59 protein-coding genes and 1 pseudogene (1 of these 60 cut by a window edge) are annotated in these 55,756 nt (G+C 67.4%); 31 read left to right on the forward strand and 29 right to left on the reverse strand.

Going from position 1 to position 55,756, the window contains the following annotated elements; genetic code table 11:
* The 3 genes from VIM54_RS15380 to VIM54_RS15390 all read right to left on the reverse strand — a co-directional run.
* Positions 1-3,735, reverse strand: a 3,735-nt coding sequence (locus tag VIM54_RS15380; protein WP_331902616.1) for a DNA-directed RNA polymerase subunit beta', incomplete at its 3' end; no start/stop codon positions are given.
* Between the two features lie 72 nt (positions 3,736-3,807).
* On the reverse strand, positions 3,808-7,317 hold the full coding sequence (gene rpoB, locus VIM54_RS15385) for a DNA-directed RNA polymerase subunit beta (protein WP_331902617.1): 3,510 nt from the start codon (positions 7,315-7,317) through the stop codon (positions 3,808-3,810).
* A gap of 232 nt (positions 7,318-7,549) precedes the next feature.
* The gene (locus VIM54_RS15390) at positions 7,550-7,912 is read right to left on the reverse strand and encodes a group 1 truncated hemoglobin (protein WP_331902618.1); all 363 of its coding nucleotides are present in this window, start codon (positions 7,910-7,912) and stop codon (positions 7,550-7,552) included.
* Between the two features lie 130 nt (positions 7,913-8,042).
* Between VIM54_RS15390 and VIM54_RS15395 the strand changes: the two genes are divergently transcribed.
* From VIM54_RS15395 to VIM54_RS15410, 4 genes are read left to right on the forward strand one after another with little or no spacing between them, the layout of a single operon-like run.
* Positions 8,043-8,909: a fused MFS/spermidine synthase gene (locus tag VIM54_RS15395; protein ID WP_331902619.1), complete on the forward strand. Its 867-nt coding sequence runs from the start codon at positions 8,043-8,045 to the stop codon at positions 8,907-8,909.
* A 15-nt stretch (positions 8,910-8,924) separates the two neighbouring features.
* Positions 8,925-10,043, forward strand: coding sequence for a PQQ-dependent sugar dehydrogenase (locus tag VIM54_RS15400; protein WP_331902620.1), 1,119 nt, complete (start codon positions 8,925-8,927; stop codon positions 10,041-10,043).
* 10 nt (positions 10,044-10,053) lie between these two features.
* A complete protein-coding gene (locus VIM54_RS15405) occupies positions 10,054-10,566 on the forward strand; it encodes a hypothetical protein (protein ID WP_331902621.1) in 513 nt (170 codons plus the stop codon).
* Complete coding sequence (locus tag VIM54_RS15410; RefSeq protein WP_331902622.1) at positions 10,559-11,032, forward strand: SprT-like domain-containing protein; 474 nt, start codon at positions 10,559-10,561, stop codon at positions 11,030-11,032. The genes VIM54_RS15405 and VIM54_RS15410 overlap by 8 nt, the downstream gene beginning before the upstream one ends.
* Before the next feature lie 10 nt (positions 11,033-11,042).
* Here VIM54_RS15410 and VIM54_RS15415 read toward each other — a convergent pair whose 3' ends face one another.
* Positions 11,043-11,477, reverse strand: a complete 435-nt coding sequence (locus tag VIM54_RS15415; RefSeq protein ID WP_331902623.1) for an SRPBCC family protein — start codon at positions 11,475-11,477, stop codon at positions 11,043-11,045.
* Entirely contained in the window at positions 11,458-11,925 is a 468-nt protein-coding gene (locus VIM54_RS15420; RefSeq protein ID WP_331902624.1) for a VOC family protein, read from the reverse strand. Before VIM54_RS15420 ends, VIM54_RS15415 begins: the two co-directional genes overlap by 20 nt.
* A gap of 110 nt (positions 11,926-12,035) precedes the next feature.
* Here VIM54_RS15420 and VIM54_RS15425 point away from each other — a divergent pair, with 110 nt between their 5' ends.
* Entirely contained in the window at positions 12,036-12,626 is a 591-nt protein-coding gene (locus VIM54_RS15425; protein ID WP_331902625.1) for a CGNR zinc finger domain-containing protein, read from the forward strand.
* 191 nt (positions 12,627-12,817) lie between these two features.
* Here the strand turns inward: VIM54_RS15425 and VIM54_RS15430 are convergent, their stop codons facing one another.
* Positions 12,818-13,120, reverse strand: a complete 303-nt coding sequence (locus VIM54_RS15430; RefSeq protein WP_331902626.1) for a DUF427 domain-containing protein — start codon at positions 13,118-13,120, stop codon at positions 12,818-12,820.
* 105 nt (positions 13,121-13,225) lie between these two features.
* Between VIM54_RS15430 and VIM54_RS15435 the strand changes: the two genes are divergently transcribed.
* The 5 genes from VIM54_RS15435 to VIM54_RS15455 all read left to right on the forward strand — a co-directional run bounded on the left by VIM54_RS15435 (position 13,226) and on the right by VIM54_RS15455 (position 16,612).
* The gene (locus VIM54_RS15435) at positions 13,226-13,693 is read left to right on the forward strand and encodes a hypothetical protein (protein ID WP_331902627.1); all 468 of its coding nucleotides are present in this window, start codon (positions 13,226-13,228) and stop codon (positions 13,691-13,693) included.
* 46 nt (positions 13,694-13,739) lie between these two features.
* Positions 13,740-13,898, forward strand: coding sequence for a hypothetical protein (locus VIM54_RS15440; protein WP_331902628.1), 159 nt, complete (start codon positions 13,740-13,742; stop codon positions 13,896-13,898).
* Complete coding sequence (locus VIM54_RS15445) at positions 13,889-14,242, forward strand: hypothetical protein (protein ID WP_331902629.1); 354 nt, start codon at positions 13,889-13,891, stop codon at positions 14,240-14,242. The genes VIM54_RS15440 and VIM54_RS15445 overlap by 10 nt, the downstream gene beginning before the upstream one ends.
* The gene (locus VIM54_RS15450) at positions 14,239-14,853 is read left to right on the forward strand and encodes a DUF1684 domain-containing protein (RefSeq protein WP_331902630.1); all 615 of its coding nucleotides are present in this window, start codon (positions 14,239-14,241) and stop codon (positions 14,851-14,853) included. Before VIM54_RS15445 ends, VIM54_RS15450 begins: the two co-directional genes overlap by 4 nt.
* Positions 14,854-15,100: 247 nt before the next feature.
* Complete coding sequence (locus VIM54_RS15455) at positions 15,101-16,612, forward strand: DEAD/DEAH box helicase (RefSeq protein ID WP_331902631.1); 1,512 nt, start codon at positions 15,101-15,103, stop codon at positions 16,610-16,612.
* A gap of 259 nt (positions 16,613-16,871) precedes the next feature.
* On the opposite strand, the gene VIM54_RS15460 is transcribed toward VIM54_RS15455, so the two are convergent.
* Positions 16,872-17,411, reverse strand: coding sequence for an NUDIX hydrolase family protein (locus VIM54_RS15460; RefSeq protein WP_331902632.1), 540 nt, complete (start codon positions 17,409-17,411; stop codon positions 16,872-16,874).
* A gap of 61 nt (positions 17,412-17,472) precedes the next feature.
* On the opposite strand from VIM54_RS15460, the gene VIM54_RS15465 reads away from it, so the two are divergent.
* The 4 genes from VIM54_RS15465 (at position 17,473) to VIM54_RS15480 (ending at position 23,180) form a co-directional block, all read left to right on the forward strand.
* Positions 17,473-17,649 carry a hypothetical protein gene (locus VIM54_RS15465; protein WP_331902633.1) on the forward strand — a complete coding sequence of 59 codons (177 nt, stop codon included), beginning with the start codon at positions 17,473-17,475 and terminating at the stop codon, positions 17,647-17,649.
* Between the two features lie 71 nt (positions 17,650-17,720).
* On the forward strand, positions 17,721-22,325 hold the full coding sequence (locus tag VIM54_RS15470) for an ATP-dependent helicase (RefSeq protein ID WP_331902634.1): 4,605 nt from the start codon (positions 17,721-17,723) through the stop codon (positions 22,323-22,325).
* Entirely contained in the window at positions 22,318-22,563 is a 246-nt protein-coding gene (locus VIM54_RS15475; protein ID WP_331902635.1) for a zinc finger domain-containing protein, read from the forward strand. The genes VIM54_RS15470 and VIM54_RS15475 overlap by 8 nt, the downstream gene beginning before the upstream one ends.
* Before the next feature lie 101 nt (positions 22,564-22,664).
* On the forward strand, positions 22,665-23,180 hold the full coding sequence (locus tag VIM54_RS15480; protein ID WP_331902636.1) for a hypothetical protein: 516 nt from the start codon (positions 22,665-22,667) through the stop codon (positions 23,178-23,180).
* Here VIM54_RS15480 and VIM54_RS15485 read toward each other — a convergent pair.
* Together VIM54_RS15485 and VIM54_RS15490 are read right to left on the reverse strand one after the other, a co-directional pair.
* Positions 23,177-23,644 (reverse strand): hypothetical protein, encoded by a 468-nt coding sequence (locus VIM54_RS15485; protein WP_331902637.1) that lies wholly within the window; start codon positions 23,642-23,644, stop codon positions 23,177-23,179. The genes VIM54_RS15480 and VIM54_RS15485 overlap by 4 nt on opposite strands.
* Positions 23,641-24,288, reverse strand: coding sequence for a Pr6Pr family membrane protein (locus VIM54_RS15490; protein WP_331902638.1), 648 nt, complete (start codon positions 24,286-24,288; stop codon positions 23,641-23,643). Before VIM54_RS15490 ends, VIM54_RS15485 begins: the two co-directional genes overlap by 4 nt.
* Before the next feature lie 223 nt (positions 24,289-24,511).
* Here VIM54_RS15490 and VIM54_RS15495 point away from each other — a divergent pair, with 223 nt between their 5' ends.
* Both VIM54_RS15495 and VIM54_RS15500 read left to right on the forward strand, forming a co-directional pair.
* The gene (locus VIM54_RS15495) at positions 24,512-25,288 is read left to right on the forward strand and encodes a hypothetical protein (RefSeq protein ID WP_331902639.1); all 777 of its coding nucleotides are present in this window, start codon (positions 24,512-24,514) and stop codon (positions 25,286-25,288) included.
* A 68-nt stretch (positions 25,289-25,356) separates the two neighbouring features.
* Positions 25,357-25,989, forward strand: coding sequence for a DedA family protein (locus VIM54_RS15500; protein ID WP_331902640.1), 633 nt, complete (start codon positions 25,357-25,359; stop codon positions 25,987-25,989).
* 435 nt (positions 25,990-26,424) lie between these two features.
* Here VIM54_RS15500 and VIM54_RS15505 read toward each other — a convergent pair whose 3' ends face one another.
* Positions 26,425-27,126 carry a LysR family substrate-binding domain-containing protein gene (locus tag VIM54_RS15505; protein ID WP_331902641.1) on the reverse strand — a complete coding sequence of 234 codons (702 nt, stop codon included), beginning with the start codon at positions 27,124-27,126 and terminating at the stop codon, positions 26,425-26,427.
* A gap of 28 nt (positions 27,127-27,154) precedes the next feature.
* Here VIM54_RS15505 and VIM54_RS15510 point away from each other — a divergent pair, with 28 nt between their 5' ends.
* Positions 27,155-27,649, forward strand: coding sequence for a DUF5997 family protein (locus VIM54_RS15510; RefSeq protein ID WP_331902642.1), 495 nt, complete (start codon positions 27,155-27,157; stop codon positions 27,647-27,649).
* Positions 27,650-27,652: 3 nt separating this feature from the next.
* Here VIM54_RS15510 and VIM54_RS15515 read toward each other — a convergent pair whose 3' ends face one another.
* The 8 genes from VIM54_RS15515 to VIM54_RS15550 all read right to left on the reverse strand — a co-directional run bounded on the left by VIM54_RS15515 (position 27,653) and on the right by VIM54_RS15550 (position 35,595).
* The gene (locus VIM54_RS15515) at positions 27,653-28,051 is read right to left on the reverse strand and encodes a hypothetical protein (protein WP_331902643.1); all 399 of its coding nucleotides are present in this window, start codon (positions 28,049-28,051) and stop codon (positions 27,653-27,655) included.
* Between the two features lie 167 nt (positions 28,052-28,218).
* A complete protein-coding gene (locus VIM54_RS15520; RefSeq protein ID WP_331902644.1) occupies positions 28,219-29,058 on the reverse strand; it encodes a carbohydrate ABC transporter permease in 840 nt (279 codons plus the stop codon).
* The gene (locus tag VIM54_RS15525) at positions 29,051-30,046 is read right to left on the reverse strand and encodes a sugar ABC transporter permease (protein WP_331902645.1); all 996 of its coding nucleotides are present in this window, start codon (positions 30,044-30,046) and stop codon (positions 29,051-29,053) included. The genes VIM54_RS15520 and VIM54_RS15525 overlap by 8 nt, the downstream gene beginning before the upstream one ends.
* 150 nt (positions 30,047-30,196) lie before the next feature.
* Positions 30,197-31,507, reverse strand: coding sequence for a sugar ABC transporter substrate-binding protein (locus VIM54_RS15530; RefSeq protein ID WP_331902646.1), 1,311 nt, complete (start codon positions 31,505-31,507; stop codon positions 30,197-30,199).
* 105 nt (positions 31,508-31,612) lie between these two features.
* Positions 31,613-32,641 (reverse strand): sugar phosphate isomerase/epimerase family protein, encoded by a 1,029-nt coding sequence (locus VIM54_RS15535; RefSeq protein WP_331902647.1) that lies wholly within the window; start codon positions 32,639-32,641, stop codon positions 31,613-31,615.
* Positions 32,638-33,735 carry a Gfo/Idh/MocA family oxidoreductase gene (locus VIM54_RS15540; protein WP_331902648.1) on the reverse strand — a complete coding sequence of 366 codons (1,098 nt, stop codon included), beginning with the start codon at positions 33,733-33,735 and terminating at the stop codon, positions 32,638-32,640. Before VIM54_RS15540 ends, VIM54_RS15535 begins: the two co-directional genes overlap by 4 nt.
* Before the next feature lie 10 nt (positions 33,736-33,745).
* Positions 33,746-34,852 (reverse strand): Gfo/Idh/MocA family oxidoreductase, encoded by a 1,107-nt coding sequence (locus VIM54_RS15545; protein ID WP_331902649.1) that lies wholly within the window; start codon positions 34,850-34,852, stop codon positions 33,746-33,748.
* A complete protein-coding gene (locus VIM54_RS15550; RefSeq protein WP_331902650.1) occupies positions 34,849-35,595 on the reverse strand; it encodes a sugar phosphate isomerase/epimerase in 747 nt (248 codons plus the stop codon). The genes VIM54_RS15545 and VIM54_RS15550 overlap by 4 nt, the downstream gene beginning before the upstream one ends.
* A 163-nt stretch (positions 35,596-35,758) precedes the next feature.
* Between VIM54_RS15550 and VIM54_RS15555 the strand changes: the two genes are divergently transcribed.
* On the forward strand, positions 35,759-36,946 hold the full coding sequence (locus tag VIM54_RS15555) for an ROK family transcriptional regulator (RefSeq protein WP_331902651.1): 1,188 nt from the start codon (positions 35,759-35,761) through the stop codon (positions 36,944-36,946).
* Between the two features lie 27 nt (positions 36,947-36,973).
* On the opposite strand, the gene VIM54_RS15560 is transcribed toward VIM54_RS15555, so the two are convergent.
* Together VIM54_RS15560 and VIM54_RS15565 are read right to left on the reverse strand one after the other, a co-directional pair.
* A complete protein-coding gene (locus tag VIM54_RS15560) occupies positions 36,974-38,191 on the reverse strand; it encodes an aminotransferase class I/II-fold pyridoxal phosphate-dependent enzyme (RefSeq protein WP_331902652.1) in 1,218 nt (405 codons plus the stop codon).
* A gap of 50 nt (positions 38,192-38,241) precedes the next feature.
* On the reverse strand, positions 38,242-38,721 hold the full coding sequence (locus VIM54_RS15565) for a PPOX class F420-dependent oxidoreductase (RefSeq protein ID WP_331902653.1): 480 nt from the start codon (positions 38,719-38,721) through the stop codon (positions 38,242-38,244).
* Positions 38,722-38,857: 136 nt separating this feature from the next.
* Between VIM54_RS15565 and lhgO the strand changes: the two genes are divergently transcribed.
* Positions 38,858-40,090 carry an L-2-hydroxyglutarate oxidase gene (lhgO, locus tag VIM54_RS15570; RefSeq protein WP_331902654.1) on the forward strand — a complete coding sequence of 411 codons (1,233 nt, stop codon included), beginning with the start codon at positions 38,858-38,860 and terminating at the stop codon, positions 40,088-40,090.
* A complete protein-coding gene (locus VIM54_RS15575) occupies positions 40,087-40,911 on the forward strand; it encodes a hydrolase (protein WP_331902655.1) in 825 nt (274 codons plus the stop codon). Before lhgO ends, VIM54_RS15575 begins: the two co-directional genes overlap by 4 nt.
* 8 nt (positions 40,912-40,919) lie before the next feature.
* Here the strand turns inward: VIM54_RS15575 and pdxH are convergent, their stop codons facing one another.
* Entirely contained in the window at positions 40,920-41,591 is a 672-nt protein-coding gene (gene pdxH / locus VIM54_RS15580; RefSeq protein ID WP_331902656.1) for a pyridoxamine 5'-phosphate oxidase, read from the reverse strand.
* An 80-nt stretch (positions 41,592-41,671) separates the two neighbouring features.
* On the opposite strand from pdxH, the gene VIM54_RS15585 reads away from it, so the two are divergent.
* Together VIM54_RS15585 and VIM54_RS15590 are read left to right on the forward strand one after the other, a co-directional pair.
* Positions 41,672-42,097, forward strand: a complete 426-nt coding sequence (locus tag VIM54_RS15585) for an Rrf2 family transcriptional regulator (RefSeq protein WP_331902657.1) — start codon at positions 41,672-41,674, stop codon at positions 42,095-42,097.
* 70 nt (positions 42,098-42,167) lie between these two features.
* Entirely contained in the window at positions 42,168-43,340 is a 1,173-nt protein-coding gene (locus tag VIM54_RS15590; RefSeq protein ID WP_331902658.1) for a globin domain-containing protein, read from the forward strand.
* Here the strand turns inward: VIM54_RS15590 and VIM54_RS15595 are convergent.
* The 4 genes from VIM54_RS15595 to VIM54_RS15610 form a co-directional block, all read right to left on the reverse strand.
* A complete protein-coding gene (locus VIM54_RS15595) occupies positions 43,337-43,675 on the reverse strand; it encodes a hypothetical protein (RefSeq protein ID WP_331902659.1) in 339 nt (112 codons plus the stop codon). The genes VIM54_RS15590 and VIM54_RS15595 overlap by 4 nt on opposite strands.
* A 134-nt stretch (positions 43,676-43,809) precedes the next feature.
* Positions 43,810-44,517, reverse strand: coding sequence for a spermidine synthase (locus VIM54_RS15600; RefSeq protein ID WP_331902660.1), 708 nt, complete (start codon positions 44,515-44,517; stop codon positions 43,810-43,812).
* Between the two features lie 216 nt (positions 44,518-44,733).
* Entirely contained in the window at positions 44,734-45,876 is a 1,143-nt protein-coding gene (locus VIM54_RS15605) for a glycosyltransferase (protein WP_331902661.1), read from the reverse strand.
* Between the two features lies 1 nt (position 45,877).
* Entirely contained in the window at positions 45,878-46,465 is a 588-nt protein-coding gene (locus tag VIM54_RS15610) for a TetR/AcrR family transcriptional regulator (protein ID WP_331902662.1), read from the reverse strand.
* Between the two features lie 82 nt (positions 46,466-46,547).
* Here VIM54_RS15610 and VIM54_RS15615 point away from each other — a divergent pair, with 82 nt between their 5' ends.
* The 7 genes from VIM54_RS15615 to VIM54_RS15640 all read left to right on the forward strand — a co-directional run bounded on the left by VIM54_RS15615 (position 46,548) and on the right by VIM54_RS15640 (position 51,817).
* Positions 46,548-47,075, forward strand: coding sequence for a histidine phosphatase family protein (locus tag VIM54_RS15615; RefSeq protein WP_331902663.1), 528 nt, complete (start codon positions 46,548-46,550; stop codon positions 47,073-47,075).
* A 16-nt stretch (positions 47,076-47,091) separates the two neighbouring features.
* A complete protein-coding gene (locus tag VIM54_RS15620) occupies positions 47,092-47,295 on the forward strand; it encodes a hypothetical protein (protein WP_331902664.1) in 204 nt (67 codons plus the stop codon).
* Positions 47,292-47,699 carry a type II toxin-antitoxin system death-on-curing family toxin gene (locus VIM54_RS15625; protein WP_331902665.1) on the forward strand — a complete coding sequence of 136 codons (408 nt, stop codon included), beginning with the start codon at positions 47,292-47,294 and terminating at the stop codon, positions 47,697-47,699. Before VIM54_RS15620 ends, VIM54_RS15625 begins: the two co-directional genes overlap by 4 nt.
* A 58-nt stretch (positions 47,700-47,757) precedes the next feature.
* Positions 47,758-48,480: a hypothetical protein gene (locus VIM54_RS15630; protein WP_331902666.1), complete on the forward strand. Its 723-nt coding sequence runs from the start codon at positions 47,758-47,760 to the stop codon at positions 48,478-48,480.
* 304 nt (positions 48,481-48,784) lie between these two features.
* Positions 48,785-49,054 carry a lactococcin 972 family bacteriocin gene (locus VIM54_RS15970; RefSeq protein ID WP_414673234.1) on the forward strand — a complete coding sequence of 90 codons (270 nt, stop codon included), beginning with the start codon at positions 48,785-48,787 and terminating at the stop codon, positions 49,052-49,054.
* Between the two features lie 111 nt (positions 49,055-49,165).
* Positions 49,166-51,130, forward strand: coding sequence for a hypothetical protein (locus VIM54_RS15635; protein ID WP_331902667.1), 1,965 nt, complete (start codon positions 49,166-49,168; stop codon positions 51,128-51,130).
* A gap of 36 nt (positions 51,131-51,166) precedes the next feature.
* Positions 51,167-51,817, forward strand: a complete 651-nt coding sequence (locus tag VIM54_RS15640) for an ABC transporter ATP-binding protein (RefSeq protein ID WP_331902668.1) — start codon at positions 51,167-51,169, stop codon at positions 51,815-51,817.
* 396 nt (positions 51,818-52,213) lie between these two features.
* On the opposite strand, the gene VIM54_RS15645 is transcribed toward VIM54_RS15640, so the two are convergent.
* Complete coding sequence (locus VIM54_RS15645; protein ID WP_331902669.1) at positions 52,214-52,363, reverse strand: hypothetical protein; 150 nt, start codon at positions 52,361-52,363, stop codon at positions 52,214-52,216.
* Between the two features lie 210 nt (positions 52,364-52,573).
* Between VIM54_RS15645 and VIM54_RS15650 the strand changes: the two genes are divergently transcribed.
* Positions 52,574-53,146 carry a glutamate-cysteine ligase family protein gene (locus VIM54_RS15650; protein WP_331902670.1) on the forward strand — a complete coding sequence of 191 codons (573 nt, stop codon included), beginning with the start codon at positions 52,574-52,576 and terminating at the stop codon, positions 53,144-53,146.
* Between the two features lie 480 nt (positions 53,147-53,626).
* Positions 53,627-53,800 carry a CsbD family protein gene (locus VIM54_RS15655; protein ID WP_331902671.1) on the forward strand — a complete coding sequence of 58 codons (174 nt, stop codon included), beginning with the start codon at positions 53,627-53,629 and terminating at the stop codon, positions 53,798-53,800.
* Between the two features lie 162 nt (positions 53,801-53,962).
* Here the strand turns inward: VIM54_RS15655 and VIM54_RS15660 are convergent.
* The 3 genes and pseudogenes from VIM54_RS15660 to VIM54_RS15670 all read right to left on the reverse strand — a co-directional run.
* Positions 53,963-54,101, reverse strand: a pseudogene (locus VIM54_RS15660) (IS3 family transposase); the annotation flags it as partial.
* Between the two features lie 59 nt (positions 54,102-54,160).
* On the reverse strand, positions 54,161-55,213 hold the full coding sequence (locus VIM54_RS15665) for a LacI family DNA-binding transcriptional regulator (protein ID WP_331902672.1): 1,053 nt from the start codon (positions 55,211-55,213) through the stop codon (positions 54,161-54,163).
* Between the two features lie 11 nt (positions 55,214-55,224).
* Positions 55,225-55,756: the 3' portion of a carbohydrate ABC transporter permease gene (locus VIM54_RS15670; RefSeq protein ID WP_331902673.1), read on the reverse strand. The gene runs 257 nt beyond the window's last position; only the last 532 of its 789 coding nucleotides appear in the window; the start codon falls outside the window, past its right edge; it ends in the stop codon at positions 55,225-55,227.

The raw sequence follows: 55,756 nt of genomic DNA on the forward strand, positions 1-55,756 counted from the left end.
GACGTTGCGGTACTTCGGCAGGCCGGTCCCGGCGGGGATCAGCTTTCCGATGATCACGTTCTCCTTCAGGCCCATCAGCGGGTCGGACTTGCCCTCCATGGCGGCCTGCGTGAGAACACGCGTGGTCTCCTGGAACGACGCGGCCGACAGCCACGACTCGGTCGCGAGGGATGCCTTGGTGATACCCATGACCTCCTGGCGAGCGGATGCGGTCTTCTTGCCCTCGGTGAGCGCGGAGCGGTTGAGCTCGTTGTACTTCAGGCGGTCGACGAGCTCACCCGGCAGCAGCCCGGTGTCGCCGTGGTCGACCACGGTGACCTTGCGCAGCATCTGGCGAACGATGACCTCGATGTGCTTGTCGTGAATCGGCACACCCTGCGAACGGTAGACGCCCTGCACACCGCTGACGAGGTGGATCTGCACGGCGCGAACACCGCGGACTCGAAGGACTTCCTTCGGGTCGATCGCACCGACGTGCAGCTGCTGGCCGAGGACGACGTTCTGGCCGTCCTCCACGAGCAGGGTCGCGCGCTTGAGCACCGGGTAGGCGATCGGCTCGTCACCGTTGTCGGGGGTCAGGATGAGCTTGCGGCTGCGATCCGTGTCCTCGATGGTGATCTTTCCTGCGGCCTCGGCGATCGGGGACGCACCCTTGGGGGTGCGAGCCTCGAAGAGCTCGGTGACGCGGGGCAGACCCTGGGTGATGTCATCCGCCGAGGCGACTCCACCGGTGTGGAAGGTACGCATCGTGAGCTGCGTTCCTGGCTCGCCGATCGACTGGGCCGCGATGATGCCGACGGCCTCACCGATGTCCACGAGCTTGCCGGTCGCGAGCGAGCGGCCGTAGCAGGCAGCACACACACCGACGGCGGACTCACAGGTGAGCACCGAGCGAACCTTGGCCTGGGTGATGCCGTTGTCGATGAGCTCCTGGATGAGCACGTCTCCGACGTCGTCTCCGGCCTTGGCGACGACCTTGCCCTTGGCGTCGACCGCGTCCTCGGCGAGGCTGCGGGCGTAGAGCGAGTTCTCGACGTTGGGGTCGCGAACCAGCACACCATCGGCACCCACAGTCGCGACCAGAAGGTCGAGGCCCTTGGTCGTGCCGCAGTCGTCTTCGCGGATGATGACATCCTGCGAGACGTCCACGAGACGACGGGTGAGGTACCCGGAGTCTGCCGTGCGCAGCGCGGTGTCGGCCAGTCCCTTGCGAGCACCGTGAGTCGCAATGAAGTACTCGGCGACCGAGAGTCCTTCGCGGTAGCTCGAGATGATCGGGCGGGGGATGATCTCACCCTTCGGGTTCGACACCAGTCCACGCATACCGGCAATCTGGCGAACCTGCATCCAGTTACCACGGGCACCGGAGGTGACCATGCGGTTGATGTTGTTGTCCTCTGGCATGTTGTCTTCCATCGCCTTGGCGACTTCGGCCGTTGCCTTGTTCCAGATCTCGATGAGCTCCTGGCGACGCTCGGCGTCGGTCGTGAGGCCCTTCTCGAACTGGGTCTGCACCTTGGCGGCCTGCTTCTCGTAGCCCTCGATGATCGCGCGCTTGGTCGGCGGCGTGAGGATGTCGGAGAGCGCGACGGTGACGCCGCTTCGGGTCGCCCAGTGGAAACCGGCGTCCTTGATGCGGTCGAGTGCTGCGGCGACCTCCACCTTGGGGTACCGCTCGGCGAGATCGTTGACGATCGCGGAGAGCTGGCCCTTGTCGGCGACGGCCTCGACGTACGGGTAGTCCGACGGGAGCGTCTCATTGAAGAGCGCGCGACCGAGGGTCGTCTCTACGAGCACGGGCTTGCCGGCCTCGTACCCGGCGGGCACCGCGTCCTCGGGGAAGACGACATCCGACAGGCGGATGCGCACCTTCGCGTTGATGTCCAGCGTGTGCTGGTCGAACGCGAGGATCGCCTCGGCCACCGAGGAGAACGCGCGGCCTTCGCCGACGACGTCGCTCTTCAGCGTGGTGAGGTGGTGCAGGCCGATGATCATGTCCTGGGTGGGCAGGGTCACCGGTCGGCCGTCGGACGGCTTGAGGATGTTGTTCGATGCGAGCATCAGGATGCGCGCCTCGGCCTGGGCCTCGACCGACAGCGGAAGGTGCACTGCCATTTGGTCACCGTCGAAGTCGGCGTTGAACGCCGCGCAGACGAGCGGGTGAAGCTGGATGGCCTTGCCCTCCACGAGCTGAGGCTCGAAGGCCTGGATGCCCAGGCGGTGCAGGGTTGGTGCGCGGTTGAGCAGCACCGGGCGCTCGCGGATGATCTCCTCGAGCACATCCCACACCTGCGGACGGCTCCGCTCGACCATGCGCTTGGCGCTCTTGATGTTCTGAGCGTGGCTGAGGTCGATGAGGCGCTTGATCACGAACGGCTTGAACAGCTCGAGTGCCATCTGCTTGGGCAGACCACACTGGTGGAGCTTGAGCTGCGGCCCGACGATGATCACCGAACGGCCGGAGTAGTCGACTCGCTTTCCGAGCAGGTTCTGGCGGAAACGACCCTGCTTGCCCTTGAGCATGTCGCTCAGGGACTTGAGGGCGCGGTTGCCGGTACCCGTGACGGGGCGACCGCGACGACCGTTGTCGAACAGTGCGTCGACGGCCTCCTGCAGCATGCGCTTCTCGTTGTTCACGATGATCTCGGGGGCACCGAGGTCGAGCAGGCGGCGGAGTCGGTTGTTGCGGTTGATCACACGACGGTAGAGGTCGTTGAGGTCGGAGGTCGCGAAGCGTCCACCATCGAGCTGCACCATCGGGCGCAGCTCCGGCGGAATCACCGGAACGACCTCGAGCACCATCGCGGCCGGCGAGTTGCCGGTCTGGAGGAACGAGTTCACCACGCGCAGTCGCTTGATGGCGCGGATCTTCTTCTGACCCTTGCCGTTCGCGATCTGGTCGTGCAGGTTGTCGCTCTCGGTCGCGAGGTCGAAGGCCTGCAGGCGCTTCTGGATGGCCTCGGCGCCCATGAACGCCTCGAAGTACACGCCGAAACGGTCCTGGAGGTCGTGGAAGACGGAGTCTTCCGGCTTGAGGTCGCCGACCTTGAGGGTGCGGAAGTCTTCCCACACGCGCTCCAGCTGGGCGATCTGCTCGTCGAAGGACTTGCGGGCCTGGCCCATCTCCTTCTCGGCGACGTCCTTGGCGCGACGCTTCTGGTCGGCCTTGGCGCCTTCCTCTTCGAGCGCGGCGAGGTCGGTCTCGAGGCGCTGGAGGCGGTCGGCGATGCGGGCATCGCGCTGGGCTTCCAGTTCCTTGATTTCGAGACGGATCTCGTTCTCGAGGCCGGGCATGTCGTCGTGACGACCGGCCTCATCCACCGAGATGACCATGTATGCGGCGAAGTAGATGACCTTTTCGAGGTCCTTCGGGGCCATGTCGAGGAGGTAACCGAGACGGCTCGGAACACCCTTGAAGTACCAGATGTGAGTGACGGGCGCGGCGAGCTCGATGTGGCCCATGCGCTCGCGGCGCACGGAGGACTTGGTGACCTCTACTCCACAGCGCTCACAGACGATGCCTTTGAAGCGCACTCGCTTGTACTTGCCGCACGAGCACTCCCAGTCGCGGGACGGCCCGAAGATCTGCTCTCCGAAGAGGCCGTCCTTCTCTGGCTTGAGCGTGCGGTAGTTGATCGTTTCGGGCTTCTTGACCTCACCGTGCGACCAGCGACGGATGTCGTCGGCGGTGGCGAGACCAATGCGGAGCTCATCAAACGTTGTTACGTCGAGCAATTTATCTCCTGAGTTTCTAACAGGTACAGCTAAAAATGAGTCGATGTCGGCGCGTTGCGCGCGGGGCCGGGCCTAGATCTCGTCGATCGACGAGTTCTCGAACCTGGTGGAGATGTTGATTCCGAGCTCTTCTGCAGCACGGAAGACCTCGTCGTCCGTGTCGCGCAGGCTCACGGCCGTGCCATCCGCCGAGAGCACCTCGACGTTCAGGCACAGCGACTGCATTTCCTTGATGAGCACCTTGAAGGATTCCGGAATTCCGGGCTCCTGGATGTTCTCGCCCTTGACGATCGCTTCGTACACCTTGACTCGACCGAGGATGTCATCCGACTTGATGGTCAGAAGCTCCTGCAACGCGTACGCCGCGCCATAGGCCTCGAGGGCCCAGACCTCCATCTCACCGAATCGCTGTCCACCGAACTGCGCCTTACCACCCAGCGGCTGCTGCGTGATCATCGAGTACGGCCCGGTCGAACGCGCGTGGATCTTGTCGTCGACGAGGTGGTGCAGCTTGAGGATGTACATGTACCCGACCGAGACGGGCATCGGGAACGGCTCGCCGGAGCGGCCGTCGAAGAGCTGGGTCTTTCCGGTCGAGTCGATCAGGCGGTCGCCGTCGCGAGTCGGCGTCGTCGAGTCGAGAAGACCCTCGATCTCCGCCTCGAGCGCGCCGTCGAACACCGGGGTCGCAACCTTGGTGCCCGGAGCAGCCGACTTGGCCTCATCCGAGATCTTGGCGGCCCACTTCGGGTTGCCCTTGATCTCCCAGCCCTGCTTCGCGACCCAACCGAGGTGGGTTTCGAGCACCTGGCCGAAGTTCATGCGGCCGGGGATACCGAGCGGGTTGAGGATGATGTCGACCGGGGTTCCGTCGGCGAGGAACGGCATGTCCTCCACCGGCAGGATCCTCGAGATGACGCCCTTGTTGCCGTGACGGCCGGCGAGCTTGTCGCCCTCGGTGATCTTGCGCTTCTGGGCGATGAACACGACAACGCGCTGGTTGACGCCCGAGCCGAGCTCGTCGTCGCCGTCCTGCGAGTCGAACACCTTGACGCCGATGATCGTTCCGGCTTCGCCGTGGGGAACCTTGAGCGAGGTGTCGCGCACCTCGCGGCTCTTCTCGTTGAAGATCGCGCGCAGCAGGCGCTCCTCGGCGGAAAGCTCGGTCTCGCCCTTCGGCGTGACCTTTCCGACCAGGATGTCGCCGGGGCGAACCTCGGCGCCGATGCGGATGATGCCGCGCTCGTCGAGATCGGCGAGCAGCTCCGGGCTCACGTTGGGCAGGTCGCGAGTGATCTCTTCCTTGCCCAGCTTGGTGTCGCGAGCGTCGACCTCGTACTCCTCGATGTGAATCGAGGAGAGGGTGTCGTCCTTCACCAGGTTCTGGCTCAGGATCATCGCGTCTTCGAAGTTGTAGCCCTCCCACGGCATGAACGCCACGAGGAGGTTCTTGCCGAGCGCGAGCTCGCCATTCTCCGTCGCCGGTCCGTCCGCGAGAACCTGGCCGACCTCGATGCGCTCACCGGCGCTCACGATGACGCGGTTGTTGTACGACGTGCCCTGGTTGGAGCGGTCGAACTTGCGCAGGTAGTAGTCCTGCGTGCCACCGGCGTCGAGCTGGATGGTGACGACATCGGCCGACACCTCGGAGACGACACCCGCGGCATCCGCGGTGATCACGTCTCCGGCGTCGATGGCCGCGTAGCCCTCCATGCCGGTTCCGACGAGCGGCGACTCGCTGCGCAGCAGCGGAACGGCCTGGCGCTGCATGTTCGCACCCATGAGGGCGCGGTTGGCATCGTCGTGCTCGAGGAACGGGATGAGCGAGGTCGCAACCGACACCATCTGGCGCGGGGAGACATCCATGTAGCCGATCTCGTCGATGAGGAAGAGGTCGACCTCTCCACCCTTCTTACGAGCAAGCACACGGGGCTCGGCGAAGCGGGCGTCTGCGGTGAGCGGCGCGTTGGCCTGGGCCACCACGTACTCGTCCTCTTCGCTCGCCGTGAGGTAGTCGATGGTCTCGGAGACGACACCGTCGATGACGCGACGGTACGGGGTCTCGATGAAACCGAAGGAGTTGATGCGCGCGAACGATGCGAGCGAACCGATCAGGCCGATGTTCGGGCCTTCCGGGGTCTCGATCGGACACATGCGTCCGTAGTGCGAGGGGTGAACGTCTCGCACCTCGACGCCGGCGCGCTCACGGGACAGACCACCCGGGCCAAGCGCCGAGAGGCGGCGCTTGTGGGTGAGACCCGCGAGCGGGTTGTTCTGGTCCATGAACTGCGAGAGCTGCGAGGTGCCGAAGAACTCCTTGATCGCGGCGACGACGGGGCGCACGTTGATCAGGGTCTGCGGGGTGATCGCTTCGATGTCCTGCGTGGTCATGCGCTCGCGAACGACGCGCTCCATGCGGGAGAGACCGGTGCGAACCTGGTTCTGGATGAGCTCGCCGACCGCGCGGATACGACGGTTGCCGAAGTGGTCGATGTCGTCCACGTCGAGGCGCAGTTCGACGGGCTTGCCGTCGCGCACACCGTCGAGCGTCTTGCGCTCGTCGTGCAGGGCCACCAGGTACTTGATGGTCGCGAGGATGTCCTGCTGGCTGAGCACCGAGTTCGACAACTGCGCGTCGATGCCGAGCTTGCGGTTGATCTTGTATCGGCCAACCTTCGCGAGGTCGTAGCGCTTCGAGTTGAAGTAGAAGTTGTCGAGCAGGGCGCGGGCGGCCTCTGCGGCAACCTGCTCTCCCGGGCGAAGCTTGCGGTAGATGTCCTTGAGCGCCTCATCCTTGGTGAGGATGTTGTCCTTCTCGAGGGTGAGCTCGATCGAGGCGTAGCCTTTGAACTCCTCGAGGATCTCTTCGCTCGTGAGTCCGAGCGCCTTGAGGAACACGGTCACGGACTGCTTGCGCTTGCGGTCGATGCGCACGCCGACCTGGTCGCGCTTGTCGATCTCGAACTCGAGCCACGCACCGCGGCTCGGGATGATGCGGGCGGAGTAGATGTCCTTGTCGGAAGTCTTCTCCTGCTGACGCTCGAAGTAGACACCGGGGGAACGGACGAGCTGCGACACGACGACGCGCTCGGTTCCGTTGATGACGAACGTGCCCTTGGGGGTCATGAGGGGGAAGTCGCCCATGAACACCGTCTGGGTCTTGATCTCGCCCGTGAGGTGGTTCATGAACTCGGCCTCGACGTAGAGAGGAGCGGAGAAGGTCTTGCCCTTCTCCTTGCACTCGTCGATCGAGTACTTCTTCTCTTCGAGGAAGGGATTGGTGAACGACAGCTGCATCGTCTCGCCGAGGTCCTCGATGGGGGAGATCTCCTCGAAGATCTCCTCGAGGCCGGTGAGCGACGGAAGGTCCTGGCGGCCGGAGGCTTTGGCCTGCGCAGCGCGTTCCTTCCAGATGTCGTTTCCGACGAGCCAGTCGAAGCTCTCGGTCTGCAAAGCGAGCAGATCGGGAACTGTCAGGGTGTCCGTGATCTTCGCGAACGAGAGACGCTCAGCTGAGCGACCGTTCTTGGGAGATCCGTTTTTCGATGAGTTCGAGGTGGATGCGTTGCGCGCAACAGCCAAGGAAATAACCTCCGGTGGCCTTACAGGGGCCAGTTACAGTCGGTGATGGATCGCCCCAGAGAACCCGAAAGGGCTTGAGCCTCGGGCACGCGCAGCCGACCGCAATATGAAGGCAGAGAAATTCTGGGAGCGCAAAGATCAACTATAGTATGCAACTCGGCAAAAAGTCCAGTATGTTCTTGACCAGTTTCGAAATTTCCTGTATAACCGGCGATTTCGGGTCGAAAGATCCCTAGCTGCCCGGCGGCGCGATGACGATGGCGCGCAGGGAACGAAGCTGCTTGGTCACCCGGCGGGCCACATCGGCATCCGCCTCGACGGTGACCAGCGCGGCGGAGAGATGGTCGATCACCGTGTCGAACGCGGCCCGCGAGATGCCCATGCCGCCGTGCACCGTGCGCAGGTCGCCACCGCGGTACTCCTCCGGACCGCCGAGCAAGACTGCGAAATACGCCCGCAACTGGGCGCGATATCTGGTGTGGTCGGCGTGGGCGAACCACCGGTCGAGCCCGGGGTCGGAGGTCATGCGGGCATAGAAGTCAGCGACAAGCCTCCGGATTCCCGGCTTGCCGCCGAGCTGATCGTACAAACTCATTTCGCCCCCGCGTACAGATAAAACTTCCTCAGCGTCGATTGTGCACGAGCGCGCCTTTCGTGACAAATCCCCACTAAAGGGGCCACCCGTCCGGGGTGCCGGGCCGGGCGTTGTGTGGCAGGGTCGAAGGGTGACAGAACCAGCATCCGTGATCCTCGCTCTCAGCGGCTATCGGGCGGTCATCGAGGCCGACCGCTGGGTGCCCGGCAGCTACACCCTCGTCGTGGACGGTACACCCCAATCCCACGTGAACCTCGAGGACCCGAGCCAGCTGTTCTTCGAATACATCCAGCGGATCGGCCACGTGATCGACCAGCTCGGGCTGCCGGGCGAGCCGATCACCGCCGTGCACCTCGGAGCCGGCGCCTTCACTCTGCCGCGCTATATCGAGGCGACGCGCGCCGGGTCGCGCCAGCAGGTGATCGAGATCGAGACCGACCTCGTCGACCTCGTTCGCGAGACCCTTCCGTTGCCCCGCGGCGCATCGATCCGCGTGCGCCACGGCGACGCGCGCGAGGTGCTCGGGCGTCTGCCCGGCGGCCTGCGCGGCCAGGTCGACCTCCTGGTGGTCGACGTGTTCAGCGGCGCCCGCACCCCGGCACACGTGACGAGTCTCGAGTTCTACCGGGAGGCCGTCGCCCTCCTCAAGCCGGGCGGCGTGATCGTCGTCAACGTCGCCGACGGGCCGGGGCTCGCGTTCGCCCGCGGCCAGGCGGCCACCGTTCTCGCCGCCACCGGACACGCCGCCGCCCTCGCCGAGACGCAGATCCTCAAGGGTCGGCGGTTCGGCAACGTCGTGCTGGTGGGCTCGCGCGAGAAGCTCCCCCTCGAGTGGATGCCGCGCCTGCTCGCCGGCGGACCGCATCCGTCGAAGGTGGTCGAGGGGTCTGAGCTGCGCAACTGGATCGCCGGCGCGGCCATCGTGACCGACGACACGGCCGTGCAGTCCCCTCCCCCGTCGAAGAACATCTTCCAGGTGGGCACCCGCGGGGACTAGCCGATGAGTCGCCGGATGCTCCCCCTGCTGGCCGCCGCGGCGGCCGGGTGCCTCGTGCTCTCCGCCTGCACGTCCCCGTCCCCCTCGCCGACTTCGCTGCCGCCCGCTCCCACAGCCTCGAGCAGCACCACGGCCGGGCCGGTGCAGCCGGTGGGAGCACCGAGGATCCTCGCGCAGGGACTCGCCGCCCCGTGGTCGATCCTGAGACTCGGCGACGCCGATTCCACCCTGATCAGCGAGCGGGACAGCGGAACGGTGAGGGAGCTCACCGCAGCGGGCGAGCTGCGCGACGTCGGGGTCGTGGCCGGGGTGGTCCATCAAGGCGAGGGCGGCCTGCTCGGCCTCGAGGTCTTGCGCACCTCCAACCAGACCTGGCTCTACGCGTACCTCACCACGGCATCCGACAACCGCATCGAGAGGATGCCGCTCACCGGTTCGCCAGGCGCGTACGCACTGGGCAGTCCCCAGACCGTGCTCGACGGGCTCGCCAAGGCCGGCAACCACGACGGCGGACGGATCAAGTTCGGGCCGGACTCCATGCTCTACGCGACGGTCGGTGACGCCGGGCAACCGTCTCGCGCGCAGGACGCGTCGTCGCGTGGCGGCAAGATCCTGCGGATGACGGCGACCGGCGGCGTGCCGGCCGACAACCCCACCCGCGGTTCGCTCGTCTACTCGATGGGCCACCGCAATCCGCAGGGCCTCGCCTGGGATGCCGCCGGGCAGCTGTGGGCGGCGGAGTTCGGCCAGAACACCTGGGACGAGCTCAACCGCATCGAACCCGGGGCCAACTACGGCTGGCCCATCGTGGAGGGCATCGGCGGCAGGTCGGGCTTCGTGGATCCGCTCTACCAGTGGCCGACCTCCGACGCGAGTCCGAGCGGACTCGCCTTCGTCGACGGCACCTTCTTCCTGGCCGCGCTGCGCGGCGAACGACTCTGGGCGATCTCCCCCGCCACGTCGGCGCCGCCCGTCGCGTTTCTCGGCGGCACCTTCGGCCGCCTGCGGGACGCGGTGCCCGGACCGCACGGCACGCTCTGGCTACTCACCAACAACACCGACGGCCGGGGAACTCTCCACCAGGGAGACGACAAGCTCATCGAACTGCGCCTCGCACCGGTGTCCTCGGGTTAACCTCGAAGGGATGATCACCCCCTTTGACCCAGAAACCCTCCGCGAGATCGTGGACGAGAACGCCGCGCTCGCGCGGCTGAGCGAACTCGGCGACAGCCGCAGCACCGCCGCCCTGGGCGAGAAGGCCGAGCTCTACCGCATGCTTGGCCGGCTCGACGAGGCGCTCCAGGCCGCCGAGCAGTGCTTTCGGCTCGCCCACTTCACCGGCGACCGCGAACAACTCACCCGGGCCAGGCTGCGCCGGGCGATCGTGTTCCAGTACCGCGGCGACCGCGATCGAGCCATCGCCGAGATGGCGTCCTGCCGCGCCTCGGCGCGGATCGAGAGCTGGGATGCGCTCGAGGCGACAGCCGCGCAGCACGAGGGCACGGTGCTGTTCGAGCTCGGCCGCTACGAGGAGGCCAAGGACTCCGTGGCGCACGCCCTCGACATCCGGCAGCGCACCGAGGCGCCCCGGGACCAGATCGAGGCCTCTCGTTTCGCCGTCGAGGTGATCATGCGCCGGAGTCTCAAGAATGGCTGACCTGGCCAGGGTGCGTACGTGGGCGCACGCCCTCATCGCCCTGCACCTCGACCCGAGCTGGTCGTTCGCCTTCGACTCGGCCAAGACGCGGGCCGGCCTCTGCAACTACACCTCGAAGACCATCTCGGTGTCGCGCTACCTCGCGTCGCGGTACGACGACGACGAGGTGCACCAGGTGCTGCTGCACGAGGTGGCGCACGCGATGGCCGGAACGCGTGCCGGTCACGGCCCCCGATGGAAGGCGGTCGCCGCCGATCTCGGCTACGAGGGCAAGCGGCTACACGACGGCGAGATCGCGAACGAACTCGCGCCCTGGGTCGGCGAGTGCCCGGCCGGACACCTGCACTACCGCTATCGCAAGCCCACCCGGGCGCTCGCCTGCGGGAGGTGCTCGCGGCGGTTCGATCCGGCCAACGCCATCAGCTGGACGCAGCGGGTGGTCGCCCGGCAGCGCCGAGCGGGGTAGGCCCGGTCCCTCAGGACCGGGCGGACGACCTCACGAACGGCGCGGTCAGCTGCCAGATCACGTTCTTCCAGTGGCCGAGCATCATGCGGCGCTCGTCGCGGTCGGCCAGCTGTTCGTGGTGGATGCCGATGGTGGTCCCCGTCGCCGCCTCGCGCACCGTGACCTGCAGCGTGGTGTCGTGCGGCCAGTCGTCCGGCCGCCAGGTGAGGCGGATCTTCGCGTTCGGCGTGTACGAACGCACCTCGCCGACCACGGCATCCCTCGTCTCGTACCTCGCACCCTTCTCGGGGGTGAGTTCCGTCTCGCCGAGCCAGACCGCGAGGCCGTCGCCGAGCAGGTAGTCCCAGACGACCGCGATGGGTGCGGTGACGGTCTCCCGAACGCCCACCTCCCAGCCGGCATCCTTCGTCTTGCCGGTCGAGTCCCTACTCTTTTCGTCTGTCATGGTTCAACCTTCTCGCACATTGCACGCCCCGGTCGTCAGTGCAGGCAATACTCGTTGCCCTCCGGGTCCCGCATCGTGTACGTGTATGGACCGCGGTCGTGCGTCTCCCGAGCGGGGTCGCGCCGAGCGAGACGGCGCGCTCCACCTCGGCGAGCTTCTCCTCCTCTCCTCCGCCACCCGGATGTCGAGGCGCACCCTGTTCCTGGCCACCTTGCCCTCGGGTACCCGCTGCCTCGGCTCCACCCCCCGCCGGGTCGACGCACGCGGCCACGTCGCGGAAGGCAGACCGGCCGTCGACGGTGATGCGCTCGGCCGGCGGCATCCGGCCCTCCTCGACGGGCCGGTCGACGAAGGCCGAGTTGTCTTCCACCTCGTAGCCGAGCAGGGCCGCCCAGAACGCGTCGTGTGCGTTGGGGTCTGCGGTGTCGAACGTGACCTGAATTCGCACTGGCTCCTCCTCACGGTGGCTCCTCCTCGCACTGGCTCCTCCTCACGGTGGCTCCTCCTCACGGTGGCTCCTCGGCGTCTCTCCGTGCGGTAACCGACTATATTGGTTACGTGAATACTGGTCAATGGTTCCGCTCGACCGACGGAACCCGGTGGTGGTTCGACTCCGGATCGCTCAGTCTCGACTTCGCGTACACCGGGTCGATGGGCGCCAACCCCGAGTGGGAGAAGTTCCGTGCGCCAGGCGACCTCGGCGAGTGGCTCGCCGGCCGATTCGACCGCGTCACGGCCGAGGCGACCGAGGGCGACCTGATCGACGCACTCGCCCTCCGCTCCGCCATCGCGAACCTCGCCCACGCGGTGAGCGACGGGCGGCCACCGAGCAGCGACGACATCGACACCGTCAATCTCTACGCGGCCACCCCCAACATCCCGCCGGCACTCGCGGGCGGCAACCGACAGGCCGGTCGCAGCTCGGTGCGCGTCGGACAGGCCCTTTCGAGCATTGCCCGCGACTCCGTCGAGCTGTTCGGAGAGGCCGCTCACGAGCGCATTCGAGAGTGCGCGGCCGGCGACTGCGGGTTGATCTTCTTCGACGAGTCGAGATCCAACAATCGACGCTGGTGTTCGATGCAACGCTGCGGCAACCGCTCGAAGGTGCGCGCGCACCGGACGCGGGCCGCGGCCGGCGACTACTCGTAGACGCGAATCAGCCGCCGGGCGCGGGAGTCGGCGTCGAGCCGCACGTCGAAGACGAGGGTCGTCCCCGTGTCGTCCGACCCTGGAACCGAAAACGCAGGAGTTTTGGCACGAAAACGACGCCACCGCTCGATTCGACGCCGTTGTACGTCGAATCTCCTGCGTTTTCGGCAGGGCGAGGGGGTGGGGCGGGGCTACTCGGTGACCTGCACTTCTTTCCAGAACGCCACGTAGTTGCTGTAGTCCTTGCCGACGCGCTCGAACGAGGTCGGATACGGGGTCGGGTAGCTCCAGGCGCGGTCCTGCAGCACCGTGTCGCCATCCTTCACGCCGAAGTACTGGCACTCGCCCTTCCACGGGCAGGTGTACAGGGTGGCGCTCTCCCCGAGGTACTCGCTCTTCACGCTCTGCGGCGGAAAGTACCAGTTGCCCTCGATCTTGATCAGGTCGTCCTGGGCCGCTTCAGCGATGACGATGTCTCCGAGTACTGCCTTCATGAGGTCCTCCAGTCGTGCGAACTCGTGCCGACAACCCGTAACGCGCCGCGCCGAACCCGCATTCCCGTGGCCCTCGATGTCCCCGGGCGATGACAGACTGACGCGATGAGAGTGCTCCTCAATCTCGTTCTCGATTGCCCACCGGATGCCGCCTGGGCGGCCGTCAGAAGCCCGCGTGCGCTGCGCGACGTGTCTGCCCCGTTCACCACCTTCGAGTCGCTCGAGCCGGCCGGATTCCCCGACGCGTGGGAGGCGGGCGACCACCCGGTGCTCGTCAAAGCGTTCGGCATCGTGCCGATCGGCGAGCAGATCATCGGAATCTCGTTCCCGGAGCGCGAGGACGACGTTCGAGTGATGCGCGACACCGGCCGGGGCCTCAGCGGGCCTCTCGCCATCGTCACCTCCTGGCAGCATTCAATCGCGATTTCCCAGACCGCCGACGGACAAACCCTGTACCGCGACCAGCTCGTCTTCACGGCCGGCCCGATCACCCCGCTGTTGTGGGTTGCCTACTGGTCGTTCTGGCAGTGGCGGGCCTTCGGCCTGCGCCGTTTCGCCCCCACCTGGAGCTGAACGCGGCGGGGTCGCGACGTTCATCGTGCGGGGATATTCTCCGGGGATGACCATCACACTCATCACGGGGACCTTCACCGGCATCGGCTTGCAGGTGGCCGTGCAGGCCGTGCAGGCCGTGCAGGCCGGCCACACGGTCGTCGCGCGATGCGCGACCTCGGCAAGGCCGACGCCCCGCGTTCCGCGACCGTCGGCATGCGAGTGAGCCTCGTGGAGCCGGGCGCCGTGAGCAGCGGCTTCGTCGCGAACGCCGGTGCCGGTGTCGACGTCGACGTCGATGTCGATGTCGACGTGCCGACGATGGTCGCCGCGGCGGGGGCCCACAGTCCGGCCCTGGCCAACTACGTCGCGCGCACGACCGCCGCCTTCTCGCCCGCCGCCGCGCAGACGCCGGCCGGTGCCGCGGCCGCCATCGTGGAGCTGCTGCTCGCCGAGACGCCGGCCCTGCGCATCCAGGCCTCGGATGGGGCGCGAGCGTTCGTCGGACGCAAGCTCGCCGACCTCGACGGCTCGGCCGTCTTCACCGAGACGCTCGGGTGGGTGTCATGACCCCCTTCGACATCGCCGACTGGCGGCGGCGGATCTTCGCGCTCTACGCCGAGGTTCGTGCCTCCACCGACCTGTTCGCCGCCCACGACCTGTGGCGGCGGGAGCGCGACCGGATGTTCGCCGAGCATCCGGCCTCCCCGCTGCTGCCGGAAGACCTCGCCGCGTTCACCGGACTTCCGGTGAACGCGTACGACCCAGCCTGGCGGTTCGAGGTGGAGGTGCGCCCGGCGGAGCCGAAGCACATGGACTTCGAGACGGGAACCGACGGAATCGTGCCGTTCGACCTCATCGGCATCGCCGACGTGCCCGGTGTCGGCCCGCTCGACGTCTGGAGGCTCGGCAGCTACGGCGGCGGAATATTCCTGCCGGTGAAGGATGCCCTCGCGGGCACTGCCGGCGGCACCTACGGCGGCGGTCGCTACCTCATCGACACGATCAAGGGCGCGGATCTCGGGCGCGGCGACACCCCCGACTCGCTCGTGCTCGACTTCAACTTCGCCTACAACCCGAGCTGCGCGTACGACCCGGAGTGGGCCTGCCCGCTCGCCCAGGCCGGCAACCGCGTTCCCGTGGAGATCCCCGCCGGCGAGCGCTACAGCGGCAACTACTAGCCACGCGGGGGCGGTTGGAGGCCCGAAATGGCGCGGGTGCTATGCTGGGGATACCTGTGAAACCATGACGGTTTCCCTGCGTCGTTGAACGCTCCCTCTTCTCGTCCGCCTCGGCAGACTCGTAGATACTTCTCCGGCGAACGGATGTGGCCATCGCCACCTTCGCCATTCATACCGATTCGCCGTGTCTATCACCACGACGGAATCCCGGTGTGCACCGATGCCCGAAAGGCACCACACCATCACCATGTCTGAAACCATCACCTCCTTCGGCGCGCTCGGCGTGCCACAGCCGCTCGTCGCGAAGCTCGCGTCGGCCGGAATCGAGTCCCCGTTCCCCATCCAGGTCGACACGCTCCCCGACACGCTCGCCGGTCGCGACGTGCTCGGCCGCGGCAAGACCGGCTCGGGCAAGACCCTCGCCTTCGCCCTGCCGATGATCGCCCGCCTCGGCGGCAAGCTCGCCGGCGGCCAGCGCCGCCCGGGCCGTCCGCTCGGCCTCATCCTCGCGCCGACCCGCGAACTCGCCACCCAGATCACCACGGCCATGGAGCCGCTCGCCTCGGCGTACGGCCTCAAGCTCACCACGATCTTCGGCGGAGTCTCGCAGCAGCGCCAGGTCGCCGCGCTCAAGGGCGGCATCGACATCGTCGTGGCCTGCCCCGGCCGCCTCGAAGACCTCATGAAGCAGGGCTTCGTGTCGCTCGACGCGATCGAGATCACCGTGCTCGACGAGGCAGACCACATGGCCGACCTCGGCTTCCTGCCGGTCGTCACGCGCATCATGGACAAGACCCCGAACAGCGGGCAGCGGATGCTGTTCAGCGCCACGCTGGACAACGGCGTCGACCGCCTCGTGAAGAAGTACCTCCACAACGAGGTGCTGCACTCCGTGGACGAGGCGACGTCCCACGTCTCCGCGATGACCCATCACGTGTTCGAGGTCGACTCGGTGGAGGCCAAGCGCCTGCTCATCGAGAAGCTCGCCTCGGGCACCGGCCGTCGCATCCTCTTCATGCGCACCAAGCACCACGCCAAGAAGCTGGCCAAGCAGCTGACCGATGCCGGCATCCCGGCCGTCGATCTGCACGGCAACCTGTCACAGGTGCAGCGCGACCGCAACCTCGCCGCCTTCTCCGCGGGCACCTCCCGCGTGCTCGTGGCCACGGATGTCGCGGCCCGCGGCGTGCACGTGGACGACATCGAACTCGTGATCCACGTCGACCCGCCGGCCGAGCACAAGGCGTACCTGCACCGCTCGGGACGCACCGCGCGCGCCGGCAAGGAGGGCGAGGTCGTCACGATCGTGCTGCCCACCCAGCGCAAGGACACCGCCGCCCTGCTCCGCAAGGCCGAGATCACCGTCACCCCGCAGCACGTCACCGCCGATTCGGCGGCCGTTGCCGCCCTCGTGGGCGACGTGGCGGCATACGTCAAGCCCGCCCCGCGCGCTGCCGTGCAGCCGCAGGGCCAGCCGCGCCAGTCGCAGGGTGGACGCTCGCAGGGCCAGGGCCGCTCGCAGGGCGCGAACGCCCAGCGCAAGCGCGCCAACCGGGACGGCTCAACGGCAGCCCCACGCTCCGACCGCGCCACGGGCGGCTCGCGCAACTTCTACAGCACCGGCAGCGGCGACGCGCCGTCCAGCGCGCCCCGCTCGGGCGGCAGCGGATCGGGCGCGGGCCGCGCCGGCTCCGGCGGCGGACTCGTCGGGATGTCGCAGGGCGGTGGCGGCGGACGTCGTCGCAGCGGCGGCCGCTAGCCAGCACTCGAAAGGGCCCTCGCACTCGTGCGGGGGCCCTTTTCGCATCCTCGAGCCGCGCACAACTCAGGCTGTTTGCCGCCGGAAGCCCCGAAAGCCCGCTGTTTTGCGGCGCGGCGCGGCACATGGCCTGAGTTATGCACGGTGGCGGGCGTGGCGGGGCGGCGGGGCGCGGGGCGGCGGGGTTCCGGCTGGACGGCGGCCGAAAGGTCGAGCGCCTTGGCGCAGTCGACCTCATCGAGGTGCGGATGACCCGCAGCTAGTAGAGCGCGCCGAGCGACGCGAGCGCTGTCCGCACGAGGGAGCCGCGGCCGCCCTCCATCTCGGCGGAGACGGCATCCGACGCGGCCTCGGAGGGCGTCATCCAGGTGAGTTCGAGGGCGTCCTGGCGCGGGTCGCAGGTGCCGGTCACCGGCACGACATAGGCGAGGGAGACGGCGTGCTGGCGGTAATCGGTGAACTGGGAGCCCGGGAACGGAAAGTACTCCACCACCGAGAACGGCACCGGGCTCGCCGGCAGCAGGGGGAAGGCCATCGGGCCGAGATCCTTCTCGAGGTGCCGGAACAGCGCGGTGCGCAGGCGCTCCCCGTACATCACGCGCCCGGAGACGAGGGTGCGGGTGATCGCACCGGCCGCATTGGCGCGCAGCAGGATGCCGACCTCGGTGACCTGGCCGACGCCATCCACGCGCACCGGCACGGCCTCCACGTAGAGCAGGGGCAGGCGCCGCCGGGTCTCGGCGAGCTCCTCATCGGACAACCAGCCGGAGTTCGGATCGGGCGTGCCTACGGAGCTCATGCTCCATTCTCACTTAAAGCCGACACGTGACGCGCATCGGCGACCTGTGCCACGATCAGCCATGGATTACTCACAGTTTCAGGGCCTCGGCATCGCGGCCATCATCATCGGCATCGTCGTCTATGCCCTGGTCATCGCGCTCGGCATCTTCATCAGCTACCTCGTGATCCGGGCCGGGGTGCGGCGCGGGATGCGGGACCACTACGAGTGGGTGCAGCGCCAGAACCGTCCGCTGTAACGGCCGGGGGCGGAGGAACGCTGTCAGCGAAGAGCGGCGGGAATGTCGGCCCGCCGGGGCAGGATAGACGGATGAGCACCGTGCTCGAGCGTTTCTCGCCGGCCACCCGCGAGTGGTTCGCCGGCGCCTTCAGCGCGCCGACTCCGGCTCAGCTCGGCGCCTGGGACGCCATCACCGGCGGCTCGAACGCGCTCGTCGTCGCGCCGACCGGGTCGGGCAAGACGCTCGCCGCCTTTCTCTGGGCCATCGACCGGCTCGCGACCACCCCGGCCCCGGACGACCCGACCCGCCGCACCCGCGTGCTCTACATCTCCCCGCTCAAGGCCCTCGCCGTAGACGTGGAACGCAACCTGCGCTCCCCCCTGGTCGGCGTCGTCCAGACCGCGAAACGGCTCGGGATGACGCCCCCCGAGGTGACCGTCGGCGTGCGGTCGGGCGACACCACATCTTCCGACCGCCGGTTGCTTCAGCGGCGACCGCCGGACATCCTGATCACCACGCCGGAGTCGCTCTACCTCATGCTCACGGCGTCGGCGCGGGACACCCTGCGCGGCGTGACGACGGTGATCGTGGACGAGGTGCACGCGGTCGCGTCAACGAAGCGTGGCGCCCACCTGGCCCTCTCGCTCGAACGGCTCGACCTGCTGCTCGACCGGCCGGCCCAGCGGATCGGTCTCTCGGCCACCGTGCGACCGAAGGAGGAGGTGGCGCGGTTCCTCTCCGGCGGCGCACCGGTGACGATCGTCGCCCCGAAGTCGACGAAGAAGTTCGACCTCACCGTGGTCGTGCCGGTGGAGGACATGACCGAACTCGGCACCTCCGCCGTGCCCGAGGGCTCTGCGGCCGGGGCCACCACGACCCAGGGCTCGATCTGGCCGCACGTGGAGGAGCAGATCGTTGACCGCATCCTCGAGCACCGGTCCACGATCGTGTTCGCCAACTCCCGTCGGCTCGCCGAGCGGCTCACCGCGCGGCTCAACGAGATCTACTCCGACCGGCTCGCCGAGGCGGCCGAGGTCGTCGAGGCGGCGCTGGTCGGGCTAGCGGTTGGACCCTCCCTCGCAAGCTCGGTCGGCGCTGGGGTCGCGGAATCGCTTCGCGATTCTCCCAGCTCCACCGCGCTGCTCGCCCGCGCCCACCACGGCTCGGTGTCGAAGGACCAGCGGGCCCTCATCGAGGACGATCTCAAGTCCGGCCGGCTGCGCTGCGTCGTGGCAACGAGCTCGCTCGAGCTCGGCATCGACATGGGCGCGGTCGACCTGGTGATCCAGGTCGAGTCGCCGCCGTCCGTCGCGAGCGGCCTGCAGAGAGTGGGCCGGGCCGGGCACCAGGTGGGCGAGGTGTCGCGGGGAATCATCTTCCCCAAGCATCGCGCCGACCTCATCCACTCCGCCGTGGCGAGCGAGCGGATGTCCGCCGGGCTGATCGAGGCGATGCGGATCCCGCAAAACCCTCTCGACGTGCTTGCCCAGCAGACCGTGGCCGCGGTGGCGCTCGACTCGATCGACGTCGACGAGTGGTTCGACACCGTGCGGCGCAGCGCGCCGTTCGCGACCCTTCCCCGCTCGGCGTATGACGCGACGCTCGACCTGCTGAGCGGGCTGTACCCGTCTGACGAGTTCGCCGAACTGCGGCCGCGCATCGTCTGGGACCGGGTGGGCGGCCGACTCACCGGGCGGCCGGGCGCGCAGCGTCTCGCCGTGACCTCAGGCGGCACGATCCCCGACCGCGGCCTCTTCGGCGTGTTCATGGTCGGGTCTGCGGCCGACGGCGCGGCGCGGGGTTCCGGCGCCGAATCGAAACGGGTGGGCGAGCTCGACGAGGAGATGGTCTACGAGTCGCGCGTCGGCGACGTGTTCGCGCTCGGGGCGACGAGCTGGCGCATCGAAGACATCACCCACGATCGGGTGATCGTCTCCCCCGCCTTCGGGCAGCCCGGCAAGGTGCCGTTCTGGAAGGGCGACGGCATCGGCCGGCCGGCCGAACTCGGCCAGGCCATCGGCGAGTTCACCCGGGAGATCTCCTCCGCAACGGATGAGGTGGCCAGGGCCCGCGCCCTCACCGGCGGCCTCGACCCGCGCGCCGTCAACAACCTGGTCGCGTTCATCGACGATCAGCGCAAGGCGACCGGCCACGTGCCCACCGATCGCACGCTCGTGGTCGAGCGCTTCCGCGATGAGCTCGGCGACTGGCGGGTCGTGCTGCATTCCCCGTACGGCATGCAGGTGCACGCGCCATGGGCGCTCGCCGTCGGTGCCCGCATCCGGGAGCGGTTCGGGCTCGACGGCGCGGCGATGGCGAGCGACGACGGTGTCATCCTGCGCATCCCGGACACCGAGAGCGAGCCGCCGGGCGCGGACCTCTTCGTCTTCGACCCGGCCGACCTGCGCGACATCGTCACCGAGGAGGTGGGCGGTTCCGCGCTGTTCGCGTCGCGTTTCCGGGAGTGCGCGGCGCGGGCGCTGCTGCTGCCGCGCTACAACCCGGGGCGCCGCTCACCCCTCTGGCAGCAGCGCCAGCGGGCGTCGCAGCTGCTGGATGTGGCCCGCAAGTACCCGAGCTTCCCGATCGTGCTCGAGGCGGTGCGAGAGGTTCTGCAGGACGTCTACGACCTGCCGGCCCTCACCGCGCTCGCCGAACAGATCGAGAACCGCCGCATCCGCATCGTGGAGACCGAGACCGAGCAGGCGAGCCCCTTCGCCCGCTCCCTGCTGTTCGGCTACGTCGCCGCGTTCATGTACGAGGGGGACTCGCCGCTGGCCGAGCGCCGCGCCGCCGCCCTCTCCCTCGACCCGACCCTGCTCGCCGAGTTGCTCGGCCGCGCAGAGCTGCGCGAACTGCTCGACCCGGCGGTGATCGAGCAGACCGAACTCGAACTGCAGCGGCTCGCGCCCGACCGCCGCGCCCGCGGGCTGGAGGGCGTCGTCGACCTGCTCCGCCTGCTCGGGCCGCTCTCCCTGCCCGAGATCGTGGAGCGACTGGACCCGGCGAGCGACGTCGTGGCGGGCGGGACACTCGACGCCGGCCTGCGCGAGCTCGAGCGGGCCAACCGCATCTGGCGGGCCGGCGGCGAGCGCTGGGCGATCATCGAGGACGCCGCCCGGTTGCGGGACGCGCTCGGCACCCCGCTGCCGATCGGCATCCCCACCGCCTTCGTCGAGCCGGTGGAGGACCCGCTCGGCGATCTGGTGAGCCGCTTCGCGCGCACCCACGCGCCGTTCACCGTCGCCGCCGTTGCCGAACGCTTCGGCCTCGGAACGGCGGTGGTGCACGATGCCCTGCGCCGGCTCGCCGCCCAGCGGCGGGTCGTGGAGGGCGAATTCCGCCCGGGCAGCACCGGCAGCGAGTGGTGCGACGTGGAGGTGCTTCGCCGCCTGCGCAGCCGATCCCTTGCCGCGCTCCGGCACGAGGTGGAGCCCGTGGATGCGGCGACCCTCGCCCGGTTCCTGCCGGCCTGGCAGCACGTCGACGAGCCGCTGCGCGGGGTCGACGGCCTCGCCACGGTCATCGACCAGCTCGCCGGAGTCGCACTGCCGGCATCCGCCTGGGAGACGCTCGTGCTTCCGTCCCGCGTGCTGGGCTACTCCCCCGTGATGCTCGACGAGCTGACCGCGAGCGGCGAGGTGATCTGGTCGGGCGGCGGAGCGCTTGCCGGCAATGACGGCTGGATGAGCCTCCACCTCGCCGAGACGGCAGCCCTCACCCTGCCCGAACCGACCGGTGCCGAGACCACCGAACTTCAGCGCAGCATCCTCGCGAACCTGGCGGGCGGCGGAGCCTACTTCTTCCGGCAGCTGTCGAACGCGGTCGGGAGCACCGACGACGGCGAACTCGTCACGGCGCTCTGGGACCTGGTCTGGTCCGGGCTCGTGACCAACGACACGCTCGCCCCGCTGCGCGCCTACCTCGGCGCGACGACTACCAGGCCGAGGGCCGTGCCGCGGTCCCGCGCCTATCGCGGCCGGGCGAGGGCGGCGCTGCCGAGCCAGGCCGGGCCGCCGAGCGCCGCCGGGCGCTGGTCGCTCCTGCCCCTCGCCGAGCCGGATGCGACGGTGCGCGGGGTGGCGACAGCGGAACAGCTGCTCGAACGGTACGGCGTCGTCACCCGCGGATCGGTCGTGAGCGAGGGCCTGCGGGGCGGCTTCGCGCTCGTCTATCGCGTGCTCAGCGGCTTCGAACAGACCGGCCGGGCCCGCCGCGGCTACTTCGTGGAGGGTCTCGGCGCCGCGCAGTTCGCCACCGGGGCGACGGTCGACCGGTTGCGCGCGTTCTCCCGCGAACCGGACCCGGACCGAGCGCTGTCCGCGCTGACGCTCGCCGCGACCGACCCGGCGAACGCCTATGGCGCCGCCCTGCCCTGGCCGTCGAGCCCCCCGTCCGACGACGACCGGCGCGGCCACCGCCCGGGCCGCAAGGCCGGCGCCCTCGTCGTGCTCGTGGACGGCGAACTCGCCCTCTACGTGGAGCGCGGCGGCAAGACCATGCTCACCTTCGGGTCGTCCGAGCCGGCCATCGCCGCCGCCGCCGAGTCGCTGGCGCGCACCGTGCTGCGCTCGCGCGGCCGGCTCAAGGTGGAGCGCGTCGACGGCAGTTTCGTGATCGGAACCCCGGTCGGCGCGGCACTCGCCGCCGCCGGGTTCAGCGCCACACCGCAGGGACTGCGGCTACGTGCCTGAGGGCGACACCGTCTACCGCACGGCGAAGAACCTCGACGCAGCCCACCGGCTCATCGACGCCAACAAGGACCGGGTGAAACGCACGACCACCGGTTCCCTGCGTGGCGAGACGGACTGGGTCTACCGCCGGGAGGGCAAGCCCTGCCTGCGCTGCGGAACCCGGATCGAACACGGTGAGCTGGGCGACACCGCCCTGGCGCTGCGAGACACCTACTGGTGCCCGCGCTGCCAAAGTTGACCATCCCTCCGCTGTGGGGGCTAGGGTGTGAATCACACATCGCAACTTCTTGGGGGAATTCTGTGACTACGCCCGCCGCGCCCGAATCGAGTCAACCTGCCGTGCTGGAGAACGTCGTGCGGGGCACGATCTTCGCCCTGCTCGCCGTGCCTGTCGGGGTCATCCTCTGGGTCGTGATCTGGAGTCTCGGAGTGGTCTCGGCGATCGTCGCCTTCGTCGTCGCGGCCGGGGCCGCCTGGCTCTACAGCAAGGGTTCCGGCGGCCGGGTCAGCGTCACCGGTGCGCTCGTCATCTCCGGGGTCGTGCTCGTGACGCTCATCGTGAGCTTTTACTTCGGCCTCGTCTCCGACTGGATTCGGGCGGTCGCCGAACAGACCGGCCTGAACCCGATCCAGGCGCTCGCGGCCCCCGCCTTCTGGCCGTCCTTCAACTCCGTGTTCGGCCAGCTCCTCAAGGCCGACCTGCCGAGCCTGGGACTCGCGCTCCTCTTCGGAGTGTTCGGCGCGTTCTCGGTGCTGCGCCGCGCGTTCGCGTCGGCGCGCGCGCAGTCGACTCCGATCCCCCTCAAACCGCTCTTCCTCCACCCAGAGGAGCCGAAGGCGGATCCGGAAGGCTAGCGACCGCCGCGCTGCGACCGCGCCGCGAAGAGAAACAGCGTGCCCGTGGCCGTGGCAAGGCCGAGAACGATGAGCATCGGCGCGCCCATCGTGTACGCCTGCAGCAGGTAGTAGTCGGAGCTGCCGCCGCCGCCGGACGTGTTGAGGCTGTCGAGGCGGTCGCTGATGAAGCGCAGCAGGTAGAGCCCGGTGCCGATGAAGATCGCGCTGAGCACCCAGAGGGCCAGGAGAAACACGTTCGGCCGACGGACGGTGGTCTCGGCGTCCGGTTCGGCGGCGGGCTCCTCCTCGACGGCGATCGGCTGCCCCGGCTCGACAGTCGGCGGGGTCCGTTCACTCCGTTCGACGTTCGGTTCCACCGGGGGCCGCTGCTCGCGCCCGTGCACGATCGGGTCGTAGCCGGGCTGGAACGCCGGGTCGAATCGAGGATCGAAACCCGGTTCATCCGTCGAAGCGCCGGTCATGGTTTCTCCGCGGCGACGTCGGTCGAGGTCTCGAACCGGAGGCGGAGCGACGTGGTCCAGGACTGGAGCCACGCGAAGAGGAAGCCGCCGACCGCGATGCCGATGCTCGTGACGATCACCGGGCCGTACCCCGTGGTCCTCGGGTCGAGGAACGGGTACGGATACCAGTCGGCGATCGGCCCGCGGATGAGGCTGTAGGCAAGGTAGGCGATCGGAAAGATGAGCCACACCATGGCCTGACGCAGGTGAATGCGCAACTTCGGCAGGTCGATGAGCCAGTCGACGACCATGGCGACCGGGATGACGAAGTGCAGCACCGTGTTCACCCACGGCACCGCCGTGTCCACCTCCACGTTGCGCAGCAGCAGTCCGTAGACGATGCCCGTGATGGTCATGTAGATGGTGGCCGCTCCGCGCAGGTACTCGACCCAGCGGGGATGCGCGCCGCGCACGATGTAGGCGCCCGAGACCGCGAGTGAGACCACCGCGATGATGTTCGACTCGACGGTGAAGAAGCTGAAGAAGTTGACCGGTTTATAGTCCGGGATGTTCTGCAGGTTGTAGAGGTACTGGGCGAGGAGTCCGGCGAGGCCGAGGGCGACGAAGAAGAATCGGTAGACGGCGAGGCCCTGTTCTCTGCTCATGGGCTGATCCTATTGTCCACACGAGACTTTGTCAGGCCGCCACGGGACCTTCGGCCCAGTGCGGCGGACCGGCGGCGCCTAGCGTCGCTCGAGGTGCCCAGCACGCCGGATTCGAAACCCCAACCGCCCCGGAATCCCCCAGGGAATCGCGGAACCATGCTGTTAGGGTTGCCTAAGTTTGGCTAGTTGAAACGTGCTAGTTCTCTTACCTGAAAGGGCTCACATGAGCTACGTCAAATCCGCCATGCTCGACGAAAAGGGCTTCGTGATCCTGGACCGCTACGCCCAGGGCGCCGACCCCCAGGAATGGCTCGACCTCGAATACGTCGACTGGAAGTCATCCGGTGTCACCCGGTTCGCGCCGCTCGCCAGCGCCTTCGGCGAGATCGAGGTGAACGGATTCTGGAACCACACCCCGCCCCGCACCGACAAGGACGGCGTGTGGATCGACTCCCAGGTCGCCAAGGCGCCGCACCTCGTGGCCCGCGCCACCGAGCCGGGCGCGAACGTCGGTCGTTGCCGCGTGATCGAGCTGCAGCCCAACGAGTACGCCACCACGCTCTACAACCTGCACCAGGACGACAACAACCGACTCAACCCGGACGGCAACGGCTGGATCGTTCGCGGATTCTTCAACCTCACGGATGACGCCGAGTCGTTCATGACGCTGCGCGAAGACCGCTTCAACCCGTCTGCCGAGATCCGCATCGCGCTTCCGGCCGGTGCCCAGATTATCGTCGACACGCAGCGCTTCTGGCACGCCGTCTGGCACAAGGGGCCCGAGCCTCGCTACTGCCTCATCACGTCGTGGGAGTCCGGCCCCGAGCTCGACGCGTACATCGAGAAGCACCACGGCACCAACGAGCACGAGAACCCGTACCTCGACCCCCAGGTGATCGCGGATGCCCAGGCCGATGTGCAGCGCCGCCTCGCCGAGCGCTCGGCCTCACTCGCGTCCCGCGGAGAGCCCGACGAGGACCCGGTCGACCCCGAGGCCTAGACCACCCACTGCCAGACGGTGCCCCCTCGATCCTCACCGGGTCGGGGGCGCCCGCTAGAGGAGAGAACATGCCGGTTCACGCCGCCGCGCTCGACGGCCAGGTGTCGAGCTGGCTCACGACCTTCGGGCCGATCCTCCTTTACGTGATCGTCTTCGGCCTCGTCTTCGCCGGCACCGGTCTCTTCATCGGTGTGTTCATCCCGTTCGTCACCGGCGACTCGCTGCTCTTCGCCGCCGGGCTGGTCGCCGCCAGCTCGGATGCCATCAGCATCTGGGTGCTCGCCATCGGCGTCGGCGTCGCCGCGTTCCTCGGCGACCAAGTGGGCTTTCTGCTCGGGCGGCACTACGGGCGCCCCTACCTCGACCGGCGCAGCGGGGCGTGGGTGCGGCGCGGCGTCGTGCGCGCGGAGAAGTTTTACACCGACCTGGGCTGGTGGGCCGTCGTGGTGGCCCGCTTCATCCCGTGGGGCCGTGTGCTCGTGCCGCCGGTCGCCGGCATCGCCCGCATGGACTACCTCAAGTTCGTCGCGGCGAACCTCGTCGGCGCGCTCGCCTGGGGCGTGCTGCTCGTGGTCACCGGGTACTTCGCGGCCAGCATCCCCGCCGTCAAGTCCGCCGCCTATGCGGTGGGTGGGTTCTTCATCCTCGCCTCGATCGTCGCCGGCATCGTCGCGTGGCGGCGCAACCGCACGTCGGCCTGACCCGACCCCGCGCCGTCCGCTCGCGCACACCCTGCTCCCTCGTGCGCATCCGCCTGCCTGCGCTCCACCCTTTCCCTTCCGAAATCCATGCATTCCGTCGGCCCACCCGGCGTGTTGGTGTTGCCGTGCGGCGTGTCGGCCAGGGATGCATGGATTTCGGAAGGGCGGCCAGACGGGAATGAGGTACGCAGCGGGATCGGGAAGGGGCGCGGCGCCCCCTCTCCGGAGGGCACCTGCGCGCAGGCAACTGCGCATAACTCAGGCTAGAACCCGCCGATGCTCGGGGCGGTGCCGCGATTCCGGGCAGCGGCCGCCGCGCGCCGAGAAACAGCCTGAGTTATGCACGCGGGATTAGGGACAGGATGCCCCGGTTCAGCGCTACCGCCGGCCCGCGCGGGCGGGAACCCCGCCGAGATGCGAGACGGATGACCCGATTCAGCGGCCGCTGCGGCGCCGGCGGTTCGCGGCCGCGCGGGCCTGGGCCTGCGACTGCTGTTTGGGGCGCGGCTTGGCCTCCTTGCGCGGCGGCTTCGGTTCGGCCGGCGGCGTCGGAGTTGCCCGGGAGCTCGCGGCCGTGCGGCCGCGCACGATGCCTACGAACTCCTCGACCCGCTCCGTCGTGTTGGCCTCCACCCAGGCGATCGCGATTCGCGTCTCCGGGGCGTCGACAACGGGGCGGGCGACGACGTCTTTGCGGCCGTGCATCCGCGCGATCGATTGGGGCAGGATGACGACGCCCCCGCCGGCCGCCACGAGTTCCACTGCGTCGCCCGGCGAGAGAGTCGGCGGCGTGATCGTCTCCTCCGCGAGGTCGGCGAGGGTCACGGTCTCGAACAGCGAGACGGGGTGGTCCTTCGGCACGACGACGACGGGCACCTCGGCATAGAGGGGAATCACGCTCAGGTCGGTGCCGTCCACCGGAAACCGCACGAAGCTCACGTCGGCCCGGCCATCGTGCAGAACCTCCGTCTGCTCGGCGGTTCCCACGGGGAGGAAGGCGAGCGGGATGCCCGGCTGGCGGTCCGCCCACGCCGAAGTCCAGCGGGTGAGGGTCACCCCGGCGACGAAGGCGATCGTGAACGGCGCGACATCCTCGTTCACGGTCATCCCCTCGCTGCGTCCACGCGCTGATGGCACGGGAGGCCTCTCAGGCTACGCTGACCTGATGACCTCCGCGCAATCCAACCAGACCATGAAGCCGGCCACGGCGGCCCAGAAGCTGGGAATCTACCTCCCGGCGACCCCCGAGTCGTTCCAGCAGTCGACCGTGTCACGGGCCGAACTGAACGAACTGATCGCGAATCCGCCGGCCTGGCTCGTCGAGTTGCGCAAGACCGGCCCGCACCCGCGGCCCGAGGTCGCCCGCAAGCTCGGCGTGTCGATTGCCGGGCTGGCCCGTGGCGAGGTGACCGAGCCGCTCACGACCGACGAGATCAGCGCCCTGCTCAAGCAGCCGCCGGCCTGGCTCGTGCGGGAGCGAGCCGTGCACGCCGAGGTGCAGGACGAGAACGCCCGGGTGAAGTCGCTGCACGCGCACCAGAGGCTGCTCGCCGAGAACCGGAGCACCGCGGAGAAGAAGGACGCGGAGAAGAAGGACACGAAGAAGAAGGACCCGAAGAAGGCCCAGGACGGGCCGTCGCGGGACACGCGCACGCGCTAGCCGCTAGCCGCTGGCCGTCAGGCCTTCCGCGTCGTTCAGGTTCTGGATGAGGTACCCGTGCCGCCACCACAGCGCCGGGAACACGAGCACGGCGGGCAGCGCCGTGAACACGCCGATTCCCGGCAGGAACGCGAGCGCGACCGAGTACAGCGCGAGCACCACGGCGAGCGGCCAGTACCGCCCCATCGTCGCGATGACCCCGGAGAGCGCGAAGAAGCCGACGACGACGCAGGCGTTGACGAGCATGCCCTGCTCGGTGGTCGGCGATGGGCCGCCGATCGACAGCAGGAGCGAGAACACCCACACCTCGAGTCCGTGGCCCACGAGCACGAGGACCATTGCGACGTTCACGACGAGCCTGCTCGTTCGTCGCTCGCCCGTCGTGAGAGTTCTCAAGGGCATACGGCAGACTCCGCGGCCGGGGCCCCCGCGACGCGGGGCGGTGAACCGCGATCTCCATCGATGCCCATGAGAGAAACCTGACAGGTTCTCGCGTGCAGCGATAGCCCCCAGTGCAAGGGGACCATCCCCGGCGATCGCGCACCGGGCGCCGGATGGCTCCCGGGCAGCTACTTCACCGAGCCCGCCGTCAGCCCGGCGACGAAGCTGCGCTGCAGCAGCAGGAACGCGATCACGACCGGGATGCTCACGACGAGGGAGGCCGCCATGATCTGGTTCCAGTACACGTTCACCTGGGTCGAGTACTCACCGAGTCCCACCGCGAGAGTCCGGCTGTCCTGAGTGGTCAACACCGAAGCGAAGAGCACTTCCCCCCACGACGTCATGAAGCAGTAGATGGCCACCGCGATCACGCCGGGCCTCGCCACGGGCAGGATCACCCGGAACAGCACGCCCATCGCCGATGCGCCGTCCACCCGCGCCGCCTCGTCGAGTTCCTTCGGGATGTTGTCGAGATAGCCGGCGAGCATCCAGATGGCGAAGGGCAGGGAGAAGGTGAGATAGGTGATGATCAGGCCGGTGCGCGTGCCGGCGAGCTGGATGCCGAAGGCCTGGTTGATGTTGATGAAGATCAGGTACAGCGGCAACAGGAACAGCACCCCGGGGAACATCTGGGTGGACAGCACCGCCGTGGTGAACACCGAACGGCCGCGGAACCGATACCGGGAGACGGCGAACGAGGCGAAGATGGCGATGATGAGACTCAGTAGCGTCGCCGCCGTCGAGACGACGAGGCTGTTGAGGAAGTACTCGCCGAGCGGCACCGTCGACCAGATGTCGATGAACGGCTGGATGGTGAAGTGGGTCGGCCACCAGGTGAAGTTGCCCTGCACGTCGCCGAGCGGTTTGAGCGCCGAGGTCACCATCACGTAGAGCGGGGCGGCCGTAAAGATGCCCAGGAAGACGAGCACCACGACGCGGAAGACCTTGGATCCGGATGTTTCACGCATCGCGCGACCTCCTGTTGAGGATGAAGAGGTAGGCGCCGGTCACGAGCAGCAGGAACACGAGCAGCAGCACGGACATCGCGGCACCGAACCCGAAGTTGAGGGTGAGGAACGAGGCGGAGTAGATGTGGAACGAGATGAGGTCCCCCGCGGGGGGTTGGGCCCCGCCGAACAGGATGTATGGAGTGTTGAAGTCGTTGAAGGTCCAGAGGAACATCACGAGCACGAGCACCCGGTTCACCGGCCCGAGCATGGGGAGCGTGATGCTCCACCACTGCCGGAGCGGCTTGGCCCCGTCCACCGCCGACGCCTCGTATACCTCCTCGGGAATGCTCTGCAGGCCGGCCATGAGCATGAGGAAGGCGAAGGGCCACATCCGCCAGATGGTGGCGACCACCACGGCGACGAAGGCGTTGTTGCCGATAAGCCAGAACGGCTTGGCCGCCTCGCCGATGAGGTGCAGGTTGTCGGCGAGCAGGTAGTTGACCGCCCCGGTGTCCCGCTGGAACATGAACTTCCAGGCGATCACCCCCGCGTAGACCGGGATCGCGTACGGCACGAGGAAGAAGGTGCGGAAGATCGCCCGGCCGCGAAAGGTGCGCTGGAGCACCGCGGCGCCGGCCATGCCGAACAGCCAAGACACGCAAACCACGATCACGGTGAACGCGCACGTCACCACGAACGAGTTGAGCAGCGAGGCGCCGAGCGCTCCGTTGAAGTCGAGCGCCAGGTGGTAGTTGTCCCAGCCCGCGAAGGGCGCGGCCGACCAGTTCGCGATGAAGAACTTGGTGAGCTTGACGAAGCTCATCCACACGCCCACCGCCATGGGGGTCACGTGGATGAGCAGCTCGAAGACCACCGCCGGGGCGATGAGCACGAAGGGCACCCACCAGCTGAACGGCTTCTTGCGCCTCTTTCTCGAGGGCCCGGTCCGCACCGAGCGCGGCGGGGCGGATGCGCGAACGCCGGGAGGCGCCTCGGTCACGGCCATGAGTGATCCAATCTTCGTAGATTGCCTGAAGTGCTCGATTGCCTGAAGTGCTCGACTGCCTGAAGTGCTCGAAAGGCGGAACCGCTCGATGCGGCGGAGCGCGGGGCGAGGCTGGGGCGATGGCGCAGGGTGCGCCATCGCCCCGGGCCGCTAACCCATCGTGGCGATGACCTGGTCCTGCGCGGTCTGCAGCGCGGTCTTGATGTCCGCCTTGGAGACGGTGCCGCCGGTGGCGATGGTCGCGAACATGTTGTTCATGGCCTTGCCGACGGTGCTCTCGAACTGGTCCTCGGCCGGCACGAGCGGCAGAGGCTTCGCCATCGTGTTGTAGATGTTCTGGAAGGTCTTGGCCTCCTCCGCGTTGTCGGTGAAGCTCGGCGTGACGCCCTGCAGCACGGGAAGGGACGCGTACGTCTTACCGAGCGTGCCCTGGGTCGCCTCGCTCGTCATGAACTTGACGAACTTGAGCGCCCCGGCCTGGTTCTTGCTGTTCTTGAAGATGGACAGGTTGATGCCGGCGATGAAGCTGGCGATCTTCTTGCCGGTGGACGGCGCCGGGAACGGCACGACGCCGTACTCGTCGGAGGACATGCCGGCTGCGACGATGCTCGAGTCGGCGTTGTTCTGGTTGATCACCATCGCGACCTTCTTGTTCGCGAAGTCGCTCACCGACTTGGTGCCGTTGTCGTACTGCGCGTTGGAGATGCTCGCGACCTTGTCGACCTGCATGAGGTCGAGGTAGCGCTTGATGCCGTCGACGACGCCGGTGGAGGTGAAGGTGGGCTTGCCCTTGGCGTCGAACAGCTCGGCGTCGTTCTGCGCCGAGTTGATGAACGCGAAGTGGGCGTTCTCGGTGTAGCTGCCAGCCGCGATCGCCATACCGTTGACCCCGGACGCGGCGTCGGTGAGCTTCTGCGCGTCCGTGACCATCTCCTCCCAGGTGGAGGGGGCGGTCAGTCCGGCGTCCGCGAACATCTTCTTGTTGTAGTAGAGGCCGTAGGCGAGGCCGTAGAGGGGAACGGATGTCACGGTCTTGCCGGCCGCGCCGCCGGTGTCCAGCGCCGTCTTCACGAACTTGTCGGATCCGCCGATCGCCTTCATCTCGCTCGAGCCATAGGGCAGGAAGGCGCCGGTGGCCTGGAGCGAGGTGGCCCAGGTGTTGCCGATGTTCACGACGTCCGGTGCCTGGCCGGAGGTCACCGCGGTCTGGATTCGAGTCTGCAGGTCATTCCAGCCGATCACCTCGAGCTTCACGTCGATGCCGGTCTCTTTGGTGAACCTGGCGAGCTCGGGGGTGAGCACGGCCTTGTCATTGGCGAGGCTCGTGCCCTGGTTGCTGGCCCAATAGGTGATGGACTTGCCGGCGCTTGCCGCGCCGCCGCTGCTGCTGCTGCTGCACGCTGCCGTGGAGAGGATTACCGCGACTATCGTCGCGAGGGCGGCTACTGATCGGACCTTCATGCTGACTCCCTTGTCTGGTGCGTCTGGTGATGCCGTGCGTCATACGCGAGTTCCCCGCGCCGTGCCTCCCCTTTCCTCGGTGTCCCGCGTTCTCGGTGTCCCGTCTCAGTCCTGGTTGCTGAACGCGGCATCGAAGGATGCCGTGGGCAGATCCCAGAGCAGGGACCGGATGAAGCCGATGGCCTCCTTCGCGCCGTGCAGGCGGTCCATGCCGGCGTCCTCCCACTCGATCGAGATCGGGCCGGTGTAGCCGATCGACTCGAGAGCGCGGAAGGCGTCCTCCCACGGCACATCCCCGTGCCCGGTGGACACGAAGTCCCAGCCGCGCCGCGGGTCGCCCCACGGCAGGTGCGAGCCGAGCACCCCGGCCCGGCCGTTCTTCGGGCGAAGCCGGGTGTCCTTGCAGTCCACGTGGTAGATGCGGTCCTTGAAGTCGACGATGAAGCCGACCGGGTCGATGTCCTGCCACATCATGTGGGACGGGTCCCAGTTGAGCCCGAACGCCTCCCGGTGCCCGATCGCCTCGAGCGACCGCACCGTTGACCAGTAGTCGTAGGCGATCTCCGACGGGTGCACCTCGTGCGCGAACCGCACGCCCTCGTCATCGAAGACGTCGAGGATCGGGTTCCACCGGTCGGCGAAGTCCTGGTACCCCGCGTCGATCACCGATGCCGGCACCGGCGGGAACTGGGCGACGTACGGCCAGATCTTCGACCCGGTGAACCCCACCACGGTGTCCACACCGAGCTTGCGGGCGACCGTGGCCGTGAGCTTCAGCTCCTCCGCGGCCCGCTGCCGCACGCCCTCCGCCTCGCCGTCGCCCCACACGCGGGAGCCGACGATCGCCTGGTGCCGAAAGTCGATCGGGTCGTCGCACACCGCCTGGCCCTTGAGGTGGTTCGAGATCGCGAACACCTTCAGCCCGTAGTGGTCGAGCAGGTCGAGTCGACCCTGCAGGTAGGCCGGGTCCTCGGCGGCGCGCCAGACGTCCAGGTGTTCCCCCGAACAGGCGATCTCGAGGCCGTCGTAGCCCCATCCGGCGGCGAGCCTCGCGACCTCCTCGAGCGGCAGGTCCGCCCACTGGCCGGTGAACAGTGTCACCGGATGCGGTGACGAGGATGGCGTTTCGGTCATGGGTTCGTTCCTTCGATGTCGATCCAGGTGGAGGTGCGCGCCGACTCGAGCACGGCATCCGTGAGCGTCACCGCTCGGAGGCCGTCCTCGAAGGTGGGGAGGCCGTCGCGCGCCTCGCCGCCGATCGCGGCGTAGGTGTCGGCGACGAATGCCGAAAAGGCGTCCTGGTAGCCGAGTGGATGACCGGGCGGCAGCACGGCGAGGCGCTCGGCGTCTGCGCTCAGCCCCGGTTGACGGGTGAGTAACTGCGACCCGGTCTGCCTGCCGAGCCACAACACCTCGGGGTTCTCCTGGTCGAACGCGATCGACTCCGCACTGCCGTGGAACTCCACGTGGAGGCGGTTCTTGCGCCCGGGGGCGACCTGGGAGACCAGGAGCGTGCCGAGGGCGCCGGCGCGGGTCGTGAAGAGCACCGCGGCAAGATCCTCGGTGGTCACGGCTCGCGACGACCGCTCGTCGAACACGGTGTGCGTGACCGCCTGCAACCGGGCGATCCGGTCACCGGTGACGAACTCGACGAGGTCGCACAGGTGCGATCCGATGTCGGCGAACGCGCGGGACGGACCGCCGAGGGCCTCGTCGACCCGCCAGTTGTCATCGCTCGCCGCGAGCAGCCAGTCCTGCAGATATGAGCCCTGGATGCTGAGCAGGCCGCCCGCCTCCCCGGCGGCGACTCGGGCCCTGGCCTCGCGCACCATCGGATGGAATCGGTACACGAAGGGCACCGTGGCCGTGACGCCCGCCTTCTCGGCCTCCGCCACGAGGAGCGCCGCGTGCGCGGTGGAGGTGGTGAGCGGCTTCTCGCACACGACATGCTTGCCGTGCCGCACGGCGGCCAGGGCGAGGTCGAAGTGGGTGGCATTCGGCGTGACGATGTGCACGGCGTCGATCGTCGCGTCGGCCAGCAGGGCCTCGGCCGACGGATAGGCGGACTCGAAGCCGAGCAGGTCGGCGGCCGTCGCCGACGAGGCGTCGCTGGACGACACGATGCCGGCGAGCGAGGCTCGGGCCGCCCGCGCCGCGCGGCTGTGCACGGCGGCCATGAAGCCGCCGCCGATGAAGCCGACGCGGAGCGGTGCGGACACGGACGACATTAGCGATCCCTCACAGTGTGGCGACCGTCGGGCTCCAGTCGGCCGGCACGAGGGGGGCCTTCTCGAAGCTGCTCTCCACCGTCACCGTCTCGCCGCGCTCGGCAGACTCGGCGATGGACACCATGACGTCGAGCACGTGGAACCCCTGCGCCCCTGACGCGCGCTCCGGTGCGCCGGAGCGAATGGCCTGCGCGAGTTCGGCGACGCCGGTGCCGCGCGTGGCGAAGGAGCCGGTGGCGGCGACCGCGCGCCCCTCGTCATCCATGCCGTCGAAGATGACCGATTCGCCATCGAAGGTGTTCGGGTCCGGAAGCTGGATCGTCGCCCTGGTGCCGGAGACCTCGACGAACCCCGCCCGCTTGCGGTGCGATTCGAAGCTGAAGATCGTCTGCGCGGAGGTGCCGTTCTCGAACTCGATGAGCGCGCCGTGGTGCGACGGCACCGTGACGGGGAACTCGGTGCCGGCACGCGGGCCGGAGCCGATCACGCGCACGGGGCGCGAGGTGGAGCCCACCGCGGTGACGCGTCGCACCGGCCCGAAGACCTGCACGAGCGTCGTGAGGTAGTACGGACCGATGTCGAAGAGCGGCCCGCCGCCCGTCTGGAACAGGAACTCCGGGTTCGGATGCCATGACTCCGGCCCGGGGGACTGCATGAGCGCGAGGGCGGTGAGCGGGGTTCCGATCGTGCCATCCGCGATGAGGCGAAGGGCGGTCTGCAGCCCGGCGCCGAGGAAGGTGTCCGGCGCGGTGGCCACACGAAGGCCAAGCCGCTCCGCCTCGTCGAGCAGCCGACGGCCGCTCTCCCGGTCGAGGGCGAATGGCTTCTCGGTCCAGACGTTCTTGCCGGCCGCGAGCGCGGCGAGGGCCACATCCACGTGGTTGGCGGGAAGGGTGAGGTTGACGACGATCTCGATGTCGGGGTGGGCGAGAAGTTCGGCAACCGTGCCGCTTGCCGCGACGTCATACTTCGCCGCCTGCGCCTTGGCCCGGTCGAGGTCAATGTCCGCCACAAAGAGCACCTCGAGGTCGGGGAAGGTGGTGAGATTGTCGAGATATTCGCTGCTGATGACGCCGGCGCCGATCACGCCGACTCCGACGCGGCCGGTGCCGCTCACGCGGACACCCCGTTCGCAGTGAGGTAGGCGAAGCTGTCGCGCAGGGCGTCGAAGACGTCCCCGGCGAAGCCGTCGAGCTCCACAACCCGCAGTGCCTGCGGTGCCGCGGCGAGGATCGCCGGAATGTTGAGCCGGCCCGAGCCGACCGCGACCTGCTCCTGGTCGTCCTGCGTCACCGCGCCATCCTTCACGTGGATCAGCTGCACGCGATCGCCGAGCCTTACGAGCAGCTCGACGGCAGAGACGCCGCCGACCTCCGCCCAGTACGTGTCGACCTCGAGGATCACGGCCGGGTCGAGCAGGTCCGCGAACACCTCGAGCGCCGGTGTGCCGTCTATGCGGTTCTCGGTCTCCCACCAGTGGTTGTGGTAGCCGATGGTGAGGCCGTGGTCTGCGCCCTTGAGCGCGATGGCGTTGAGCTGCGTCGCCGACGCGGTGACGTCCTCACGACTGCTCCACAGGCTGCGGTCGATGTGCGGGTCGATGAGCGTCGTCACGCCGATCTTCGTGGCCGCGGCGAAGATGCGGTCGAGATTCGCACCGAGCAGGCTGCCGTGGGCGGAGGGGGCGCTGAGGCCGGCCGCCGGAAGGAGCTCGCTGTACTGGTCGGCCAGGTCGACAAATCCGAAGAGTTCGACGTTGGTGTAGCCGAGGTCGGCGACACGGCGAAGCGTGCCGGGGAGATCCGCGGCGAGCGCGTCGCGCACGGTGTAGAGCTGCACGGAAAGTTGGCTTGTAGACACGTGGTCTCCTCGTTGAGTTCATTCGGCTCGCGGTGCGTAGTTGGATACGCCCCGAGCACGCCTGTCGAGTGTACGGCCGACTTGTGTCGAATATCAAACAAAAGTCGGATGTTTATCAGCCGTATCCATTCTGTCCATCGACGGCGTGTGGTTTACTTGCGAAATGGTCGCCCCGAAGAAGCCAGGTCCCCCCGGGCTGTCCGGGGCGAGCGAACTCTTCCAGCTTCTGCGCGACGGCAGGCCGAGAACCCGCGCCGAGCTGGCAGACACCACCGGCCTGGCCCGCTCAACCGTCGGCCTGCGCCTCGACGCCCTCCTCGAGCTCGGCCTGATCCGCCCGATCGGCGAGGGCGCGTCGAGCGGCGGGCGCCCGCCCTCGCAGTTCGCCCTCAACCCCTCCGCCCGGGTCGTGGTCGGGGCCGACCTCGGCGCCACCCACGCGACCATCGCCGTTGCCGACCTGAGCGGCGCCATCCTTCTCACCCATCGCGAGGCGCTCCCCATCGCCGTCGGGCCGGAGCGGGTGCTCACCTGGGTCGTCGACGAGACCCGCAGCCTGCTCGCCGAGGTGGGCCGCGCACCCGCCGACCTCCTCGCCGTGGGGGTGGGCCTGCCAGGACCGGTCGAGCACGACACGGGCCGACCGGTGAACCCGCCGATCATGCCCGGCTGGGACGGCTTCGACGTGCCGGGCTGGATCTTCGACGCCCTCGGCGTGCCCGCGCTCGTCGACAACGACGTCAACATCATGGCCATCGGCGAACAGTCCCGGTCGTTCCCCGACGTCTCCGACCTGCTCTTCGTGAAGGTGGCGACGGGGATCGGATCCGGCATCATCTCCGGAGGACTCCTTCAGCGTGGCGCCCAGGGCTCCGCCGGCGACATCGGCCACGTGCGGATCGAGCGCGGTAAGGGCGTGGCCTGCCACTGTGGAAACTACGGATGCCTCGAGGCCATGGCATCCGGCCCCGCCATCGCCCGGCAGCTTCGCGCCGAGGGGGCGGACGTCGACACCATGGCCGACGTGATCGACCTCCTGCGCCAGGGCGACCTGCGCGCGATCCGCGCGGTGCGGCAGGCCGGGCGAGACATCGGCGAGGTGCTCACGACCTGCGTAAGCCTCGTCAACCCCTCGGTGATCGTGCTCGGCGGTTCGGTAACGCGGGTCGGCGAACACCTTCTGGCCGGCGTGCGCGAGGTCGTCTACCAGAGCTCGACCCCGCTCGCCACCGAACATCTCTCGATCGTGCAGTCGCGCACGGCGGAGAACGCCGCCGTGATCGGCGCGTGCATCCTCGCGCTGCAGTATGCGCTCTCCCCCCAGGCGATCGAGCGGATGTCCGCGCGCTGACGCTCGCCAGGCCGCCCCAGCACCCCGCTACCCGAAGGTGTCGTCGAGCGCGGCGGAGAGGTCGGCGATGAGGTCGTCCACGTCCTCCAGCCCCACGGAGAAGCGCAGGTGGCCGAACTCGCGAAACTCGGCCGGGTAGGCGGGCACCCGCGGGCCCGAGTTGTCGACGTGCACGATGAGGGACTCGTCGTGTCCGAGCGACACGGCGGAGGTAATCACGCGCAGGTTCGAGACGAACCGGTTCTGGGCGGCCTTGTCACCCTTCACCGCGAAGGCCATCATGCCGCCGAATCCGTGCGGCAGCTGCCGCACCGCGGTGTCGTGCTGCGGATGCGAGGCCAGTCCCGGGTAGGCGACGTACGCGATGCGGTCGTCGCCGGCCAGAAATTCGGCGATCGCGCTGGCCGACGCGCAGTGCTGCCTCATCCGCAGTGGGAGGGTGACCGAGCCGCGCATGATGAGCCACGCGTTGAACGGGCTGATGACGCCGCCGACGTCGACCATGGCGTCGAGTTTGATGCGCCGGATGAGCTCAGCGCTGCCGATCACGGCCCCGCCGATCGCGTCTCCGTGACCGTTGATGTACTTCGTGAGCGAGTGCACCACGAGGTCCACACCGTGCTCGAGCGGTCGGAACAGCGGCGGCGGGGTGAAGGTGTTGTCGATCGAGACGAGCGCGCCCACCTCGTGGGCGATCCGCGCGACGGCCGCGACATCCGTGACCTTCGTGGTGGGGTTGGCGACCGTCTCGATGTGCACGAGCCTGGTGTCCGGCCTCACTGCGGCGCGCACGGCGTCGAGGTCCGTGGCGTCGACGAAGGTGGTGCGGATGCCGTACTTCTGCGGCAGCAGCTCGTTGAAGAGTCGAAAGACGGCCTCGTACGTGACGTCGGCCACCACGACATGGTCGCCGGCCTTGAGCACGGTGAAGAAGATGGCGTGCAGGGCGGCCACTCCGCTCGCGAGCACCACGGCATCCTCGCCGCGCTCGAGCGCGGCGAGCTTGCGCTGCAGCCCGAGCTGGTTGGTGCCGCTGTTGCGGGTGTAGAGCGGAACGTCCGTTCCCGACCAGCTGAGCGTCGACGGGTCCTCCGGCAGGGCGTAGGAGTTGGCCATGACGATCGGGGTGCGCAGCGCGCCGGTACCCGCGTCGATCTCGTTGCCGGCGTGTACCGACTGGGTGCCGAAGGCGAGGGAGGCCGGGTCGTGCTTGTCCGGGCGGGGGCGGGGCGGGTTCTGGCTCATGCCTCCAACCTATTCCGCGGGGCACCCCGGCGCGCTTCTGTGACGGAGGCCTACTGCTCATCGAGGCGAGCAGCGACGTCCGCTGGAAAGCCGCCGGTGCAGATCGGGCTCCACCGGGTGGGCGTGATGCGGATCAGGGACTTGTCCTGGATGGCCATCGCCTCGCGGTACTCCCGCCAGTCCGGATGCTCGCCGGCAATGCAGCGGAAGTAGTCGACGAGCCCGTCGGCCGCCTCGGGCATGTGCAGAACCTCGGCATCGCCGTCCACCTGGATCCAGCCGCCGTCCCAGTCGTCGGAGAGCACGAGCACCGAGGCCCGGCTGTCCCGCTCGGCGTTGCGGGTCTTCGCCCTGGCCGGGTAGGAGGAGATGACGACTCGCCCCTGGGCGTCGACGCCGCCGGAGACGGGCGAGATCTGCGGTCGCCCGTCGGCGCGGGTTGTCGCGAGCAGCATCCGGTGGCGGGGGCGCACGAAGTCGAGCATTCCGGCGCGGTCGACGACGGTGTTAGTTGCGATGCTTCTGGCCATGCGCTCAAGGTTAGGCGCGGGGGCTGGCAACGAACGGATCCGAAACCGCTACCCTCGACCGGAGATCTCGTGTGAAACTCTCAACTACGAGTCGCGACACAAGAAGCGCGGCGCGAGTGATCGAGACGAGGCTTTGGTGAACGACATCCCAGCCCAGCCCGACCCGTCCGCGCGCGTCGACGTCGTCGTCGTCGGCGGCATTATCGGACTCGCGACGGCGTGGCAGATGCTCACCAGGCGACCAGGGTTGCAGCTGGTGGTCGTGGATGCCGAGCCCACGATCGCCGCCCACCAGACCAGCCACAATTCCGGCGTCGTGCACGCCGGCATCTACTACGCGCCCGGCTCGCTCAAGGCGAGCCTGTGCACCCGCGGCCGGGGCCTGCTCAAGGAGTTCTGCGCGGAGCACGGCATTTCCATCGACCACAACGGAAAGCTGGTGGTCGCCACGTCGGAGAGCGAGCTGGCCGGCCTCGCGAACCTCTTCGATCGGGCGTCGCAGAACGGGGTGCCCGGGTTGCGACGGGTCGATCGGGCGGAGCTGCGGCGCATCGAGCCGGTCGCCGACGGGGTGGCCGCCTTCCATTCCCCCGACACCGCCGTCGTCGATTTTGCCGAAGTGGCCCGCACGCTGGCGGCAGAGATCCAGCGGCTCGGCGGCAGCATCCGCACCTCCTGGCCGGTGAACCGGGTGCGCAGCGTGGCCGACGGCAGCATCGTCGACGGCCCCGACGCCCAGACCATCCACGGGCGCATCACCATCGTGTGCGGCGGGTTGCAGGCCGATCGCCTCGCGGGCGACGTGGCACGCGACGTGCGGATCCTGCCGTTCCGGGGCACCTGGTACCGCGTCACCGGGGAGATCGCCGACGGGGTGCGCGGCAGCATCTACCCGGTGCCGGACCCGAGCCTGCCGTTCCTCGGCGTGCACGTCACCCGGCGCATCGACGGGGAGGTGTGGGCCGGGCCGAACGCCTTCCTCGCCTTCAGCCGACACGACTATCGGCAGTGGGCCGTCGACCCGCGGGACGCGGTTTCTTCCCTCGGCTACGCCGGCTTCTGGAAGTTCGCGGTCAAGAACCTGCCGACCGCCTGGACGGAATTCTCGCATGAGGTGTCCGCCAGGGCGTATGCGGCCTCGCTCAAGGAGTACGTGCCAGACGTGCTCCCGGGCAACCTCGAGCGCGGGCCGATGGGCATCCGCGCGCAGGCGATGAACGCGCAGGGCCAGCTTCTCGACGACTTCCTCGTGCGCGAGGCGGACAACGTGCTGCACGTGCCCAACGCGCCCTCGCCCGCCGCAACCTCTTCGTTCGCCATCGGTGAGTACCTCGCCGACGCGGTGGACCGGATGCGAGCCATGACATGACCCAGTGGATCTGCTCGACCTGCGCCGTCGAATATCCGGACACCGAGGCGCCTCCCGCCCTGTGCGCCATCTGCACGGACGAACGTCAGTTCGTGCCACGCACCGGGCAGGCCTGGACCTCGCTGGAGGAGATGAGCGACTCCGGCTTCCGGCTCGAGGTGCACGACGTGGAACCCGACCTGTACGGCATCCGCTCCGCTCCGCCGATCGGCCTGGGGCAGCAGGCGCTGCTCCTGTGCACCGAGGTCGGCAACCTCCTGTGGGACCCGACCGGTTTCGTGGATGAGGCGAGCGCACAACAGGTGCGCGACCTGGGCGGCGCATCCATCATCGTGGCCAGCCACCCGCACATGTACGGCGCCCAGGTCGCATGGTCCCGCGCTCTCGGCGATGTGCCGGTCATGGTGGCCGAGGCGGATCGGGCGTGGGTGCAGCGGCCGGACCCATCGATCATCCACTTCACCGGCAACCTCGAGGTGCTGCCCGGGGTCACGATCAGCACCGTGGGAGGGCACTTCCCCGGGAGCCTCGTCGCGCGCTGGGCGCGCGGGGCGAGTGGTCGCGGCGTCGTCCTCGCCGGCGACACGATCTTCCCCGGCCCCGACGGCAACTGGGTCACCTTCATGCGCAGCTTCGCAAACACGATTCCGCTCTCGGCGGCGGTCGTCGACCGCGTCGCGAACGCCGTGAACCGCGTTCCGTTCGACCGCCTGTACGGCAACTTCGGCGGGGTGATCCCGGCCAATGCGAGCGAGGTCGTGCGCCGCTCGGCCGACCGCTACATGGGCTGGGTTCGCGGCGACTTCGACCACCTCACCTGAGCGCCTGCCTACGGCTGCAGGCGCTCGAGGGTCCAGCCGTCCGCGGCCGCGGCGCTCGTCGCGCCGCTCGTCGCCCCGCTCGTCGCGGTGAAGCGAAGCCGGTCGTGGAATCGCGCGCTTCGACCCTGCCAGAACTCGATGCTGCGCGGGGTGACGCGGAAGGCCCCCCACTTCTCCGGGCGCGGGATCTGGCTGCCCTCCGGATACCGTTCGAGCAGATCGCGCATCCGTTGCTCGAGCAGGTCGCGTGAGGCGATCGGCTCCGACTGGTCGCTCGCGATCGAGGCGAGCCTCGACTCGCGCGGCCTCGCATCGAAGTAGGCGTCGGACACGCCAGGCTCGGCGGGGTGCGCATCGCCGGAGACGATCACCTGGCGCCTCAGCGAATACCACGGGAACAGGAGCGAGACGGCCGGGTTGGCGAGCAGCGCGCGACCCTTGCTCGACCGGTAGTTGGTGACGAAGTCGAAGCCGTTCGCGTCGAACCCCTTGAGCAGCACCGTTCGGCTGCTGGGCCGCGCGTCCTCGACCGTGCTCACAACCATCGCGTTTGGTTCGTAGACCTCGGCCTCCTCTGCGGCGCGAAGCCAGTCGCCGAACGCGGCGATGGGGTCCCGGCCGATGTCGGCCTCGGTGAGCGGGTTCGAGCCGTAGTCCGTGTGCCGGTCGAGCGATGACATGGCGTGCCTCCTGGCGTGACGGATGCGTGCGGCCAGTCTTTCACGCGAACCGGGGATCGGCACGGCCCTACTGTTGACACATGAGGATCAACGCGTTTTCGGACGTCTGCCTGCGCGTGGTCATGCTGCTCGCTGCATCGCCCGAGGGCGCCCTGATGACCTCTCGGGCCATATCCGAGGCCATCGCCACGCCATACAACCACGTGAGCAAGGCCGTGCTCCGGCTGCGCGAACTCGGGCTCGTGGAGGTCGCCCGTGGAAGGGCAGGCGGGGTGCGGATCAGCGCAGAAGGACGTTTGGCCAGCATCGGCTGGCTCCTGCGGCGGCTGGACACCCGCCTGGACCTCGCCGCGTGTGAGACCCCCGATGGCCCGTGTCCGCTGCTCGACGGCTGCGGGGTGCGGGGCGCACTGCGGCGGGCCAGAGAGGCGTTCTACTCGGAGCTGGACGGCGTCGTGATCGCCGCCCAGCCTCACAGCCAGCCAGCCACGCGAGTCTTCTACTAGTCCTCGGTAATTTAACTTGCATATGAAATGCTAGTTTGGAGAGATCACTCGGCGTCACAAAGGAGTCAGCATGCTCTCGGCCCAATCCCTCCCCGTCATCGAAGCCACCCTCCCCCTGGTCGGGGAGCGCATGCCCGCAATCGCGCGCAACTTCTACGGCCGAATGTTCGCCGCCCACCCCGAACTCTTCGACGGCCTGTTCAGCCGCTCCAATCAGAAGAATGGCTCCCAACAGCAGGCCCTGGCCGGCAGTATCGCCGCCTTCGCAACGCACCTGGTGAAAAGCCCGGATACGACCCCCGAGGCCATGCTCTCCCGCATCGCCCACAAGCACGTCTCCCTCGACATCCGACCGGAGCAGTACGACGTCGTCTACCGGTATCTCTTCGAGGCCATCGCCGAGGAGCTCAGCGACGCGATCACCGCCGAGATCGCCGCCGCCTGGACCGAGGTCTACTGGCTCATGGCGCACGCGCTGATCAAGCTCGAGAAGGGCCTGTACTCGGCGGCGGCGAGCGAGCGCCCCCTGGCGCCCTGGATCGTGGTGGGCAAGGATGCCGCGGGATCCGACGCCGTGACCTTCACCCTGGAGCCCGCCGACGACACCCCGGTCACGCCGTCGCTGCCCGGCCAGTACGTGAGCGTCACGGTACGAATGCCCGACGACATCCGCCAGGTGCGCCAGTACTCCCTGTCGGCCGGCACCGGATCGAGCACTCGCGTGTTCACGACGAGACTGGATGCCGACGGCGAGGTCTCCCCCGCCCTGCACCGCGACGTGCAGATCGGCGACCATCTCATCCTCTCCAACCCCTGCGGGGATATCACCCTGAGCGCGGGCGACCACCCCCTCGTGCTGGCCTCGGCCGGCATCGGGTGCACGCCGAGCGCCTCCATCCTCCGGTCCCTTGCCGACCAGGGATCCACGCGCGAGGTGCTCGTGCTGCACGCCGAGAGCACTCTCGAACGGTGGGCGCTCCGGGACCAGATGCGCGAGGATGTCGCACTGCTCGAGGCGGCCGAACTCGAACTGTGGCTCGAGGTGCCGAGCGATGGTGACGACGCGCACGACGGCTTCATGTCGCTGGCCAACGTGACCATTCCAGAGAACGCGTCGGTGTACCTCTGTGGACCCCTGCCGTTCATGCGCAGTCTCAGGTCGCAAGCCCTCGAATCCGGCGTGCCGGCCGAACGAATCCACTACGAGGTGTTCGGTCCAGACCTCTGGCTCGCCAGCGCCTAGCCGGCGAGCGACTCGGCCACCGGCTCGGCCACCGGCTCGACGACCACTTCTTCGGGCCTGGCGACCCGACGGCCCGCAGACGGGGAGTTCTCCACTGCCCCGAGGCCGAGCTCGAGCAACTGGGCCTCGGTCCAGCCCGCCGCAATCGCGGCGTGGCGGGCGGTGTCGACCGCGGTGATCGTGGCCTCGAGTGCGCTCAGCCGCACGGCGAGCTGGTGCACCAGGTCCATCCGGTGGGCCATCTCGGCCTCGATGATGGCCTTCGCGGCGACCGCCGAGTCGCTCGGGTCGAACGTGTGCCGGGAAAGGTAGTGAACCTGTGCTTCGGGTCGCATCGGTCTTCCTTGTCTCTCAGACCCCCCCCATCCAAGAAAGGTCTCTCTACCCCTAAAGATGGTACATTCGGGGCCGCCAACCCAGTCCCCAGTAGGGGGGACGCGGTTTGTACCCCGCTTTTCGACCCGCTCGGTCAGGCGACGTGCCGGGCGACGTAGACGGTATTCGAGGAGGTGCCGCCGGTGAGGCGGTTGTCGAAGGCGACGACGTGCGCCACCGGCGAGGGGAACACCGAGGCGAGGGTCGCCAGGAACTCGTCGTCCGGCGGGTCGTCGGACCAGAGCGCAAAGACGCCCTCGTCGCGCAGATGGCGGGCGAGCGCGCGCAGGCCATGGGCCGTGTACAGGTCGGCGTGGCTCGGGTCCAGCTGGTGGCGAGGCGAGTGGTCGACGTCGAGCAGGATCGCGTCGTAGCGCGGGGAGTCCGGCGCGAGATCGCGGCGCATGAGGCCGAAGAAGTCATCCAGCACGAGGCTCGTCCTCGGGTCGCCGATGAGCGACTCCGAGACGGGGAGCAGCGCCCGCCGGTGCCAGTCGATCACAGCCGGCAGGGCGTCGATCACGGTGAGCGTGCTCACGCGGGAATCGGCCAGGGCGGCTACTGCGGTGTAGCCGAGTCCGAGGCCGCCGACCAGCACATCCAGCGTGTCGCCCTCCACGGCGGCGAGGCCGAGGTGGGCGAGCTCCTCCTCCGCCACGGTGAACAGGCTGGACATGAGGAACTCCTCGCCCAGCTTCACTTCGAACACATCCACATCGAGCGTCGGCTCACGCCTGCGGCGGAGGGTGAGGTCGCCCATCGCCGTCGGCTGGTAGTCCAGCTCTTCGAAACGCATGCTCATGGGGCTGCCCGGGGCTCTCCCCCGGCTGACGATCCGGGATGCAGGTCTGGTGGCTGCCCCGGGCGAAGACCCGCCGGGGCACCCCCCATGCTCCCAGACTTCGGGACTCAGGCCGAGCGATGGTCGCTCCGGAACGCCAGCGTCTGGCTGCACATCACGCGTCCGCTCGGCGGGGCGCACCGTGTCTGACCATCGACGCGCCTGCTCCGCGACGGATCAGTCGTGTTCGACCGGCACCGCACCGACTGCTCTGCCGGGGGCGACCACTGCCCGAAGAATCAGATCGGCCGCGACCCGAGCGCCATCGGCTGCCCGCAGCCGGGCGCCGATCACGGCCGCCGCTTCGGCGAAGCTCTCCGTTGCCAGCAGGGTCGTCACCGCTCGCCGGATGTCGCCCGGCGAAGCCGTCCTGCTGAGCCGGATGCCCGCACCCGCATCCACAACCGCACGGGCGATCATCGGCTGGTCGATCAGGGGGTGCATTGGCATGATGATCAGGGGGAGGTCGTGCGCGAGCGCGGCCATCGTGGTTGAATGCCCGCCGTGGCCGATCACGGCCGTCACCGTGGGCAGGAGCGCGTCGTGGGGCGCGAACGCCAGCACCTCGGCATTCGCCGGCGCCGAGAGTTCACGGGGATTCACGGCGGGGCCGGTCGTGACGATCGCCCTGACCGGGAGATCCGCGAGGGCGGCCAGGATGTGGCGGTAGGCGTCATCCTGGCCGGGGAACCAGGTGGTGCTCAGGCTGACCAGCACGAGAGGCAGCACGGCGGCACCGGCGACTCGACGCGCACCCGTCTCGACCACCCCGCTCCACACCCGCGTGGGGCTCGCGGATTCGCCGGCCGGGTCGAGCGTTCGATCGCAGACGACCAACTCGAGGTCGGCCTTCGCCCACAGTGAGCGGGCATTGAGACCCTTCAACCTGGCGAGTCCGCCGACGGGGCCCGCCATCCACTCCCGGGTCCAGAACCGGTAGAAGGTGTGGAACAGCACGGCGTGCCGGAGACCGCTGGCGTTGGCCGCCTTGAGCACGGAGAGCAGCATGCAGTCCACCACGACCAGGTCCGCCGGGCTTTCCGTGACGAGGTCGATGAGGTCCTGACCGAGCCCGGAATGCGTGCTGAGGCGCAGCAGGTCGGCGATGGCGCGCGGGACCGACTTGGCCCTGGTGGGCTCCCAGCGCGGCATCCGCGAGTATGCGGTGAATTCGAACCCCGCGGCTTCGAGCGCGGCGCGCTGGGGCTCGTGCCCGAGGATGCGCACACGGTGGCCCCGCGCGAGCAGCTCGCGCCCTATCGCGACCACCGGGGGCACGTTGCCGCCCGCGTCGACGGTCACAAACAGAAAGCTGGACATGTCAGATCCCTTCCAGGATGTTGCCGATCAGGCGAAGCATTCGCGCCTCCGCCTCTGGTCGGCTGAGGCACCGGTCGCGGCGCCACAGCTTCCACGTGTAGACGTCGCTGGCCGCGACGAGCAGGTCGACGGTCGCGTCACGCTCGACGTCCTCGGCTCCGGCCAGGTACGGGGCGAAGGCCCCAGCGACCCACTCGCGGTGGAGCCGGCGGCCGGCCGACGTGATTTCGGCGGCGCGGGGCTCCCAGCGCTCCTGGCCGAGCAGCAGCAGCACCCCGTCGCCGCGCACCTCGTAGTGGTCGAACAGCGTGCCGATGGCCGCCCCGACATCGCCGGGCACCACTTCGCGCTCGGCAAGGACGCTCGCCATCGCGGACTCCGTGGCCGCGTCAAGCAGGCCGTCCCGGCTGCCGAACAGTCGAAGCACCGTTTGCACGGACACCCCCGCCCTCGTCGCGACGTCGGGAAGCACCAGGGCGTTGATCGGCTTCTCGTTGGCGAGCTCGATCGCCGCACCCATGATGCGGTCCCGGGTCTGCGCGGCGGCATCCGCGCGGGCTCGCATCTCATAGGGTCGTGTACTTTTCATGTCAATCACCATTAACACTAAATACGGGATTCGTGTCAAGGCCCTCTCGCAAGAAACTCGCCGAGGGTGGCACACTGACGGAATGGCGAATCACCCGGTGCGTCCCGAGCACATCCTCATCCTGCTGCGGCACGCCAAGTCGGACTGGGCGGGCGACGAGGCGGATGTCGACCGGCCGCTGAGCAAGCGTGGGCTGCGGCAGGCGCCGCTGGCCGGGCAGTGGCTGGCCGGGCAGTGGCTGGCCCACGGCGTCCGCGGAATCGACCTCGTCGTCGTGTCACCGGCTAGGCGGGCCCGCAGCACCTGGGAGCTCGCGTCGGCGGAGCTGGACGACGCCCCGCCGACCCGCATCGACGACCGGGCATATGCGGCCTCCGCCAGCGAACTGCTCGGGATCGTGCGCGGCCTGCCCGACGACGCCGGCACCGTCGTGCTGGTCGGCCACAATCCTGGGATCGAGGATCTCGCCTACCTTCTCGCGGACGAACCGGTGCCGATGCCCACCTCGGCGATCGCCGTGCTGGCCTTCTCCGGGTCGTGGACGACGGCCGGGCAGTCCCCGGCGAAGCTCCTGGCCTCGGGCAGGCCACCGACTGAGGTGGTGTCATGAGTGATACCATGGCGCCATGCCGATGACTCTTCGCCTGAGCGACTCCGAGGCCGACGCGCTGCGTCGGCGGGCGGAATTCGAGTCCCGGTCCATGCAGGACATCGCGAGACAGGCGGTGCGCGAATACGTCGAGAACCACAGTCGGCGGGATCTGCTCGGCCAGATTCTCGACGAGGAGCTTCCCCGCTACGCCGAAGCTCTCGACCGCCTCGGAAAGTGATCTACCTCTCCTACCCCGAGCTGCTCTACGTCGGTGAGCGGACGCTGGGCAGCGGGATGTCGGTTCGCGACCAGGGGCTGCTGGAGTCCGCTCTCGCTCGACCCGCTGCCAGCGCATTCGGAACGGATGCGTACGACAGCCTCGAGAAGAAGGCCGCCGCCCTGGTGCACTCACTGGTGCGCAACCACGGCCTGATCGATGGCAACAAGCGGTTGGGTCTCGCCTCGCTGATCGCGTTCCTTGGCCTGAACGGCAGACGCCTCGCCTGGTCCAACGATGACGCGTACGACTTCATCATGGACCTTGCGTCCGGCCGGCTGGACGAGATCCCGGCCATCGCCGACCGGATCGCGCGGGGCTGCACCTTCCCCTGTGGTCGCTTCGGGTCGATTGCGGGTTGGTAGTATTGCGTGCTCCAGCTCGAAGCGGAGTTGTTTGCTTTCGCGCTGGAGAGGTTTCCCTATGTATGCACCCGCCCATACGGCTATTGCTTTAGCAGCCAAGCGAGCGGACCCGTCGGCATCACTTTTCGGACTCATGGTGGCCGCGCAAGGAAGCGAGCTGTTGTGGGTCACGTTCAGCTACTTGGGCATTGAACATTCAACGGTCGACAAGGGTGGCACGCTTCACCTGGAATACCTCCCGTACTCGCACAGCCTGCTCACCGGTCTCGGCGGCGGCATGTTCCTCTGGGCGCTCCTGCGGTGGGTATTCCGCCGCAACGACGTCGCGACCATTTTCGGGTGGGTCTTTGCCAGCCACATCGTGCTGGATTTCATCCAGCACGAACCGAACCTCCAAATCGCACCAGGGATCGCCACGCCAACGTTCGGGCTGAACCTGCAATCCATACCATGGCTGGACTTCGCTATCGAGCTGGCCCTGTGTGTCGCATGTTGGGCCTACTACCGCGGGAGCGTCCGGCTATTGATCGGATTCATCGCACTCAACGTGATCAATATTCCGCTGATGCTCTCGGGAGATGGCGGCGCGAGCCCTCTGGCATCCAACCCAATCATCCTGCCCACCATCATCCTGTTCACCATCGTCCTAGCCTGGGTCGTCGTCTACATCTTTAGAAAACCTCGCCAAGGCGCGGCTGCCGCGGCCGACCAGAACGATTCCGCGCATGAACGAACCGAAGTACACGAAGCCACCCCGGCAGCGCCAACCAATAACCGCTAGAACCCGCCGCTGTTCACGCTCCCAATTCTCAACCGTCCCCCATCAAGTCCACCTTTCTGAGGACAGACAAGTCAATAATTTCGTCAATAAGATGAGCAAATCGCAGCCTTGCGACTTGCTCAATTGGGATGAGGACTTTCTCCTTCCCCGGTCTACACCAACGCTTCTGCAGGGCGGAAAAGTGGGCCACCATCGAGTCCACGGAATTCAGCGGACTTGGCGAGCACATCTCGAAGTACCTGGGGTTGACCCAGTCAGAAATTAGGGAGCAAGTGAAACGTCGCTCTAGAAGACGCTCGCAACGATCGGCCTGGTGGGTATCCTGTGCGGGACAGCCACGGCAGCATACGCCAGCACTCAATATCCGATAGAAGGGGGGACCTGGAACTATGGTCTCGCTGCCGGTGTGCGTGCATATTCAGACTATTACGTCGGCCGATGCCACGGGACCACCGTGATTAACGACTGGGGCACAAACCGATCGATTCAAACTGCCGCCAATCAATGGGCGAATTCTGCCATGAAAGCCACCATCTGGACCAACAACCACTACTACTACTACCGCGTTTGCTAGCAGGTGCATTCTCAATAGTTTCAGTTGGGCTCGATTCCTTGGAACCGAGCCCAACTCTGCACACGCGATTCCACACAGACAGAGATCTTGATGCTTAAACTATTGGTTCGGTTGGCCGCTTTCGGTGTCTCCATCTTCCTGGCAGTTCTTGCTGGCATGTTTCTTTCCTCCGAAGAGGCTGGATTCCCGTGGGGTACTGAATACACGACTCATCTCGATTTTTCGCATTCGGCACTATCCAAGGACCGAGTGATCTCCGAGCTGAATAGATTGGTTGACTCCTCCGATCTGAAACTCGCCAAAGTAGTTGCCGACCCGGCGCACTTCCTCACCTCACAGTCGCTGTACGTGTTCGGCCGGGGTGCCCCGACGCACCCCGTGGAAATTAGTTGGTTCCGCCCAGGGATGAAGGGCGAACTGCGTGCAGCGGATACTTTCGGCGATGCCTCATTGAGCGGGACGTATGTATACGCTGGCTCTCCCGAGGCCGTAGCGAACTTGGCCCAGTGGCTGAGGGTGTCAAGTGTTCAATCGAACCCCCAGACAAAGACTGTTCAGGCGGTGCTCTCGAACGCCCTCATCAGTACCGGGGCCTGGTTGCCGTTTCTGACGTGTCTCGTTCTACTGATCTCCCTGACCGTGTCCTGGTATGTTCTGAGGGCTCGGGCTCGCACAATCAAGGTGTTGAACGGCGCTCGTTCGGGCAAGATTCTTGTCGATGATTTTCTTTCTCTGCTATGGGTGAGCTTTCTCCCCATCCTCGCGGGGTTCCTGCTCGCATTAGGGGTTGTCTGGTTCAGCGGCAAGGGCGCTTTTCTTGTCGAGTTCGGGATGACCACCTTGTCCTTTCTCGCGTTTGCGCTTGCTGTGATGCTGATCAGCGCGTTGCTGGTAAGTGCATTCACCTGGCCGACAGTTGCCGGGATTGCCTCGCGGATTCCGCCGGAGCGGCACTTTCGACTGGTGGGCGAGGCGCTCAAGGCGGCAACGCTCGTTCTAGTCGCGATTTCGTTGCCCGCGGCAGGGTCTGCGATTGCCATCGCGACCAACCTCTCGGATCAGGGTGCCCGGTGGGCGAGTCTTTCCGGACAGGTATCGGTGCGAATCGGGACAGCCACACCCGAAGAATTCGACTCGCAGATCACGAACATGGACTCTCTCGTGCAAGCCGCAGACCATACCGGGGTTCTGACATTTTCCTACGCATTGAATACGGGCAATAATCCTCAGCTGGAATCGGCCGGGTACGACGGAGTTGTGATGGTCAACCGCAGCTACCTGAAGGCCGTTGCGCCGTTCATGCGTTTCTCCGTTTCGCTAGATCGGCCTCTCGGCGCGCAAGGAAAGGTGATCTCACACGATCAGCTATCGCCTGCGCTTACGAAGGCTCTGTCGGACTCATTCGAGCTCTGGAACCGTGCAGGCAGGAATCTCGATGGCTTCGACCAGAACTTCACTACCTATCGGTATACAGGTGCCAAGGCCTTCCCGGGCTTGGCACCGGTGCAAGGAGAGATGGAAAACTTCCGGAATCCACTGATCGTGGTTATCGAAAGTCCCAGTTCCACTTTCGACCGCGACTTCCTCAGTTCCACCCTGTCTTCAGGAAATCTGATCTTCAGCAACTCGGGATGGTTGCGGACATACCTTTCCGGCAGTCCGCTCGGCGGGAGTGTGCTCTCCATTGATCGCGTCTCGGACAGCGGGCTCTACAACAGCCAGCAGCAAAATCAGACAGCCAGTGTGAAAATCCTCTCGTATGCGCTCGTGATCCTCGCACTCGTGGCAAGCATCGCGGTCTCCGCATGGATCTACGCGCTCGGGCGGGGACGACGCCTGTTTGCCCAACGCACATCAGGATGGACCTGGACGAGGGTCCTGTCAGGCCGGATGGTCTGGGAGAGCACACTTGCGATCGCCATTACAGTGCTCATCCTGGCTGGATCGCAGGGCTCATCTGATCCAGGTAAATGGTGGGTCCTGGTTGCGGTCCCTCTGTATGTTGCCATCAGTGCGGGACTTCACCTGGTTGCGGTCCGAAGGATGTTCGCGCATCGCCTGGCACGGTCCGAATAGTCGACGAGCCAGCGCTTACAGAAAGAGGACCAAGCCGTGAAGATTCGTGCCGAAGACATTGTTGTCACCATCGACGGACGCGAAGTACTCGCTGCCAGCGGTGTCCATGTTGACGAGGGACAGACGCTCGCCCTGATCGGGCCAAGCGGGAGTGGGAAGACGACGTTACTCAACGTTCTCGGCCTCCTGGTTCGAGCAGATAGCGGACGCGTCATGGTCGGCGATCACGACACAACGCGCTGGAAGGACGCACGTCGGCGCCGCTTCTGGCAAAAGCACGCAGCGTTCGTCTTCCAAGATCATGGGCTTGTCGATGAGAAGTCGGTCGCATACAACGTAATGCTCGCCCGCCTCCCCCTCTTCGGCGTGCACAAGCGAGACCACGAAGGTATTGAGGTAATTCTTGAACGGGTCGGCCTGACCGGCAGAGGGAAAGAAATGGTCTCCACGCTCAGCGGCGGTGAAAAGCAGCGAGTCGGGTTGGCCCGAGCGATGTTCCGCAAAGCGGACGTGATATTCGCCGATGAACCCACCGCCTCGCTGGATCGCGCCAACCGCGACCTCGTCACCGGCTTCCTCAAAGCGGAGGCCCATCGCGGATCGGCCGTCGTCATCGCCACCCACGACGAAACCCTCATGGCAGCATGCGACACCACATTGGATCTCTCCAGACCCGGTCAGCCGTAGTGCCGTTCAGGTAGGCGGCTGAGACTCCATCCGAACCTCCACCTTGAGCAACGAAAACACGTTGTGGGCCGCCACCGTCAGCAGGGGCCGGTACTTGCCGGGGCCGACGCACGCGTATTTGTGCGCCAGGCGTAGTGGCCAACTCAAAGCTGGAAAGCTCTGACCCCTGCGTAGGTCCGGATCTCTTAGCGTGTTATTTATTCCGTTTCGTGGGCTGACCCCGACAACGACCCCGCCCGCGTCCTCACCTACCTCGGCAGCGCCCTGCATAGGGCCGATCCCGCTCTCGGCTTAGAAGCGGGACACGGATCAAACGTGATGTACCGTCCGTGATCCCGCAAAGCCGTTTCACCCACGTACAGCGAAGGCCCGTCAGAAGCGTGGATTTTCGGATCCCTATGCGATCAAGTTGTGCAGATCGAGCCCGAAGAGCACGAGAGGCCAGAGCACAATCGCCGCCAGGCCTTCCAGAATGTTGCCGGGAATGTTCCATGCCACGAGATAGCCGTGGGTGGCAGCGACCACCACCCCGATGACCAGATACACAATCCCGATCAGACCTATTCCTCGCCTGCCCATTTTACGCCTGCCAATTCCGAGTATCGTCGCTCATTTGCCACTGCGGAGTGTGAGTCAAATCATAGCAGCGCCGGGTCATTCGGGGAGGCCCGGGCTCCTTCCGGTTTGTGGTTCCGGGGGCGGATCGTTGACCCCGCCGCCGGCCGGCTGCTGCCCCTGGCTGGCGAGCTGCTGGCCGTGAGCAGGATCGCGGCTGGCACCTTATCGGTGGTCGGCGACCCCGTCCTCGCGGTTGAATTCAAGCAAGAGCAGATCGAAGTGCAGACGAGCCCCTGCTCGAGCCTTGATGGCCTGTTGGAGGAAATCCGCCGCGGACGCGACGCGGCGGACGCTGCTGCGCGGGCCGTGGGGGCCAGGGTCGCCGCCCTGGCCACGTCCCCTCTGCCGACGGTCACGCACACCACGCGTGGTCCCCGGTATGCGGCCATGATGGACGGCTTCGGCCTTACCGCGAGGGAACAGTTAACGTGCGGGCTCCACGTGCACGTCTCCGTCGGTTCGGACGAGGAAGGCGTGGCGGTTCTGGACCGGATCCGCATCTGGCTTCCGGTGCTGGCGGCCTTGAGCGCGAATTCTCCATTCTGGAACGGCGCTGACACCGGGCACGCCAGCAACCGCACACAGGCTCAGGGGTCGGTGGCCGACAGCTGGCCCGGTCGAGCTGTTCGGCTCGGCTGCCAGGTACCATTCCCTGAACGCCGGGTATATGGCATCCGGAATCCTGCTGGGCGAAGGGATGGCCTACTGTGACGCCCGGCTGTCGCGGAAGCACCCCACCCTGGTCCGAGTGACCGATGCCTGCCTGACGCCGAGGACGCCGTCCTCATCGCCGGGCTGGTCCGTGCGGTGGTGGAGACGGCTGCAAGAGAATGGCGGCAGGGCATCCTTCCTCGCCCGGTCCCGGCCGCGTTGCTTCGGCTGGCCCTCTGGCCCAGCACAGGTTGAGTTGCAAAAGTGCAGCCGCGACATACGACCGCCAATTGTCCCTCGCCCCAACTGTCGGAAGCCTGCCTGGAAATGGTCATCTGACCGGAGGAGCCATCCAGCGCGGATTCCCCGCAGGTCGCGGGCTCCGGAATTGCCGGTGGATGAGGCGGGAGCCGGTGTCCAGCCCATTGTCGCAGCCGTGACGCGAGGGTATCATCGCCGGAAAGGGGGCTCGCCCAGAACGCTGAAGGTCAGATCAGCCGGCGCGGCCTCACTGTCTTCGACCGACGAGAGGTGGACACAATGAGTGAGGCTGACAAGATCAAGAACGCGGCTGAGAAGGCCGCGGGAAAGCTCAAGGAGAGCGCGGGCAAGATCGCGGGGGACGAGTCGCTCGAGGCTGAAGGCGAGACCGACCAGGCCAAGGCGAGTCTGAAGCAGGCCGGCGAACATGTGAAAGACGTGTTCAAGAAATAGCGAACGCGCCAGGTGCCCACGCGCCCAGACCTTTCGGGACAATCCGGTCCAGGCGTTCGACCGGATGAAGTCAGGTACTGAGAAGGTCGATCGCGGGGTGGTTCTCGACACGGAGCGATCCGGAAGTTTCTCGAACTGGCACGAAGACAGCTCTCTCATTCGGTAGGCGATGTCGCCGACGAACTTCACTCCAGGGCTTGTCGGCGGTGACGTCCCGCTTGAGAAGGTCAGGCATGTTCGCTGCCGCTTCGGCGTCCGCTTCGGTGGTGACCCGGAACGGGCGCGGTTCGGGACCAAGCCCTCGTGGCGCAACAGATCCCCGCGACGATTAACAGCCGACACGCCCAACCTAACTAAGTACTACCGGGGCGCTGCGCGCGGCGGGGCGCTGCTCTCGCGGATGATCACACTCGGCCGCTCCGAAGAGAAGCTTCGAACCGGCGTTCCGGTCACGACGGCCTCAAGGAGCCCGTAGGCGCGTCGCCCAAGGCCGGCGAAGTCCTGCCGAGCCGTTGTGAGCGGCGGTGACCACATCGAAGCCAGCGGATGGTCGTCGAATCCCACGATACTGACGTCCTGCGGCACCGACTTTCCGGCCTGTGTATACCCGCGAATCACGCCCATCGCGATCTCGTCGTTACCGCAGAAAATCGCGGTGACCTCCGGGCGTGACGCCAATTCGAGACCGATCCCTCGGCCGCTCTCCGGTTCCCAGCTCGCATCGAGCACATCAGGAACTTCGGCGCCGGCGGCAATCAGGGTCTTGCGCCATCCGGTAGTGCGGCCGTCCTCACGCCGCGACGGAGGCACTCTCACGTGGTAGACCGTCTTGTGTCCGAGCCCGAGAAGGTACTCGGTGAGCTCGCTGGCCGCCGCGGTCTCATCCAGTACCGCCTGCGGCACCCCCTTCTCCCGCACGCCCGCGATCGAGACGGTGGGGATGCCTTTCGGCAGGCGATGAAGAGCTGCAACACCGGGCGGATCGAACTTCAGCACGATCACTCCCGCGACCGACTGCGCCATCACCAGGTCCACAGCGCGATCGACGCTTTCATCCTCCGCCGACTCGACGACGGTGATGGAGACAACGAATCCGGCCGCCCGCGCACCTTCTTCTATTCCTCGTATCGTCTCGGCGTAGCCGTACTGGGAGGTATTGCCTGCAAGCACGGCGACGATTTTCGGTTGGCGAGCGACGAGGGCCCGCGCGGCAGCGCTTGGACGGAAGTTGAGTTCTTCGATCGCCGCGAGCACTCGCTCTCGCTTGCCATCGCTGACCTTGGCAGCCCCGGTCAGCACCCTCGAAACTGTCGGCACTGAGACCCCGGCCACGCGCGCGACATCCGCAATAACTGCGGGCTTGCTTGGCGTGGTCATCGACATTGATTTGAGTGTATCCGTCGCGCGCAACACGGTGCGCGGCCCTACTTGACTGCGCCGCTGGTGATCCCGGAAATTATCTTGCGCTGCATCACCGTGAAGGTGATGAGCAGCGGAAGGCTCATCAGGATGATGTAGGCGAAAATCAGGTTCCAGTTCTGCAGGTACAGCCCCGAGCTGGCCACCTGGTAGAGGTTCAGCGGCAGGGTATCCAGCCGGCCGCCGACGACGAACAGGGCGTAGAAGACGTCGTTCCAGATGTAGAGGCAGATCAGAATTGTCGCCGTCGACAGCGTTGGGCCGAGCAGCGGGAGGATGACCCGGAAGAATACGCGAACCGGACCGGCACCATCCATTCGCGCTGCCTCTTCGAGCTCGACCGGAATCGTGCGCACGAATCCAGTGACGAAGAAGATCACGGTCGACATGTACATGCCGGCATAGACCCCGATCATCCCGAGCGCTGTGCCGGCGAGGCCGATCTGGCGGAGCAACAGCACGATGGTGACGACAGCGGGCGGCAGCACGATGCCGCTGATCGCAAGGCCATAGACGAAGGCCAGGGTGCGGCTCTTG

It is taken from the genome of Lacisediminihabitans sp. (assembly GCF_036569425.1).
GTDB lineage: Bacteria > Actinomycetota > Actinomycetes > Actinomycetales > Microbacteriaceae > Lacisediminihabitans.

Coding starts and splice junctions, on each gene's coding strand:
- VIM54_RS15520 (WP_331902644.1), bottom strand. CDS start 29,058: ATGCGTGAAACATCCGGATCCAAGGTCTTCCGCGTCGTGGTGCTCGTC.
- VIM54_RS15485 (WP_331902637.1), bottom strand. CDS start 23,644: ATGACCGGCGCTTCGACGGATGAACCGGGTTTCGATCCTCGATTCGAC.
- VIM54_RS15630 (WP_331902666.1), top strand. CDS start 47,758: ATGTATGCACCCGCCCATACGGCTATTGCTTTAGCAGCCAAGCGAGCG.
- VIM54_RS15495 (WP_331902639.1), top strand. CDS start 24,512: ATGAGCTACGTCAAATCCGCCATGCTCGACGAAAAGGGCTTCGTGATC.
- VIM54_RS15575 (WP_331902655.1), top strand. CDS start 40,087: ATGACCCAGTGGATCTGCTCGACCTGCGCCGTCGAATATCCGGACACC.
- VIM54_RS15440 (WP_331902628.1), top strand. CDS start 13,740: ATGACCATCACACTCATCACGGGGACCTTCACCGGCATCGGCTTGCAG.
- VIM54_RS15445 (WP_331902629.1), top strand. CDS start 13,889: ATGCGAGTGAGCCTCGTGGAGCCGGGCGCCGTGAGCAGCGGCTTCGTC.
- VIM54_RS15595 (WP_331902659.1), bottom strand. CDS start 43,675: ATGCGACCCGAAGCACAGGTTCACTACCTTTCCCGGCACACGTTCGAC.
- VIM54_RS15540 (WP_331902648.1), bottom strand. CDS start 33,735: ATGTCGTCCGTGTCCGCACCGCTCCGCGTCGGCTTCATCGGCGGCGGC.
- VIM54_RS15510 (WP_331902642.1), top strand. CDS start 27,155: ATGACCTCCGCGCAATCCAACCAGACCATGAAGCCGGCCACGGCGGCC.
- VIM54_RS15560 (WP_331902652.1), bottom strand. CDS start 38,191: ATGAGCCAGAACCCGCCCCGCCCCCGCCCGGACAAGCACGACCCGGCC.
- pdxH (WP_331902656.1), bottom strand. CDS start 41,591: ATGTCATCGCTCGACCGGCACACGGACTACGGCTCGAACCCGCTCACC.
- VIM54_RS15615 (WP_331902663.1), top strand. CDS start 46,548: ATGGCGAATCACCCGGTGCGTCCCGAGCACATCCTCATCCTGCTGCGG.
- VIM54_RS15565 (WP_331902653.1), bottom strand. CDS start 38,721: ATGGCCAGAAGCATCGCAACTAACACCGTCGTCGACCGCGCCGGAATG.
- VIM54_RS15430 (WP_331902626.1), bottom strand. CDS start 13,120: ATGAAGGCAGTACTCGGAGACATCGTCATCGCTGAAGCGGCCCAGGAC.
- VIM54_RS15585 (WP_331902657.1), top strand. CDS start 41,672: ATGAGGATCAACGCGTTTTCGGACGTCTGCCTGCGCGTGGTCATGCTG.
- VIM54_RS15455 (WP_331902631.1), top strand. CDS start 15,101: ATGTCTGAAACCATCACCTCCTTCGGCGCGCTCGGCGTGCCACAGCCG.
- VIM54_RS15405 (WP_331902621.1), top strand. CDS start 10,054: ATGATCACCCCCTTTGACCCAGAAACCCTCCGCGAGATCGTGGACGAG.
- VIM54_RS15470 (WP_331902634.1), top strand. CDS start 17,721: ATGAGCACCGTGCTCGAGCGTTTCTCGCCGGCCACCCGCGAGTGGTTC.
- VIM54_RS15500 (WP_331902640.1), top strand. CDS start 25,357: ATGCCGGTTCACGCCGCCGCGCTCGACGGCCAGGTGTCGAGCTGGCTC.
- VIM54_RS15535 (WP_331902647.1), bottom strand. CDS start 32,641: ATGACCGAAACGCCATCCTCGTCACCGCATCCGGTGACACTGTTCACC.
- VIM54_RS15450 (WP_331902630.1), top strand. CDS start 14,239: ATGACCCCCTTCGACATCGCCGACTGGCGGCGGCGGATCTTCGCGCTC.
- VIM54_RS15435 (WP_331902627.1), top strand. CDS start 13,226: ATGAGAGTGCTCCTCAATCTCGTTCTCGATTGCCCACCGGATGCCGCC.
- VIM54_RS15415 (WP_331902623.1), bottom strand. CDS start 11,477: ATGACAGACGAAAAGAGTAGGGACTCGACCGGCAAGACGAAGGATGCC.
- VIM54_RS15490 (WP_331902638.1), bottom strand. CDS start 24,288: ATGAGCAGAGAACAGGGCCTCGCCGTCTACCGATTCTTCTTCGTCGCC.
- VIM54_RS15515 (WP_331902643.1), bottom strand. CDS start 28,051: ATGCCCTTGAGAACTCTCACGACGGGCGAGCGACGAACGAGCAGGCTC.
- VIM54_RS15410 (WP_331902622.1), top strand. CDS start 10,559: ATGGCTGACCTGGCCAGGGTGCGTACGTGGGCGCACGCCCTCATCGCC.
- VIM54_RS15530 (WP_331902646.1), bottom strand. CDS start 31,507: ATGAAGGTCCGATCAGTAGCCGCCCTCGCGACGATAGTCGCGGTAATC.
- VIM54_RS15610 (WP_331902662.1), bottom strand. CDS start 46,465: ATGAAAAGTACACGACCCTATGAGATGCGAGCCCGCGCGGATGCCGCC.
- VIM54_RS15620 (WP_331902664.1), top strand. CDS start 47,092: ATGCCGATGACTCTTCGCCTGAGCGACTCCGAGGCCGACGCGCTGCGT.
- VIM54_RS15400 (WP_331902620.1), top strand. CDS start 8,925: ATGCTCCCCCTGCTGGCCGCCGCGGCGGCCGGGTGCCTCGTGCTCTCC.
- VIM54_RS15460 (WP_331902632.1), bottom strand. CDS start 17,411: ATGAGCTCCGTAGGCACGCCCGATCCGAACTCCGGCTGGTTGTCCGAT.
- VIM54_RS15605 (WP_331902661.1), bottom strand. CDS start 45,876: ATGTCCAGCTTTCTGTTTGTGACCGTCGACGCGGGCGGCAACGTGCCC.
- VIM54_RS15465 (WP_331902633.1), top strand. CDS start 17,473: ATGGATTACTCACAGTTTCAGGGCCTCGGCATCGCGGCCATCATCATC.
- VIM54_RS15525 (WP_331902645.1), bottom strand. CDS start 30,046: ATGGCCGTGACCGAGGCGCCTCCCGGCGTTCGCGCATCCGCCCCGCCG.
- VIM54_RS15390 (WP_331902618.1), bottom strand. CDS start 7,912: ATGAGTTTGTACGATCAGCTCGGCGGCAAGCCGGGAATCCGGAGGCTT.
- VIM54_RS15590 (WP_331902658.1), top strand. CDS start 42,168: ATGCTCTCGGCCCAATCCCTCCCCGTCATCGAAGCCACCCTCCCCCTG.
- VIM54_RS15655 (WP_331902671.1), top strand. CDS start 53,627: ATGAGTGAGGCTGACAAGATCAAGAACGCGGCTGAGAAGGCCGCGGGA.
- VIM54_RS15555 (WP_331902651.1), top strand. CDS start 35,759: ATGGTCGCCCCGAAGAAGCCAGGTCCCCCCGGGCTGTCCGGGGCGAGC.
- VIM54_RS15600 (WP_331902660.1), bottom strand. CDS start 44,517: ATGAGCATGCGTTTCGAAGAGCTGGACTACCAGCCGACGGCGATGGGC.